Origin of the sequence: Mesorhizobium sp. (genome assembly GCF_041661565.1) — a bacterium.
Lineage (GTDB): Bacteria > Pseudomonadota > Alphaproteobacteria > Rhizobiales > Rhizobiaceae > Mesorhizobium.
The window spans coordinates 1-57,671 of sequence record NZ_JBAZUD010000010.1; the positions used below are offsets into that span (position 1 = coordinate 1).

Genomic DNA, 57,671 nt, shown 5'->3' on the forward strand with positions numbered 1-57,671 from the left:
GCCTGCTCCTCCGCGCTGTAATCATACCCCTGCGCCACGGTGAAGTCGGAGCGGCAGACCGAATAGTCGCCACGCAAGCCCTGCGCCGCGCAGTCGCGGGCATGGTCGGCAACGCTCATCGTCGTCATGGGTTTCCTCCTCGCAGATCGATGGCTGACGTGGCGAATGTAAGCGGGTTTGCCGAGGCAAAACGGTTTTGTTGATGGCCCATACATCCCATTCGAGGTAGTGTTCACTAAGATTCCATACCAACGGAGTGGAAATGCCTCGATTCGACGATTTCGAGATCAAGATGCTCGATGCGCTGCAACGCGATGGCCGCAAGCCCGTGTCCGAGCTCGCGCAGGAGATCGGCCTGTCGACGACACCCTGCGCGCGGCGCTTCGAGGCGCTGCAGGAGGCTGGCATCATCAAGGGCTTCGCCGCCGTGATCAGCCGCCGCGCGGTCGGCCTGATGGTCGAGGTGTTCATCCAGGTGCGCCTTGTCAGTCACAGCGACGGCTCGCCCGAAAGCTTCATTGCCGCCGTCCAGCGCATGGACGAGGTTTCGGCGTGCTGGACGATGACCGGCGACCACGATTTCCTGCTGCATGTCATGGTGCCTTCGGTCGACGAGCTGAATGCCTTCGTCATGCATCGGCTGATGCGGCTCGACGGCGTGCGCGACGTCCACACCCAGCTGGTGCTGCAGAACATCAAAGGGCCCGGCCATGTGCCGCTTGGGCATCTCAGGCGATGAGAGATTTTGCCGACATCTGCGGGATAGCTGCACGGAAACTGCTGAACCGGGCCCCATTCCGCGTCTGAATGGCCGACTAGGCCAAGCGGACCATCATTGAAGGGTCCGTCATGAAAATCGTCCTGATCAATCCGCCGCATACCGCCATCGGCAGCCGCGTGCCGGACGACCATCTGCCGCCGCTCGGCCTGCTGGCGATCGGCGGGCCGCTGATCGACGCCGGTCATGAGGTGCGGCTGGTCGATGCCGAGTTCGGGCCGATGTCGCTCGACAGCGTCGTGCGCGACGCGCTGGAGGGGCTTCCCGATTTCGTGCTGATCGGCCATTCCGGCTCGACCTCGGCTCACCCGACCGCCTTGCTGATCGCCGGGATGATCAAGCAGCGCGAACCTTCAACGATCATCATCTATGGCGGCGTCTTTCCGACCTATCATTGGCGCGACGTCCTGGCCGAGACTGATGTCTTCGACTTCATCGTGCGCGGCGAGGGCGAGGCGACCGTCGTGGCGCTGGTCGAGGCGCTGGAGATGCACCAACCGCCGGCGAGCGTGGCCGGCATCGCCTTTCGCGACGAATTGCGCCGCCCCTTCGCCACGCAGGCGGCCATGACGATTGCCGATCTCGACGCCTACCGCGTCGGCTGGGAACTGATCGATCACGGCCGCTACAGCTATTGGGGCGGCAAGCGTGCCGTGGTCATGCAGTTTTCGCGCGGCTGTCCGCATCTGTGCAACTATTGCGGCCAGCGGGGTTTCTGGAACCGCTGGAGGCATCGCAATCCGGTGGAATTCGCGCGCGAGATTGCCTGGCTGCACCGCGAGCACGGCGTCGAGCTCGTCAACCTCGCCGATGAAAATCCGACGGTTTCGAAGAAGGCGTGGCGCGCCTTTCTTGACGCCCTGATCGCCGAGAACGTGCCGGTGCTGATCGTCGGCTCGACCCGTGCCGACGACATCGTGCGCGATGCCGACATCCTCCATCTCTACCGCAAGGCTGGTGTGATCCGCTGGCTGCTCGGCATGGAAAACACCGACGAGCGGACGCTGCAACTGATCCGCAAGGGCGGCAGCACCTCATCCGACCGCGAGGCGATCCGGCTGCTGCGCCAACACGGCATCCTGTCGATGGCGACCTGGGTGGCCGGCTTCGAGGATGAAGGCTTTCGCGATCTCTGGCGGGGCTTTCGCCAGCTCATCGCCTATGACCCCGACCAGATCCAGGCGCTTTACGTGACGCCGCATCGCTGGACGCCGTTCTTCAGGATCGCCCGCGACCGCAGGGTGATCCAGCAGGACGCGCGGCTGTGGGACTACAAGCACCAGGTACTGCACATGACGCGGCTGAAGCCGTGGATGCTGTTCTTCAGCGTCAAGCTCATCGAACTGGCTGTGCAGTCGCGGCCGAAAGCGCTGGCGCGCATCCTGTTCCATCCCGATCCCGAGCAGCGGCATTCCATGCGCTGGTACACGCAGATGGGCCGCCGCGTCTGGTTCCGCGAGGTCTGGGGATTTCTGGTGCGCGACATCAGGGTGAAGGACGGCCCGACGCTCGCCGAATTCTGGGGCGCGCCGCAGGACGCGGAAGAGGAATCGATGGCCTTTCGACGCCCGGTAAGAAAGCCGGCGGCACCGGTGTGGCCAGGTGTGTCGTTGGCGGGGTCGCGCGACCGTTCGAATGGATCTTGCCGGTCAGGACCAAGCTGAACCTTCAAATGGATTCAGGGCATGCGATGGTGAGACGGGGCCAGGTCCCACTATTCCTGTCAAGTTTACGCGCATGCGCAACCTGCCGCGGGCGATGGCTGCTTAAGCTCGGGCTGCAGTCCGCCCTCGGCACGGCTCAGGGCACGATCAGCGTGCCGGCGCCGTGTTCGGTGAACAGTTCGAGCAGCACCGCGTGCGGCGTCTTGCCGTTGAGGATGACGACGCCTTCGACGCCGCGCTCGATCGCCTCGATGCAGGTCTCGACCTTGGGGATCATGCCGCCCGAAACGGTGCCGTCCCTGATCAGCGCCCGGGCCTCGGCCACCGTCAATTCGTCGATCAGCTTCTTGTCCTTGTCGAGCACGCCGGGCACGTCGGTGAGGAACAGAAGGCGCGTCGCCTGGCAGGCGCCGGCGATGGCGCCAGCGAAGGTGTCGGCGTTGATGTTGTAGGTGTGGCCGTCGCGGCCGGGTGCGACCGGCGCCAGCACCGGGATCATCTCCGAGCGCGCCAGGAGGTCGAGCAAGGTGCGGTCGACTTCGACCGGCTCGCCGACGAAGCCGAGATCGAGCACCCGCTCGATGTTGGAATCCGGGTCGATCAGGGTCTTGCGCGCCTTTTCGGCGAAGACCATGTTGCCGTCCTTGCCGCACAGGCCGATGGCCCATTCGCCCTCGGCATTGATCAGCGCCACGATCTCCTTGTTGATCGAGCCGGCCAGCACCATCTCGACGATCTCGACCGTCTTCTGGTCGGTGACGCGCAGCCCGCCTTCGAACTTGGACTCGATGCCCATCTTGGCCAGCATGGCACCGATCTGCGGGCCGCCCCCATGGACGACGATCGGGTTGACGCCGGATTGCTTCAACAGCGCGATGTCGCGGGCGAACGCCTTGCCAAGCTCGATATTGCCCATGGCGTGGCCGCCGTATTTCACCACGACCGTCTTGTGCTCGTAGCGCTGCATGTAGGGCAGAGCCCGCGACAGCAGGGCGGCCTGCATTTCGGCGGTGGCGGTTATCTCCGTCATCGGGCGGCTCCCTGCTGTTTGTTTCATGCATGTGCTTGTCCCAGAACGGCTGGGCATTCTTGGGCGACTTGCATCCGGTAAAGACGGCGGCGTCTTAGCGGGAATTGAGACGGCCCGCAAATGGCATTGCTGTCATATTCGGGTTTCCCGCCATCCGTGAGGGTTCACGACCGCGTCATCATGACGGCACCATCAGCGGCGCCCTGCGGTCGAGCCAACCGGAAATCTTCTCCATCTGCGCGGCAAGCGACAGCAGCGTCTCCTCGTCGCCCGGACGGCCTGCCGCCTGGATGCCGAGGGGCAGGCCGGAATCGGTGACATACACCGGCAGCGCGATCGACGGCTGGCCGCTGACATTCTGGATCGCCGGCCAATGGGTAAAGAACAGGCTCTTGTCCATCAGCTGGTCGAACACGGGCTTCAGTTTCAGCAGGGGCGTCAAATGGAGCTTGTCGAGCAGGGTCTCGATCAGATCATCGGCGCCTTTCGGATCCATGGCGCCGCAGGCCAGCGGCGGGTGGGCGATGATAGGCATCAGCACGGCGTCATACTGGCTGGTTTCGGCGATCAGGCGCCGCGACGTGGCGTGCAGCCGCTGCAGCCCGGTATAGGTCTCGCCGGCCGAGGTGAGTTCGCCGAAGCGGGCGAGCACGCGCGTCGCCCGCTCGATGTCGCCGATCACCGGGCGTCCGACCCGCAGCGCCTCCGCCCGCATCGTGCCGGCGACGGCCGAGGCGACGCTCCTGGCAAAGTCGGCGAAGAAATCGCGCCCGATGAAGGGCAGGTCGATGTCCTCGACCGTATGGCCGCCTTCACGGGCAAGCGCCACGGCCGTGTCCAGCGCAGCCAGCGTCTCGGCCGAAATCGGCAGGCCGAGCGGCGACTTGCGGTAGACGGCCAGCCGGAGCTTGCCGGGATCGCGCGCGGCGCCGGCGGCGAACGTGCCCTTCGGCTCATGCGCGGCATAGGGCGACAAGGAGTCGGCACCGTGGGTCAGGTCGAGCAGCAGCGCGCTGTCGCGCACCGAGCGGGTGACGGCGTGGTCGACCACCATGCCGTACCAGCTTTCGCTGACCAATGGCGTCAGAGGGACGCGGCCGCGCGAGGTCTTGAGCCCGACCAGGCCGGTGCAGGCTGACGGCACCCGGATCGAACCGCCGCCATCCGAGGCATGCGCCACCGGCACCACGCCGGCAGCCACCAGCGCTGCCGCGCCACCCGACGAGCCGCCGCTGGTGTGGCCGGTGTCCCATGGATTGCGGGTGATGCCGAAGGCCTTGGACTCGGTCATCAGCCGCAGGCCGTATTCCGGCGACGTCGAGGTGACGATGGGAACGAGCCCGGCGGCAAGATAGCGCTCGGTCAACACCGAATCGACATCGGCCAGCCATGCCGGCACGCGGCTGCCGCCATGCGTCGGCACGCCCTTGATGGCGATGCCGAGGTCCTTGATGGCGAAGGGAACGCCGGCCAGCGGCAAGGAACGATCCACGGTTCGCGCCCGTGCCCGTGCCGCCTCATAGAGCGGCTCCGCAGTTGCGTTGATCTCCGGCCGCGTCGCTTCGGCGCGGGCGATGCCGGCGTCGGTCAGTTCGAGCGGGGAGAGTTCGCCCTTGCGCACCAGATCGGCAAGGCCGGTGGCGTCGTGCGCCCACAGAGTATGTTCGACCGACATGCGGCGCTCCCCTAGCTGTGGGCAAGGCTAGCCAGCAGCGGCTTGCTTGGCAATCGAGCGACGGCACGGCTGACGAAGCTTAGCCGTGCACAAGGCCATTTCGGTCGTTGCAAATACATTGCAATACCCTAATTTGCCTCACATGACGCCGCAGGACATCACCAAGCTGATCGTCCGGACTTCGATGAAGGACCGGGCCGCGTTCGATCTGCTCTACCGCCAGACCAGCGCGAAACTTTTCGGCGTCTGCCTTCGTGTATTGAATGACCGCGGAGATGCGGAAGAAGCCCTGCAGGAAGTCTTCGTCAAGATATGGACGAAGGCGGACCGTTTTGCCGTTTCGGAGCTGAGCCCGATTTCCTGGCTGGTGGCGATCGCGCGAAACCACGCGATCGATCGCATCAGGGCGCGCCGCAAACCGGCCGTCGATATCGACGCGGCGCTCGATGTGGCCGATCCGGCGCCGGGACCGGAAGCAATGGTGGTGGCGGGCGGCGAAGCCGAACGGATCCATCGTTGCCTGGATGAACTGGAACAGGATCGGGCGGCGGCCGTCCGGGGCGCCTATCTCAAGGGCGAAAGCTATGCCGAATTGGCGGAGCGCCATGGCGTGCCGCTGAACACGATGCGTACCTGGCTGCGCCGCAGCCTGATGAAACTCAGAGAATGCCTGGAAAGATGACCTTCGCGCAAGACAGTGGACCGGAACATGGAGGCGACGACGTGCTCGCCGCCGAATATGTTCTTGGCGTCCTGCCGGCGGACGAGCGTCAGATCGCCTCCCGGCGCATCGATTCCGAAACAGCTTTCGCGCGTCTCGTCGACGGTTGGGAGGTGAACCTCTCGCCCCTCGCCGCCGCCTATCCCGAAATCGAGCCGCCCGCGTCCGTGAAGCCGGCGATCGATCGCCGTCTGTTCGCGTCCGGAGCGGCAGCTTCCGCGCAATCGCCAGGCGGGCTGTGGTCCAGTCTCGCCTTCTGGCGTGGGCTGGCTGCAGCCGCGGTCGCCGCGCTGGCGATCTACATCGCCCTGCCCTATCTCAACCCGGTGGTCGAGCAGCCGGAGGCCCGCCTTGTCGCCTCGCTGGCCGCCGATGGCAGCGATGTCAAATATCTCGCGGTCTATGATGCCGCGCATCACGAGGTCGGCCTGTCCCACGTGTCCGGCGAGCGCGCTTCCGGCAAGGATTTCGAACTGTGGATGATCGAGGGCAAGAACCCGCCCGTCTCCATGGGCGTCATTCCGATCGGGTCGACGGCGCATATCGTCGTCTCGCCGGCGGCCCAGCAGAAACTCGCGCAGGGCGCGGTGCTCGCCGTCACGCTCGAGCCGGCCGGCGGATCCCCGACCGGGAATCCGACAGGACCTCTCGTCGCCTCTGGCGATCTGAAGAGCATCTGACCAGCACCCGAACATAAAGACTCGACGCTTCAAGTCTATCCTGGGCCATCTGGGCTAATATGCGCCCGTGCGCCGGCAAACCATCGCGCGGTGGATTCTGTGGCCAGAACAAATAAAACAAGAAAAATCACCGATAGTCTGAAACTCACGCATTTGTGTTCCGTATCTCCTCGCGTCCCCAAAAATGGGAAGAGAAAACCCGAGGAGTTTTACATCATGCGTAGATTCGCCACCCTTTTGCTCGCCGGTACTATCGCCGTTTCCGCGTTTGCCACCGCTGCCTATGCAGAGAATCCGATGGTCGGCGGCGCCGCCATGTATGCCAACAAGAACATCGTCGAGAACGCCGTCAATTCGAAGGACCACACGACGCTGGTCGCCGCCGTCAAGGCAGCCGGCCTGGTCGAGACGCTGCAGGGCGCCGGGCCGTTCACCGTGTTCGCGCCGACCAACGAGGCCTTCGCCGCACTGCCGGCCGGCACGGTCGACACGCTGCTCAAGCCCGAGAACAAGGACAAGCTCGTCAAGATCCTGACCTGCCATGTCATCGGCGCCAAGGCGATGGCGGCTGATGTCGCGTCGATGGTCAAGGCTGACGGCGGCACCCACAAGGTGAAGACGGTCGGCGGCTGCGAGCTGTCGCTCAAGGCCGAAGGCGGCAAGGTCACAGTGACCGACGAGAACGGCAACGTCGCCAATGTGACGATCGCCGATGTCGAGCAGTCGAACGGCGTCATCCACGTCATCGACAAGGTTCTGCTGCCGAAGATGTAACAAAGGGCTTGCCGCGGACGAACCTGCGGCAAGAGCTCTCGGTCGATCGCGTCGTCTCGCTCCCGTGATCCGCAATCGACACGCGTGCTCCGTGCCGCCCCACGGTCAACCGTGGAGCGGCGCGGAGTTCGTTCGAGAGCGTCCGTCACCGGCTTTTGATTGTCGCGTGGCGGTATAGTCTGGCAAAAGAGACGACAGGAGGAATTGGCATGAACCGTCGCGACTTTCTTTTGAGCGGTGCCGCCGCCATCGGCGTGGTTGGGGCGGCCGCAACAATTCTGCGCATGGGCGGCCCGCAGCCAGCGCTTGCCGCAGAAAAATTCGAGGTCACCAAGACCGACGACGAGTGGAAGGCCATCCTGACGCCGGCTGCTTTCAACGTTCTGCGCAAGGAAGGCACGGAATATCCCGGCACCAGCCCGCTGCTCAACGAACACCGCAAGGGTGTCTTCGCCTGCGCCGGCTGCGACCTGCCGGTCTACTCATCGGAGACGAAGTTCGACTCCGGTACCGGCTGGCCGAGCTTCTGGCAGGAGATCGCCGGCGGCATCGGCAAGACCGAGGACAGGTCGCTCGGCATGACCCGCACCGAGGTGCATTGCCGCCGCTGCGGCGGCCATCTCGGCCATGTCTTCGACGACGGCCCGGCACCGACCGGCCTGCGCCATTGCATCAACGGCGTGGCGCTGAGCTTCAAGCCCGCCGCGGCCTGACAAAGCCTCCACTCTTAGGGCAGTTCACCTTTTCACGGAAACGGCAAACCGCTCTAACTCTTTGTTTTGACGTAATTCCGGACGGAAAACCGTTTCACACTTTTCCTGGAATTGCTCTAATGAAAAAACTCCGGGCTTGCGGCCCGGAGTTTTTGCGTGGTCAGCCGTTCGGTCATGGACTGGAGGAGCTTCCCGAAACTGGCTTCCCACGGTTGGTATCTGTTGTGTTGGCCTATTTCCCAGGGGAAATCCCTACGCGCTTTTCCCCGCAAACAGATTCAATGCCCGCCGCCTCCGCCACCGCCCGGCGCGGCCGGTTTCTTGATCAGCATGGTGAACAGGCCAAGCGTCGCGAACAGCACTGTCAGCAGATAGAACACGTCCATGAAGGATAGCAGCGCCGCCTGCTGCTGCACCATGCCCGACAGTTTGTAGATCGCGGCGCTCGCAGCATCGAGGCCGGTGGTCTGCTGGAAGGTGAGGGTCATGTTCTGGAGCTTGGTCTGCGCGGCCGCACTTCCCCACTGCACATGCTCGGAGAGCCTCGCATAGTGGAAGGCATTGCGGTCGATCAACACGGTGTTGATGAGGGCAAGGCCGACGGCGCCGCCGAGATTGCGGGTAAGGTTGAACAGGCCTGACGCGTTCTTCAGCCGGTCGGGCGGCAAGGTGCCGAGCGCGATGTTGTTGATCGGCACCATGCACAGCATCATCGAACAGCCGCGCAGGATCTGCGGGATGAGCAGCTCGTGGAAATCCCAGTCGGCGGTCAGATGCGTCATCCACCATGTCCCGGTGGCGAAACCGAAAAAGCCGATCATCATCATCAGCCGCAGGTCCATCTTGCTGGACAGGATGCCCGAGATCGGCGCGGTGACGAACATGGCCAGGCCGCTGACGAACAGCGCCTCGCCGATCATCATCGAATCGTAGCCGCGGATGCGCCCGAGGAAGACCGGATAGAGATAGGTGAGCCCGTAGAGGCCGATGCCGATGACGAAGGAGAACAGTGAGCCGAAGGCGAAGTTGATGTTGCTGAAGGCCCTGAGATCGACGATCGGTTCCTCGGCGGTGAACACGCGCCAGAAGAAGATCACCGCGCCGATGGTCATGACGATGGCGCAGATGAACACCCCTTGATCCTGCAGCCAGTCATTGTTGGGGCCTTCCTCCAGCACATACTCCATGCACCCCAGGAAGGCGGCCATGCCGGCGAGGCCCCACCAGTCGAACTTGTTGAACAGCTTGAGGTTGGGCTTGTCGAAATCGATCAGCGACCAGGCGGCGGTCGCCACCAGGATGCCGGGCACGACATTGACCAGGAACAGCCAGTGCCATGAAAAGGCGTGGCTAATATAGCCGCCGACGGTCGGGCCGATGGTGGGCGCCAGCGTCGCGACAAGGCCGATCATCGGCGAGACGATGGCGCGCCGCGAGGGCGGGAAAATGGTGAAGGCAGCGGCGAACACGCTCGGGATCATGCCGCCGCCGATGAAGCCCTGGACGGCGCGGTAAACGATCATCTGGTCGATGTTGGTGGCGGTGGCGGCCAAGGCGCTTGCCGCGGTGAAGCCCGCCGCCGCGATCGTGAACAGCACCCGGGTCGACAGCATCCGGCTGAGGAAACCCGACAACGGGATCATCACCACCTCGGCGATCAGATAGGCGGTCTGCACCCATGGGATTTCGTCCGAGCTGGCACTCAAGCCCGCCTGGATCTCGGACAGCGAGGCCGAGACGATCTGGATGTCGAGGATCGCCATGAACATGCCGAACACCATCGCCAGGAAGGCAATGATGCGCCGGGTCGAGATTGTGTCCGGCACCGCCGGGCTGGCCGGCGGTGATCCCGCTGTCAGGGTTGCGGTCGCCATGGCATCGTTCCCCGTCGACCGCTCAGTTCGACGCCGCGGGCGCCGTCCGGCTGTCGACGTCGACAACGACGCTCAGGCCGGCGCGCAGCTTGCCGCTCTTCAGAATTTCGGCCGGCACGTCGATGCGGACAGGGACACGCTGCACCACCTTGGTGAAATTGCCGGTGGCGTTTTCAGGTGGCAGAAGCGAGAAGACCGCGCCGGAAGCCGGAGCCAGCGAGGAGACGGTCCCCTGGAAATCCTGGCTATTGATCGCGTCCACCGAGACCTTGACCTTCTCGCCCGGCACCAGCCTGGCAAGCTGCGTCTCCTTGAAATTGGCGACGATGTAGAGCTTGTCCAGGGGCACGACGACGGCGAGTTTCTGGCCGGGACTGACCAGGTCGCCCTGCTCGACGGAACGGTTGCCCACGACGCCGTCATAGGGCGCCTTGAGCACGGTGAAGGACAGGTCGCGCGCGGCCTTGTCGCGGCCGAGCCGAAGCGAGGCGAGCGTGCTGGCGGACTCGGCGCGCTGCGCCTCGAGCACGCCGATGTTGGCCTGCGCGGCGGCGATCTGGGCGTCGGCGCCGACCAGGGCGGCATTGGCCTGGTCGAGCGCGGTCTGCGCATCGTCCAGTTGCGCCTGCGTGCCGACACGCGACTTGACGAGCTGCGCGGCGCGCTGCTGGGCGCGGCCGGCATTATCGGCGGCCGCCTGGTCGGCGACCTTCTGCGCCTGTGCCTGCTGCAGCGAAGCCCGCGCGGCCTTGGTCTGCGCGTCGATGCGGTCGAGAGTCTTGCCCAGCGTGGCAATCTGCGCCTCGGCCTGGGCAACGGCTATCTTGTAGTCGCCATCGTCGATCGTCAGCAGCGGATCGCCTGCCTTGACCTGCTGGTTCTCGGTCACCTTAACCTGATCGACATAGCCGGAAATCTTGGGCGAGACGAATGCCATGTCGGCCTGGACATAGGCGTCGTCGGTCGAGATCATGAACCGGCCCGTGGTCCAGTAGTCGTAACCGTACCACGCGCCGCCGCCCAGCAAGGCGAGCCCGATGATCGGCAGCAGGAAGGACCGCACGGAGCGCTTTTTCTTGACAGGGGTTTCAGCCGCCGGGGGCGGGGCGACCACCGGCTGCGCGGGAATTTCCGGTGCTTCCGTAGCCGGCGCGACCTTGGCGTTGGGAAAGGGGCGGACTTCGGCGGAGGTGGGCGCGTTCGAGGCCATGACATCTTCTCTAGGAAAATACTATAATACTGAACCGTTCGGTTCGATCCGGCCGTTGACATAGCGCGTAAAGAGGACCATATCAAGTGCAATCGAACCGGTTGGTTCGAATTATTTCCGAGGTGTCACTCTATGGCTGAAACCTTACCCAATGCTGACAACGATCCGTGCGACGTCCTGCGTCGCGGCCGTCCTGCGGCGGGGCAGGACCCGGTCAAGCGCGGCCAGATCATCGACGGCGCCCGTCGCGTCTTCATCGACAAGGGGTTCGAAGCCGCCTCGATGAACGACATCACGCGTGAGGCGGGCGTGTCCAAAGGCACGATCTATGTCTATTTCGCCAACAAGGAAGAGCTGTTCGAGGCGCTGATCGAGGAAGAGCGCGGCACCATCTTCAAGAACATGTACGACATGCTCGACCGCGCCGACGACCTTCGCCAGACGCTGGTTAAATTCGGAAAGGTGCTGTCGCTCAAGATCACCTCGGCCAAGGTCATCCAGGCGCAGCGCACGGTGATCGGCGCCTCCGACAGGATCCCCGATATGGGCGCGCGTTTTTACGAGCGCGGCCCCAAGCGTGGCCACGACAAGGTCGTGGCGTTCCTCAATGCCGCCATCGAACGCGGCCTGCTACAGATCGACGATGTCGATCTTGCCGCCTATCAGTTCACAGAACTGTGCCTTGCCGGGCTTTTCCGGCAATGCATCTTCGCTTACCGCACCAAGGCTCCGAACCAGGAAGAGATCGACCAGATCGTCAGGTCCGGCGTCGGCATGTTCCTGAAGTTCTACGGGACGGAAAAGCTTGCCGAGGAAGAGGCCAGCCAGACGATCGCGCTGGAGGCGTAGGTGTAAGGCAGTATCGGTGACCATGCCGCACATGGCGCCGTGACCAGTGCGGCGCGCCCCGCGTCAATGCGCGTCCCTGGCGGAAGCCAGCGGCAAGAAGATCGTATCGACGATCTCGACAATCAGCTCGTTTGAGATGGGCTTGCGCGTCATCAGCACCTCGTGGCGTAGAAGGTCGAGCGGCAAGGACGATATGCGCGAAGTCAATCTGCCCTCGTCCAACTCTCCTCTTGCGACGCCGCGCCGCAGCACCTCTTCGAACTTGTTCTCGCCGACCAGAACGGCGCGGAGATCGGCCATGTTCGAATTGGTCTCAATGAAATAATCGTTCATCGTGAGCACGACCTTCATCACGGTCCTCGTGCCCCGTTCCGAGAGTTTTTGCAGGGCGAAGATCAACTCTTCGCGCACGCTTCCAAGCTCGGGAAACTCGATCGGATTAGTTTTGTTGTAGTGGACCAGCGCGGCGACAGCCAGATCGGCTCGCCTTGGCCAGCGGCGGGCCAAAACAGGGCGACTTGTTCCGGCACGCTTCGCCACGGCTTCCACGGTAAAGTCGGAATAACCACCCTCCAGCAGTTCCGTCCACGCGGCGTCAAGGATGGCCGCATGAAGAGCTTCACCGCGCCGCCGACTCCTCTTTTCCATCCAACCCCCATAAGATGCACGTGTGAGTCTAATTGACGACCGTGTCAAACAGCAATAAGATCGCTTTCTGCATCTTATCTGGCCCGGAAGCAATATGCCGCGCCGTCGCAAGCAAGGAATTCGGACGATGCGTGAGAATTCTGTCAGGAACGTTTTGATCTCCGGCGCCAGCATTACGGGGCCAGCGCTCGCCTTCTGGCTTACGCGGTATGGGATCAACGCGACGGTCGTGGAAAAGTCGTCGTCCTTGCGCGGCGGCGGCTATCCGATCGATGTCCGGGGCACGGCGGTCGAAGTGGTGGAGCGGATGGGGCTCTATTCCCGCATGCGGGCGGCGCATGTCGATTCAAAGAGCATCGGCTTCGTCGACGCGCGCGGCACGGTGCTGGCGAAGATCGACCCGGAAGCCATCACCGAAGGCGTCAGAGGCAAGGATATCGAGATCCGCCGGGGCGACATCGCCACGATCCTGTATGACGAGACGAAGGACGCGACGACCTACAGATTCAACGACTCCATCGCCACCCTGCGGGAGCATGACCGCGGCGTCGACGTGACGTTTGCCGGCGGGGGCGCAGTGACCTACGACATCGTCATCGGCGCCGATGGCCTGCATTCGAACACACGCTCCCTGGTCTTCGGCCACGAGTCCCAGTTCGAGCGTTACATCGGCTACTGCTTTGCCGGATTCACGATGCCAAACACCTTCGGTCTCGATCGCGGCGCCCTGGTCTACACGCTTCCGGGACGAAATGCGGTGATCTACGCGACCAACGATGGCGGCCCGGCCTTCGCGTTCCTTGTCTTCAAATACCCGGCCTCGCCGTTGCGAAAGAGCCTCACCGACGCTGGCAGGCGCGAACTGACCGCAGATATGTTCAAGGGGGTCGACGGCTGGATCGTACCCCGGATGGTGGAGGCGATGCGCAAGGCGGGGGATCTGTTTTTCGATTCGGTGAGCCAGATTCACATGCCGGCCTGGTCGAAGGGGCGCGTCGTGCTCGCGGGAGACGCCGCGCACGCCACCTCCTTCATGTCGGGTCAAGGGTCGAGCATGGCGCTTGTCGGCGCCTATGTGCTGGCCGGCGAGATCGCGACCAAGTCCGACCACGGCTCCGCTTTCGAGGCCTATGCAAAGCTGGCCCGGCCCTTCGTCGAGATGAACCAGGCGTTGGTCGATGAAGGCAAGAAGATCATGATCCCGGACACTCAGGAAGATATCGACGCCCGCAACGAGGCCATTCGAAAAATGGCGGCCGAGGCAGGAAGCACGGGCCTCCGGAAAGACAGTTCGCGTCAGGCCCATGGCGCGCTTGCCCTGCCCGACTATGGCTGATCGGAGCCTTGGCCGCGTCGGGGCGAGGCACCGCGCCGGGTCAGCCGCCATTGGCGGCAAGCACGATCGCTGCCTGCAAGTCCTCCAGGCCCTCGGCCTTTTCCGACGAGGTCGCCAGGACGAAGGGAAATGCCGCCGGCCGCTTCTTGATCTTCGCCAGCGTCTCCTCGATCAGACCCGGCACGCCGGCGGCCTTGATCTTGTCGGTCTTGGTCAGCACGATCTGGTAGGACACCGCCGCCTTGTCGAGCAGCGACAGGACTTCATCGTCCTTGGCCTTGATGCCGTGACGGGCGTCGATCAGCACATAGACGCGCTTGAGCGTGACGCGGCCCTTGAGGTAGTCGAAGACCAGCTTGGTCCATTCGTCGACCTTCTCCTTCGGCGCGGTGGCGTAGCCTTAGCCCGGCATGTCGACCAGCGCCAAGGGCGGCAGGTCGGCGCCCTCGCCGGTAAACCCGTCCGGCACGAAATAATTGAGCTCCTGCGTGCGCCCAGGCGTGTTGGACGTGCGCGCCAAGCCCTTCTGGTTGACAAGCGCGTTGATCAGGGATGACTTGCCGACGTTGGAGCGGCCGGCAAAGGCGATTTCCGGCGGCCCTTCCGGCGGCAGGAACTTCATGGCCGGCACGCCGCGGATGAAGATCCATCCCCGCGTAAACAGGTCGGTGGTGATGACGGTGCTGTTCAGAGCGTTCAAGCTGCTGGCTCCAGAAGGGGCGTTCGCCGGGCCGGGTCGGCCCATGGCGAAATCCGTTGAAATGACAGCGGGCGCAAGCGCTGTGGACAAGCGATGTTCAAGATAGCGTGATCCGCCCTATAGCACCAATCACCCGATGAGCGAGCCCCGCGTCTTCGCGATGTTCACTTCGTGCCGCGGCAAATCACGATCGGATCGGACATGGCGCGATCGAAACCACTGCCCTGGTAGACCTGGACATTGGTGGCCCCGGGCGGCAGCAGGAAACTGCCCTCGACGACTTTCTGGTCGCCGGTCGACAGGTGCAGAGCCCAGCTGAAGCCGCAGAACTGGGGCGGCGCGCCGGGGTCGACATGGCTGCAGTTCAATTGCGCGCCTCCCAGCATTGCGGCCCCGCCGCAGCTGACGGCCTTTCTGGCGGCGGCCGGAAACGCACAGCCCGCCACGACAGCCACGATCGCGATCCTGAGCCATTTCATCGTCATCCTGCCACCTCGCCGAGCCGGCTCGCCTGTTGCGCCACCCGGATGCGACGCTTGCTCCAGGCGGCCTAATCCATCTTGCACATACCGTCCAGCGGGATTATGTGCATGATGATAATAAGCATGCTCACGAAAAGTTGTCAGCCGCACCGATCCCCTGATATGTCCTCCTCGCCCAACATCGGCACCGTGCCGCAGGATGCCGCGCGCCTGCCTCGCGAGCTATCCGAGCACCCCCGGCGCTCGTCCGGAACCCGGCGGCGTCCGCCGCCAATCCTGATCACACCCATTCCGCTCGAGGCTTGGCTCAAGCCCGTCGACGGGGAGAAAGTCCATGGCTGAAACGACCTCACCCAAGAAACCGGTCAAGGATGGATCCGCTGCGGACCGGCCGAGCGACCAGGTCATCCGGCTGGACAGCGAACGCGAGCAGAGGCGAGCCAGCACCGTCATCGATAATGACGAGCTGGAAACTCCGGTGGCCCTGGAGCCGGCGGCACTCGAGGCTCCGCCGACGCAACCGCGGCAAGATCCGGTTGCCGTGGCGTCCGCGGCTCCCGTCAAGCCCAGGCGTAGCCTGACACGTCCGATCCTGTTTGCGCTGCTGCCGATCGCGCTGGTCGTCGGCGGCTATTACTACGTGGTCGGCGGCCAGGTGATGACCACCGACAATGCCTATATCCAGGCCCGGTCGCTCGGCGTCGCCACCGATGTCTCGGGCACCGTGTTCGAGATCGACGTGCGCGATAACCAGACGGTCAAGAAGGGCGATGTGCTGTTCCGGTTGAGGCCGGCCTCTTTCGAAACCGCCCTTGCCGCCGCACAGGCCCAACTGGGAACAGTCCGCAACCAGGTGCTGACCTTGCAGGCGAGCTACCAGCAGTCGCTGGCGCTGATCGCGCAGGCGCAGGCCGACATTCCCTATTACGAGGCAGCCTTCCAGCGTCAGCAGGATCTGCTCAAGACCTCGACGGCTTCCAAGGCGAGCTTCGACAGCGCCCAGCACGATCTGGTCGCCGCACGGCAGAAGGTTACGGTCGCCAGGTCGCAGGCAGAGGCGACGCTTGCCCAGCTTGGCGGCGACGCCAACCAGCCGATCGAGAAAAACCCCTTCTACCTGCAGGCCCAGTCGGCCCTGGACGACGCCCAGCGCAATCTCGCCGATTCCGTCGTCAAGGCGCCGTTCGACGGCATCGTCACCAATGTCGACGCGCTGCAGGTCGGCAAGTACCTGCCGGCTTCACAGCCCGCATTCAGCCTGGTTTCGGCCACCGATCTCTGGATCGCGGCCGAGCCGAAGGAAACCGAACTGACCTATGTTCGGCCCGGGCAGACGGCGACCATCAGCGTCGACACCTATCCGGGCGCTGTCTGGCACGGCACGGTGGCCTCGATCAGCCCCGCCTCGTCGTCGAGCTTCTCGCTGCTGCCGGCGCAGAACACCACAGGCAACTGGGTCAAGGTCGTGCAGCGCATTCCCATGCGCGTGACGGTCGATGATCTGCAGGGCAAGCCGCCGCTGCGCGGCGGCATGAGCGTGGTCGTCGGCATCGACACCGGCCATGCGCGCGGCCTGCCGGACTTCATAACCAATCTGTTCGGACGCAGATCATGACCGCCGCGGCCGCTGCAGGCGCCACGCCCGCGGTCGCCAACCGCGGCGCCATCACCGCATGCGTGATCCTGGCCGTCATCATGCAGGCCCTGGACACGACGATCGCCAATGTGGCGCTTCCCTATATCCAGGGCAGCGTTTCGGCGAGCGCCGACCAGATCAACTGGGTGCTCACTTCCTACATCGTCGCGGCGGCCGTCATGACGCCGCCATCGGGCTACCTTGCCAACCGCTTCGGCCGCAAGCGCATCCTGCTGACGTCGATCACCGGCTTCGTCGGCGCGTCGGTGCTTTGCGGCTTCGCCCAGTCGCTGCCGCAGATCGTCGGCTTCCGGCTGCTGCAGGGCCTGTTCGGCGCGGCGCTGGTGCCGCTGGCGCAGAGCATCCTGCTCGACATCTACAGCGTCGAGGAGCGCGGCTCGGCGATGGCGCTGTTTGGCGTTTCCGTCATGGTCGGTCCGGTGCTCGGACCCGTCATCGGCGGCTGGCTGACGGAGAATGTCAGCTGGCGCTGGGTGTTCTACATCAACGTACCGATCGGCGCGATGGCGTTCACGGGCGTGTGGATGTTCGTCCAGGAGACGAAGACGGACATGAAGGCGAGGCTGGACTGGCTGGGGTTCGGCACGCTCAGCGTCTCAATCGCCGCGTTGCAGATGTTCCTCGATCGCGGTGAACAGCTCAACTGGTTCTCATCGTCCGAGATCATCGTCGAGGCGCTGATCTGCGCGTCGGCCTTCTACATCTTCCTCGTCCATACCTTCACGGCCCGCAACAGCTTCGTCAATCCGAGGCTGTTCCTGGACAGGAACTTCGCGATCGGCATGGTCTTCATCTTCATCATCGGCATCACCTACCTGGCCTCCCTGGCCCTGATGACGCCCTATTTGCAGACGCTGATGGGATATCCGGTGGTGACGGCCGGCATCGTCATGGGACCGCGTGGCCTCGGCACCATGGCGTGCATGTTCCTGGTCGGCAAGCTCATCGGCAAGGTCGACACGCGGTGGCTGCTGCTGACCGGCCTGCTGGTCACCGCCTGGGCGATGTACGACATGACCGGCTGGACGCCCGACGTGTCGCAATGGACGATCGTCAGCACGGGCTTCATCCAGGGTGCGGGGCTGGGCTTCCTGTTCGTGCCGCTGACCACCATCACCTTCGCCACGCTGGCGCCGGAGAGGCGCGCGGAAGGAACCGGACTGTACAATCTGTCGCGCAACATCGGCTCCAGCGTCGGCATATCGGTCGTCACCGCGCTGTTGACGCAGAACGTGCAGATCAACCACGCCAACATCGCCACCTATGTGACACCGTACAACCCGGCGTTCGGCAACCCCGCGATCTTCGCGGCGATGAACCCATACAGCGCGGCGGGCCGCGCGGCGCTCGACGGCGTGGTCACGCTGCAGGCGACGATCATCAGCTATATAGACGACTTCAAGCTGATGATGATCCTGTCGCTCGCCGCCATTCCGCTGGTTCTGCTGCTGCGCAAGCCCGCGACCCCGGCCCAGATAGACCACAGCGCAGTCATGGAGTGACCAAGGGCGGCGCCTGTCGCGGGAGACCAGCCGGCGGCGGCCAAAAAGAAACCGGGGCCCTGTGAAGGACGACAGGACCCCGGGCTTCGCCGATACGACTTCGCAAGAACGTGGCGCCTCGTCACGAGGCGCGAAGGCGAACCAAGAAAGCCCCAAAGATCCGCCCCGTCCGTCGGAAGCCGTTACTTCGGCAACAGCACCTTGTTGACGACGTGGATGACGCCGTTCGACTGGTTGACGTCGGCGATCGTCACCCTGGCCTCGCCGCCGGACTCGTCCATGATGTAGAGCTTGCCCTTCTTGACCTCGGCGGTCAGCGTGTCGCCGGAGACGGTCTTCAGCTCGTATTTGCCGCCCATCGCCTTGGCCTTCTTCATCAGCTCGGCGCCCGAAAGCTTGCCGGCAACGACATGGGCGGTCAGGATCTTGACGAGCTGGTCCTTGTTCTCGGGCTTGAGCAGCGTATCGACGGTGCCCTTGGGCAGCGCGGCGAACGCCTTGTTTGTCGGCGCGAACACGGTGAACGGCCCGGCGCCCTGCAGCGTGTCGACCAGGCCGGCTGCCTTCACGGCGGCGACCAGCGTCGTGTGATCCTTAGAGTTGACGGCGTTCTCGACGATGTTCTTGCTGGCGTACATCGGCGCACCGCCGACATTGGGGTTCTTGGCGTAGGCTGGAGCGGCGATGGCCGCGCTGGCGACGAGGGCCGAAATGGCGATGGTCCTGAATGATGGCAAGCGCATGTGTTCTTCCTCCTGATGAGGGCTGATCGGGATTGATAGCCTTTGGAAAACGCACACGCAGTCACGCCGCGTAACGGCTCGCGGTTTCGCCGATCACGGGAACGTGAACATGTGGCGCCGCGCAACAGAAAAGCCCCGGACGTGCCGGGGCTTTTCATGACTTTCGTGTCTTCCTTGCCGGCTATTCCGCCGGCGAGGGTTTCTTTCGAAACAAGGCGACGAGATTGTCCCACAGCTCGATCTTGGCGCCTTGGCGCTTCATGATCACGCCCTGCTGCAGGATCGACAGCGTGTTGTTCCAGGCCCAGTAGATGACGAGGCCGGCCGGGAAGCCCGCCATCATGAAGGTGAAGATCACCGGCATCCAGGTGAAGATCGCGGCCTGGGTCGGATCCGGCGGCGTCGGGTTCATGCGCATCTGCAGGAACATGGTGACGCCCATGATCAGCGGCCACACGCCGATCATCAGCATATGCGGCAGCGTGATCGGGATCAGGCCGAACAGGTTGAAGATCGAGGTCGGATCGGGCGCGGCCAGATCCTGGATCCAGCCGAAGAACGGCGCGTGCCGCATCTCGATGGTGATGTAGAGCACCTTGTAGAGCGAGAAGAAGACCGGGATCTGCAGCGCCACCGGCCAGCAGCCGGCCAGCGGATTGATCTTCTCGGTCTTGTACAGCTCCATCATCGCCTTTTGCTGCGCCATCTTGTCGTCCGCGTATTTCTCGCGGATTTCCAGCATCTTGGGCTGCACCTTCTTCATGTTCGCCATCGACGCGTAGGATTTGTTGGCGAGCGGGAAGAAGATGGCCTTGACGATGACGGTGGTGGCCAGGATCGCCAGGCCGAAATTGCCGAAGAATTTGTAGAGCGTGTCAATCAGGAGGAACATCGGCTTGGTGATCCAGATGAACCACCCCCAATCGATCAGCCGATCGAACAAGCGGATATTCCGGTCCTGGGCATAGGCGTTGACCTTGTTGACTTCCTTCGCGCCGGCGAAGACTTCGGTCTCGACCGTCGCCGACTTGCCGGCGTCGACATTGATCGGGTCGGTGAGGAAGTCGGACTGGTAGCGATGGCGGCCGTCCTCGAAATAGGCGTAGCGCGGCTGGAACGGCTGCTTCTCGCTCGGCACCAGGGTCACTGCCCAATATTTGTCGGTGATGCCCAGCCAGCCATCGGTGGACTTGGTCGGCGTGTATTGCTTGTCCTTTTCGATGGCGGCGTACTTATGCTCCTGCAACCCCTCCGTGCCGGTGACCCCGATCAGGCCCTCGTGCAGCACATAGGTGCTGGCGACGAGCGGCTTGTCGAAACGGGTGACGCGGCCGTAGTTGGACAGCGATACGGGAGCCGTGCCCGAGTTCCGCACCTCGTCGGAAACGGTGAACATGTAGTTGTCGTCTACGGAGAAGGTGCGCTTGAAGGTCAGGCCCTTGTCGTTCGAATAGGTCAGCGTGACCGGCGTCGACGGCGTCAGCGTCGCGTTGCCATCGACGGCCCACACCGTCTCGGGCCCGGGTACGGCGCCGGTCTTGTCGTTGCCGACAAAGCCGATCTCGGCATAGTAGCCATTGGGCAGCGCCGCCGGATTGAGCAGGCTGATCTCGGGCGAGGTCTTGTCGACCGTCTCGGTGTAGTGCTTGAGCTTGAGGTCGTCGAGACGGGCGCCGGTCAGGTTGATCGACCCTTCGAGGCTCGGCGTGTCGATCCTGACGCGCGTGCTGGTCGCCAGGGCCTGTTCGCGGCCGGCCGGGGTGACAGCGTCGGTGCCCGGCGTGTTCGGAATGGCGCCTGGCGCCAGGGGCGTGGTGGTATCCCCGGGATTGGCGCCGGCCGCCTTCTTCTGCTCCTCGACGCGCTGCTGCTCGACGCGGGCCGCTTCACGCTGCGCCTCGCTGCGCGGCAAGACATAGAAATATTGCCATACCGCCAGGATCAGCACCGACAGCGCGATGGTGATGAAGAAGTTCCGGTTGTTTTCCATCGAAAGCCCTTGGCCTATCGTGTTCCGCGCAGTCGGCGGGAGAGCTCGGCCTTCAACTGGCCGAACGGAATGGCAAGCACGTCTTCGCGCCCGACGATGACATAGTCATTGCCAGGCGCCATGTCACTCGCCGCGTGCGTGCGGACGGCTTCCCGCAGCCGCCGCCGGACGCGATTTCTGACAACCGCGTTGCCGACCTTCTTGGTGACGGTGTAGCCGACGCGCGGCGACAGGCCGTCGCCGCGATCGAGAACCTCGACGAGAAAAAGCCGCCCGCGTCGCTTTTCACCACGACGGACGGCCAGGAATTCCGCGCGCTTCAGAAGCCGCTTGGGATCTGGTCCCACTGGCTTGCCGGATGCGGGCAACGATCTCGTCTTCCGTTCAGGCGCTGAGCCGCTTGCGGCCACGATTGCGGCGAGCTGCGACGACGCCGCGACCACCCTTGGTGGCCATGCGGGCACGGAAGCCGTGCCGGCGTTTGCGGACGAGTTTGGACGGTTGGTAGGTACGCTTCATTTCTTTTAATACCGCGGGGTGCGGCCCTTCTTGATTCTGTCACTTTGTAACAGGAGCTTTGCCGGACCGGTTTTGGCGCGATCGAAACCGCGCCGGGACGAATGGCCCGAGCGTGTGCGGGCTTATAGAAAGAAGGGTTTTGGAAGTCAATCCGGCGCCGGCGCCAGCGGATTGCGCTGGATCAGTATTGAGTTCGGGTTCGCACGAAGGTTGAAATTGGCAAAAATGCCGGAATCGCCTAGTCTGAGCGATCAAGTGATCGTGAAGACAGACAAATGAGCGAGATCGCGCAGGCGGAGCAGGCAATCGGCACGGCGACCATCGCCAGCCGAACCGTGCCGCTATCGCGCGGCCTGTCGACGAAGCTGCTGCTGCTGACCATCGTTTTCGTGCTCCTGGCGGAGGTGCTCATCTTCCTGCCCTGGATCGCCAGCTACCGGCTAAACTGGCTGAAGGAGCGGCTGAGCACGGCCGCGGCGGTGTCGATCGTGCTGGTGCAGGGCGAGTCCACTTCGCTGTCGCGCGAGGCCCAGAACGACGTGCTGATGGCGATCGGCGCCAAGGCCATCGCCGTGCGGGACGGCGGCGTGTCGCGGCTCCTGGTCGTGGCCGAGATGCCGCCGAAGGTCGACGAGCATATCGACATCGCCAGCATCGGCATGGTCAAGGGCATGACCGGCGCGCTGGACACGCTGTTTTTCGGCGGCGACCGGATGCTGCGCGTCTTCGGGCCGGTTGGCGACAGCGACAAGGAATTCGAGCTGATCATGCCGGACTACAGCCTGCGTCATGCAATGCTGCGGTATTCGCGCAACGTCGCCTTCGTCTCGCTGCTGATCTCACTGTTCACCGCGATGCTGGTTTATGCCGCGATCGACCTGATCATGATCGGGCCGATCCGGACGATGACGCGCTCGATGCTGTCCTTCTCCGAGGCGCCCGACGATCCCGGACGCATCATCCACCCCGCCGCGCGCGCCGACGAGATCGGCGTTGCCGAGCGCGAGCTGTCGCAGATGCAAGAGCGGCTGCAGAAGATGCTGTCGGAGCAGAAGCACCTTGCCAATCTCGGCCTGGCGGTCTCCAAGATCAACCATGACATGCGCAACATCCTGGCGTCGGCGCAGCTGATGTCGGACCGCCTGCGCCACGTCAAGGATCCGACCGTCCAGGCCTTCGCGCCGAAACTGCTGCGCGCGCTCGACCGCGCGGTTTCCTATTCGGAAGGCGTGCTGGCCTATGGACGCACCCAGGAGCCGCCGCCGGCGCGCCGGAGGCTGCGGCTGCACCAGCTGGTTGAAGACGTCCATGGCCTGCTCGACACCGAAGGCGGCATCGAATTCGTCAACGCCGTCGACGCGGCCTTCGAGGTCGACGCCGATTCCGACCAGTTGTTCCGGGTGCTGACCAACCTTTGCCGCAACGCGGTGCAGGCAATGGCGGCGGATACGGAAAGCGCCATCGTGCGCCGGCTCGCCGTGTCGGCCGTGCGGCTGGGCAGCGTCAGCCGCATCGCCGTCACCGACACCGGCCCCGGCCTGCCGCCCAAGGCGCGGGAGAACCTGTTCGCGGCCTTCCGCGGCTCGGCCCGCAGCGGCGGCACCGGCCTTGGCCTGGCGATCGCGCATGAACTGATCCGGGCGCATGGCGGCACGGTGGAACTGGTCGAGTCGATTGGCGGGCGCACCACCTTCGCGGTGACCATTCCCGACCAGCCGGTCCGGCTCGACCAGGCACGCGGCAGCCTGCGCCGCCCGGCATGACGGTTCGGGCGCCGGTTGGCCTCCGGCCCCGCCCTCCATCGCCGCGCAAGGACAATCGATCGGCCGGGATTGCGCGTTGCCTGGCCAGATGACAGCCAGGCGACAAAACTTTTGCCGGATCTGCTTGCTTTTCGCAAATTCAGTCGCTAGGGAACACGTCTCGTCGCGGCCGGTCGTCACGATCGGCTCGCGGGGTCATGGAAAGCATGGCCTGTTGCGCGCCCGTAGCTCAGCTGGATAGAGCACCAGACTACGAATCTGGGGGTCAGGAGTTCGAATCTCTTCGGGCGCGCCATTTTTCAACCGCTGACGGCAAAGCCAGCCGCTCACAGAGTGCCATTGACGACAGGGTGGAACACCATTGTCCGGCGCCCCAGACCAGTCCCGCCTATTTAGACCAGTCCCGCCTATTTCCCGCGTCGCCTGGTCGACGAGGCGAGATACCCCAGCGCGAGCGTCATAAGGGCGACGGCGATGCCGGCGCTGATCACGCCTGCCGGGGTTATCCTGGCGCTGCCTTGCAAGGTGACATGCTTGCCCAGCCGAAGGTCGAAAACCGACTTGATCTCCTCGGGATGGGAGAGGACCGCGGGGGAAGGGTCTTCCTCGACAACCGACATTTGGACCTCCGGTTCGGCTGTGCCGCTCGTACGACAGCCGGTGACCGGCATGCCGACATCCGCGCCACGGCCGAACGTGCGTTCAGGGGTGAGCTTCAAGGGTGCGCGGACACTATCATGGGCGGTGGCCGGTTTCATCCGGTCCATCGCGGCATTATCCGACGACTGGCGACCAGCTCGCGTTTTTGTCGGTTGCGCGGATTCCCGCGCGGCGGCAATGATTTACCACAGCCAAGGGGTATCCAGACAGTATGCGTGATTTCCAGTTTCCCGGCCGCTCGCCGGTTCGTGCCATGGAAGCGGTCGCGGCCACGTCGCACCCGCTTTCGACTCTTGCCGCCATCGAGATGCTGCGCGCCGGCGGCAACGCCATGGACGCCGCCGTCTGCGCCGCCGCCGTGCAGGCCGTGGTCGAACCGCAGTCGACCGGCATCGGCGGCGACTGCTTCGTGCTGTACTGCCCGGCGGGGAAGGCCGAGGTGCTGGCCTTCAACGGTTCGGGCCGCGCCCCTGCCAAGGCGACGGTCGACTGGTATCTGGAAAGGGGCTTCGACAGCATCCCTCTGCGGGGACCGCACGCGGTCACCGTGCCGGGCGCCGTCGACGCATGGTGCCGCCTGCTGGAGGACCATGGCCGCAAGGGCCTTGCCGAGGCGCTGGCGCCGGCTATCCACTACGCCGAGAACGGCTATGTCGTGCATGACCGCGTCGCCTTCGACTGGGCCGGACCGGAAGCCGACCTGTCGGGAGACGAGCACGCCGCCCGCATCTTCCTGCCGGGCGGCAAGGCGCCGAAGGCCGGCGATGTGCACCGGCAGCCGGACCTCGCGGCGACATTGCGGATCATCGCCAGGCACGGCCGCGCCGGATTCTACGAAGGCGCGGTCGCCGACGATCTCGTGCGCCGCCTCAATGATCTCGGCGGACTTCACTCGCACGAGGATTTCGCCGCGACCAAAGGCGACTATGTGGCGCCGGTCAGCACGTCCTATGGCGGCTACGACATCCACCAGATGCCACCCAACAATCAGGGGCTGACGGCGCTGTTGATGCTGAACATACTGTCGGGCTTCAAGCTTGGCGGGCTCGACCCCAATGGCGCCGAGCGCCTGCACCTGGAAATTGAGGCCGGGCGGCTGGCCTATCGCGACCGCGACCGCTTCATCGCCGACCAGGACCAGGTCGATGTGCCGGTAAGGGAACTTCTGTCGGCCACCCATGCCGACCGGCTGCGCGCCGCCATCGACCGCGACCGCGCCATGACCCATCTGCCGCGCGTTGACCTGCCCGGCAGCGACACGGTCTACATCTCCATCGTCGACCGCGACCGCAACGCCGTCTCCTTCATCAACTCGACCTATCATTCGTTCGGCAGCGGCGTCGTCGGCCCGAAGACCGGCATCGTGCTGCAGAACCGGGGCGCAAGCTTCCGCCTCGAGCCCGCACATCCGAACGCGATCGCGCCGGGCAAGCGGCCGATGCACACGATCATGCCCGGCATGGCGACCAGGAACGGCCGCGCCGTCATGCCTTTCGGCGTCATGGGCGGCGGCTACCAGCCATTCGGGCATGTCCACCTTTTGACCAATATGATCGACTTCGGCATGGACCCGCAGCAGGCGCTCGATGCGCCCAGGGTGTTCTACAACAATGATATCGTGGAGGCGGAGCGCGCGGTGCCCGCCGAGACGATCGAAGGGCTGCGCCGGCGTGGCCATCGCATCGCCGAGCCGGATCATCCGCTGGGCGGCGGGCAGGCGGTGCTGATCGACTGGGAGAAAGGCACGCTGACCGGCGCCTCCGACCCGCGCAAGGACGGCCTGGCGCTTGGCTACTGAGGGCGTTCCGGCAGGATGTCTTGGCGGCAGGTTGGCCGAAGCCCTGGTCACCGACCGAGGGCTACGCGCTGTCGGTCATTTTCCGACAATATCCTCGAAGCTGAGGCCGAAGCGCATGAGATATTTGCGTAGCCGGTCGGCATCGTTGCCACTGGTCTTGCGCAACCGCGAGATCGCGAAGAGCCTCCGCCCGGCCGCGCTGATCGAACTGCTGTCGCGGCAAACCTCCAGCACGGTGGCAAGCTGCGCCCGGTCGAACATGTCGATCCGGCTTTGCCGCTCAGCACCGAGAACCTCCGAGAGGACGGCTTCCCGGTCGTCAGGGTCTCCGGCACGCCAGAGCACCGTCAGTCGCTTCATCTCTTCGCGCACGGTTTCCTCGTTGATGCGGCCGAGCGGCGCCAGCGTCGCCATGCGCGTGACGGAGGCCGAGAGGTCGCGGAAGTTGGCCCGCCACATCGCCTCCGGCGCGATCGCAAACTTCAGGTAGAGGTCACGCGCCTCCTTGTTGAAGGTGACGTTCTGCCCCTCGCGCTCCCCGAAGCGGCGCAGTTCGAAGTCGAGGTTCGGCTCGATGTCTTCCTTGCGGTCGCGCAGCGCCGGCAGCTGGAACGTCCACAGGTTCAGCCGTGCGAACAGATCCTCGCGGAACTTGCCCTCTTTCACACCGATGGACAGATCGCGATTGGTGCCGGCGAGAAGCTGGAAGTCCGACATCACGTCCTGGTCGGCGCCAACCGGCAGGAAACGCTTTTCCTCGATGGCCCTGAGGCACATGGCCTGTTCGTCGAGGCCGAGTTCGCCGATCTCGTCGAGAAACAGCACACCCTTGTCGGCCGATTTCATCAGCCCGGCGCGCCCGCTCTGGGCGCCGGTGAAGGCGCCCTTGACGTGGCCGAACAGCGTCGACATGGCCTGGTCGCCGCGCAGCGTCGCGCAGTTGACCTCGATGAAGGCGCCCGAGACCTGCCGCTGCGCTTTCTTCAGCTCATAGATGCGCCGGGCCAGTTGCGACTTGCCGGCGCCCGTCGGGCCGGTCAGCAGCACCGGCGCGCGCGAGCGGATCGTCACCTTCTCGATCTGGTCGATCATCTGGTTGAAGGCGGGATTGCGTGTGGCGATGCCCGATTTCAGGAACGAGGTCGCCTCGTCGCGCTCGGCTGCGAACCGCGTGGCGATCGCATCGTAGCGGGACAGGTCGAGGTCGATGATCGAATGGCTGCCGGTGGGATGATCGCTGCCTTCCTTGCGCGGCGAGAGCTGAAGCAGACGCGCCGGAATGAAGTGGGCCTCGGTGAGCAGGAACCAGCATATTTGCGCGACATGGGTGCCGGTGGTGATGTTGACGAGATAATCTTCCTTCTCGGGATCGAATTGATAGGCGCGGGCGAAATCGCGCAGGCCGGTGTAGACCTCGCTGAAATCCCAGGGGTCCTTCATGCCGATGATGTGCGACCTGACCTCGGTGGCCGGCGAGACCTGCTCTATGTCGGCAATGACCTGTCCGGCCAATCGCCGCGAACGCTCATCGTGGATGAGCTCCAGCCGATCGATGAACAATCCGGGCTGCTGGCACAGCGCCACCGTCGGCCGCCACTTTTTCCAGCGATCGTCCCGGCCGCTCGCGTCGAGGACCGTCCCAAGAATGCCTATTGCGACACGTCTTCGCATTTTATCCTAGCGTATAACTAGTGAGATGCTTGGATCATTCTATAGGCAGTTCCCGGACGAGCGCCAGAGGCAGTCGGCTTTCGTCGAATTTTTCTTTCCCTTTGAAATCAGGTGCTTGCCCAAAAGATGATTGTTCTGCGCGTCTCGGCTCTTCGAACTGGCACGCCGCTTGTAATGATGTTGGCGTGAAATGAAGGATGAGATTAATGGCGAACAAATCCGTGTTTGCGACGATTGCAGGAAAGCTGCTCCCGCCGGCTGACGCTCGGAACCATGAAGGCGCCCAGGCTTACCGCCTGTCGCCGCACCAGGCTCTGGCGCAGCTGGCGGCGACGGGAACGTTCAACGCGACCTTCTATGCCGAGCCGCGCGAGCAGCTGGACGAGGTGTTGAAGCTCGCATGGCAGGTCGAGCCGGGTTTTCTGGCCCGCACCGCCGTCCACGCCTTCGAACAGGGCTATATGAAGGACATGCCGGCGCTTCTGCTGGCCGTTCTATCCTGCATGCAGGGCGACGAGTTCAACCGTGCTTTCGGGCGCATCGTCAGGAACGGCAAGATGCTGCGCAACTTCGTGCAGGTCATGCGTTCGGGAGCCACCGGGCGCAAGTCGCTCGGCACGCGGCCGAAGCGCCTTGTCCAGGCGTGGCTCGAGCAGGCGGCCGACTTCGAGATCATGCGGGCGGCTGTCGGCAATGATCCGTCGCTCGCCGATGTCATCAGGATGGTTCACCCGAAGCCCAAGTCGGCATCGCGTGAGGCGCTTTATGGCTACCTGATCGGCAAGCCTCATGATGTCGCGGCGCTGCCGGACGTGGTGAAGGCATTCGAAGCGTTCAAGCGCGATCCGTCGCTGCCTGTGCCTGAAGTGCCGTTCCAGATGCTGACCTCGATGCCGCTTTCGCGCGACCATTGGGTGCAGATCGCGGCGACGGCCGGATGGCAGATGCTGCGCCAGAACCTGAACACTTTTGCCCGAAACGGCGTGTTTGAAGTGGAGGGGTTCGCGCAGACGCTGGCGGCAAGACTGCGCAATGCGGAGGAAATCCGGCGCGCCCGGGTGTTCCCGTACCAGCTCATGGTGGCGTTCACCATGGCCGGTGCGGAGGTGCCTGGCGTGGTCAGGGACGCACTGCAGGATGCGATGGAAATCGCGCTCGGCAACGTGCCCCGGATCAAGGGCAATGTGGTCGTGTGTCCGGACGTTTCGGGCTCCATGGCCTCGCCGGTGACCGGTTACCGCAAGGGCGCCACGTCGGCAGTGCGTTGCATCGATGTGGCTGCCCTGGTGGCCGCCGCGATGCTGCGGCGCAACCCGACGGCCAGGGTGCTGCCGTTCGAGAACGATGTGGTGGATATCCGCCTCAACGCACGCGACACGGTGATGACCAACGCTGCCAAGCTCGCCGCCATCGGTGGCGGCGGAACCAACTGTTCGGCTCCGCTGGCTCGGCTGGTGCGTGAGAAGGCAAAGGTCGACTTGGTGGTGTTCGTGTCGGACAACCAGTCCTGGGTTGATGCCCCGGCGCATGCGCATCAGGGCACGGCGACGATGCAGGAATGGAGCAAGCTGAAGAGGTTGAACCCCAAGGCCAGGCTGGTCTGCATCGACATCCAGCCCTACGCCACGACGCAGGCGAAGGGCCAGGCCGACATCCTGAATGTCGGTGGTTTCTCCGACCGCGTCTTCGACGTGATCGGGTCGATGTTGTCCTCGAGCGGCGACCCGGACCATTGGGTGCGAACGATCGAGGCGGTGGAGCTCTAGAAAATGGTCCCGGCGGCGCATCCGCCGGGACCGATTGAAACACGTATCGGGGCATGACGAATGCCGATGGAACTACAGGCTGTTCACCTCCAGGTCGCGGGTTCGAATCCCGTCGGGCCCGCCACTATGGACCCGTAGCTCAGCGGATAGAGCGGGACGTTTCGTCAAACCTTGTCGTCATGCCCGACGGTTTTGCGCGGCTTCGGTCGTAACTGAGGAAGAAAGGAACTGAACACAAGGCGTGACGAATGCCTGTGGAACTACATCCAACTTTCGGGTCGCGGGTTCGATTCCTGCCGGAGCTGCCAATCAGCTCCGTAGCTCAGTCGGTAGAGCAGAAAGGCAGTTTCACAACAGACTTGTCGTCACACCTTGCAAGAAACAGCCGCGGCGAATGCCGGATGGAACTACAGCACAAATGGGATGCTCCGTGAGGTTCGAATCCTCATTGCAAGCGCTCTCTGGCATGGGCGGGACTCCCGGGTTTCATCATCTTTTGTCGCCGCGGCGAACGCAATGAATGGCGAATGCAGGCAGGACTACAGGTAGCGCGCCCGTCAAAACACGGGAGGTCGGGTGTTCAAATCACCCTCCCGCTCTGCGGAGCGGGGTGGCGCAGTCAATCACCGTCTTGCCATCCTTGTCGCCAGCCGATTGAACAGGGCGAATGCCTGCGGGAATACATTGGTATCTGGCGGTTCGAATCCGCCCGTCGGTCGATTGACCGATCGGCTTCTCGCATCGACTTGTCGCCCGCCGGAGGAAGAAAACGAATGGCGAATGCAGGCAGGACTACAGGGATAGAGCGGCCGCAACGAAAGTCGCGGAAGGTCGGATGTTCAAACCATCCCTTCCGTCCCAGGATGGAAAGTAGCTCAGTTATTGTCCTGCCGACCCTTGTCGCCAGACCGAATGAACAGGACGAATGCCTGCGAGACTACAGGTAGACGCAGCCCGCTCCAGGCAATCCCAGGAAGCGGGTGCTGAAAGGCGTGAGGGTTCGTGTCCCTCCTTCGCATTGCGCGAAGTGGCGGAAAAGAGGTCTCGCATTCCCCTTGTCGTCCGTTCGCAATACGCAGGGCTGATGTAGCGAAAGTGAAAGACATGACCGAGATTTGGAGTGGACAGGATTTGATCGACGCCGGCATGCCGCAGGGCAAGTGGTTCGGCAAGGCGCTCGTCGCCGCCAATGCAGTGCTGGAAAGCGGTGGATCGCAGGGCGATGCGCTGGAGGCCGCGCGTGCCTTCGCGCCGCCGCCGGCCATGACGCTGCATGCCGCCTCCTCGATGCCGCTGCATCTCAACATCGATGCCGAAACGCCAGACGAGGCCGCCAATGTGGAGGCGGTCACGCGCAGCATGGCCGAGCTGATGCGCACGCCCGTGATCCGCGCCGGTGCCATCATGCCGGACGCCTGCCCCGCCGGTCCGTCGGGCACCATTCCAGTCGGCGGCGTCGCGGTGTCGGAAGCGATCCATCCCGGCATGCATTCGGCCGACATCTGCTGCTCGATGGCGATCTCTGTCTTCCCTGACGTAGCGCCTGCCGCGCTGCTCGATGCCGTGCATGGGGTCACCCATTTCGGCCCAGGCGGGCGTCCGCGTGGCCAGCAGATCCGTCCGGCCAGAGAGATCTTCGAGCGTTTCGAGGCCAACCCCTTGCTGCGCGACCTGACCAGTGCCGCAATCGAGCATTTCGGTACGCAGGGCGACGGCAACCATTTCGCCTATGTCGGCACGTTGAAGTCGAGCGGCGAGACGGCGCTGGTCACCCACCACGGCTCGCGCTCGCCGGGCGCGCGGCTCTACGCCAAGGGCATGAAGATCGCCGAAGGTGTGCGCCGGACGCTGTCGCCGGAGACGTTGCCGCAGAACGCCTGGATCCCCGCCGACACGCGGGAAGGCGACGACTATTGGGAGGCCCTGCAGGTGATCCGCGAATGGACCAAGGGCAACCATATGCTCATCCATGATCTCGCGGCCGAAAAGCTGTCGGCGAAGGTATCGGACCGGTTCTGGAACGAACACAATTTCGTCTTCCGCCGCTCGGACGGGCTGTTCTACCACGGCAAGGGGGCCACGCCGGCCTTCGACAACTGGGCCGACGACGCAACCGATCTGACGCTGATCCCGCTCAACATGGCGGAACCGGTGCTGATCGTGCGCGGCAAAAACGCTGCAAACGGACTTGGGTTCTCTCCGCATGGGGCCGGGCGCAATTTCTCGCGCACCCGGCACAAGCGCATGCAGGCGGGGCGCAGCGACGCCGATATCTTCGCGCAGGAGACGAAGGGCATCGATGCCCGATTCTTCTCAGGCGTGACGGATGTTTCGGAGCTGCCGAGCGCCTACAAGAACGCGGCCTCGATGCGCCGCCAGATCGAGCATTTCGGCCTGGCGGAAATCGTCGACGAGGTGCTGCCTTATGGCTGCATCATGGCCGGCGACTGGGAAGCCAATGCACCCTGGCGCAAGAAGCGGGAAGCGCGCCAGCAGCAGGGGCGCTAGCCCGGCACCGGATGCGCGCTGAAAGGCCCGCATCCGGCGAGTCCTCCCGGGCGCTTGGTGGACGCGCTCCCACAAGTCGCCAACGTGGGCATGGAAGGGACGTCAGAACGATTTCGCCAAGCGTCGCTCAAGCTCTCAACCTTGTGCCCTCCGGGTCGAAGAACGGGATTGGCGCCACGACCGCGCGGGTCGGGACGCCGTCGATGTCGATGCTGAGCTCGGTGCCGACAGCCGTGAATGGCAGCCGCAGATGCGCGGTCGCCAGGACCTTGCCCAGCGAATAGCCATGGTCGCTGTAGGTGACGGTGCCGGCATGCTCGCCGTCGGCGGTTACCTCTGCATTCGTCGCGGCCGGCTTGTCGCCGTCCAGGATCAGCCCGGTCCAGCGTTCGCCGATCCCCTTGTCGCGGATCTTGAGCAGGGCTTCGCGGCCGACGAAGTTTCCCTTGTCGAACTTGATCCAGCGGTCGAGGCCGACATGGAACGGGGTGCGGGTCTCGTCCATGTCGATGCCATGCGCCGGATAGGCTTTTTCCAGGCCGAGCGTGAACATGGCCAGCACGCCATAGGGTTTGAGGCCGAAGTCGGCCCCTGTCCGCATCAGCGCCTCCCAGACCGAAACCGCCTCGTCGGCCGGCACGAACAGTTCGAAGCCGAGTTCGCCGGTGACGCCGGTGCGCGAGATCAGGACCCGGGTGCCGTCGATATGGCCCGAGGTGAACGCCCAGCGCTTCAAGCCGTCGAGATCGGCATCCCTGATCATTGCCTTCAACAGGTCGCGCGAGCGCGGACCCTGGATGGTCGGGAAGGCGATGGCGGCCGTGATGTCGGTGACATAGGCCTTGCGCCCTTGCGCATGATGCTGAAGCCAGGGCAGCATCTTCAGGCGGTTGACCGAGCCGGTGACCAGCATGAAATGCTCAGGGGCCAGCCGAAACACGGTGAGGTCGTCCATGATGCCGCCGTCCTCGCGACAGACGGTGGAGTAACGGATCTGGCCCGGTTTCATCGCCGCCGCATCATTGACGATGACATGGTTGACCAGCGCCTCGGCATCGGGACCCTTGATGTCCATCTTGCCCATGGTGCTGAGGTCCTGGACGCCGACATTCTCGCGCGTGTTCAGGTGCTCCTCTTCGATGCCGGAATAATATCTGGCCGAGATGAAATCGCCGCCGACCCGGCCCATGGTCGCGCCCAGTCCGACAATGCTGCTGTAGAAGGGCGAACGCCGCTCAGCCAAGGAAGTCTCCATGAGTCGTGAAATCGGCGGCACCGAACGGCGCCGCCGCGATCGGTCGTTTCAGGTTCAGTTGCCGTAGACGTCGAACGAAAAGTACTTGTCGTTGATTTCCTTGTACTTTCCGTTGGCGCGCAGCGCGTCTATGGCCGCGTTGAACTTGTCGGCCAGTTCCTTGTTGCCCTTCTGCAGGGCAATGCCGACGCCGGGGCCATGGATGGCGGGATCGGCGGTCAGCGTGCCAAGCAGCTTGCAGCAGGCGCCGTCGGGCTTCTTCAGCCATTCGGTGAGGATGATCGATCCATCCATCATCGCATCGAGCCGGCCATTGGCCATGTCGGCGCGGGCGTCGTCGCCGGTCGGATAGGCCTTGACGGTCGAGCCCGCATATTTCTGCTCGGCGAATTTCTGGTGGATGGTCGCGGTCTGCACGCCGAGAGCCTTGCCCTTGAGATCATCCGGCGAGGTGCCGGCGATGGGCGAATCCTTCGGCACGGCGATGGCCGGCGGCGTCTGGTAATATTTGTGGGTGAACTCGACCTTCTCGGCCCGCTCCGGCGTGATGGTGATGTTGATGATGGCGTCGAATTTGCCGGCCTGCAGCGCCGGGATCGAGCCGTCAAAATCCTGTACGATGAACTCGCAGTCGGCTTTCATCTCGGCGCACAGCGCCTTGCCGAGATCGATGTCGAAGCCGCCCAGCGTGCCATCCGAATTGGCGTAGTTGAAGGGCGGATAAGCGCCCTCGGTGCCGATCCTGAGCTTGGTGTCCTGGGCAGAAGCGGCACCGGTGGCAAGAGTGAGGGCGACGGAAGCGGCAAGCACGAAACGACCGAAAAGACGCATGATCCTGATCTCCGTTGACGACGGAAGTCTACGGGCTTTCGCCCTGCCGGCGGAGACGGAAACGACATGGGATGCGGCGATCACGGCGCGACCGACGATCGGCGCGGCAGCGGCTGGATCTTGGATTAGCCGGCGCGCTGCTTTTCCGTCGCCTCGCGGTCAACGCTGAGATCGCCGGCCGACAGGACAACGCCGAATTTATCCGCGGCCTCCCGCGAGGTGTAATAGCCCATGGCGACGTCGCGCAGCACCAGATCCGCGTCACGCTCGCGCGGATCGCCATAGCCACCGCCGCCCGGCGTGCCGACGCGCACGCGGTCGCCGGCCTTCAACGGGATGTCCTGCTCCTTGGACAGATGCGGTGGCACATGTTCCTCGCCGTTGCGGAAGACCGTCACCGTGTTGACCGCGCCGTCCCTGCCGCCGAGCGCGCCCTGGGGGCCGAAACGGCCATGATCCATGACGAAGGAAGCGCGCGCCTCGCCGCGCAGGATTTCGACCTCGTAGGCGAGGCCGAAACCGCCGCGATGCCTGCCGGCGCCGCCCGAGCCTTCGCGCAGGGCATAGTGACGATAGAGCACGGGAAAGGCCTGTTCCATGATCTCGACAGGCGGCGACTTGGAAATGCCGATGGTCGAGCAGCCATTGGTCAGGCCGTCATGGTCCGAATTGCCGCCATAGCCGCCGCCCGAGATCTGGTACATGACATAGTCGCGGCCGCGCGACGGATCATTGCCGCCGAGAGCGAAATTGCCGCTGGAGCCGGCCGGGGCCGCCGTCACCTTGTCGGGCAGCGCCTGCACCATGGCCGCGAACACCGCCTCGGCGATACGCTGCGAGACTTCGGCAGCGCAGCCCGAAACGGGGCGTGGATATTTCGCATCAAGGAACGTGCCTTCCGGACGCTTGACGATCAGCGGTTCGAAAGCGCCAGCGCTGATCGGCACATCCGGGAAGATATGACGCATGGCGAGATAGACCGAGGACAAGGTGGTCGCCAGCACGCTGTTCATCGGTCCGGCGCAGGGCTTCGACGAGCCGGTAAAATCGAAGGTCAGCGTGTCGCCCTGTTTCTCCACCGCGAGCGCGATGGTCAGCGGCTCGTTGACCACCCCGTCGGAATCGACGAAGGCCTTGGACCGGTAGGTGCCGTCGGGAATGGCCGCGATATTGGCGCGCATCTGCTCGGCTGCGCGTCGGCGCAGTTCGGCGATCGCCTCGACAACTGTTTCGTCCCCGTAACGATCCAGGATACCGTTGAGCCTATCCTGGCCGATCAGCAGCGCCGCCGCTTGCGCCCTGATGTCGCCGATGCGCTGGTCGGCGACGCGGATGTTGGAACAGATGATGGCGTAGATCTCGGGATCGAGCACGCCCTTCTTGAACAGTTTAACCGGGGGCAGCCGCAGGCCTTCCTGCTCGACAGCTGTCGCCGAAGCGGAGAAGCCGCCTGGCACCGAGCCGCCAATATCCGGCCAGTGACCGGTATTGGACAGCCAGCAGAAGATTTTCCCGTCCCGGTAAACCGGCATTGCGAAGCGCACATCCATCAGATGCGTGCCGCCGAGATAGGGATCGTTGACGATGTAGATGTCGCCGGGCTCCGGCGGCAGGCAACGCCCGTCGGCGATCATCTCGATCACCGTCCTTGTCGAATATTGCATGACGCCGACAAACACCGGCAGGCCCTGGCTTCCCTGGGCGATCAGCGAGCCGTCGACGGCCGAATAGATGCCGTCCGAACGATCATTGGCCTCGGCGATGACGGGTGAGAAGGCGGCGCGGGAAAAGGTCAGGTCCATCTCGTCGCAGACCTGCTGCAACGCGGCCTGGAGGACCGAAAGCGTGATGGCGTCGAGCTTCGCCGTCTCAAGGTCAGGCATCTCAGGCCTCGCCAATGTCGATGATGATGTTGCCGTCGGCGTCCGAGCGTGCGCGGTCGCCGGGTTCGAGGACCGTGGTGGCGTCCATCTGTTCGAGAATCGCCGGGCCTTCGATGACGGCGTCAAGCGGCAGCCTTTCCCTGATATAAACCGGCGTGTCGTGCCAGCGCCCGGCATACCACACCGGCCGGATCTCGCGCCGGGCCTCGTCGAGCGTCTCGGCCCGCCCGGCCGGGTCGATCAGCCGGGACAGGTCGATCGCGGGCCGCACACCGGTGACAGAGGTGTTGAGGTTGACGAGGTTGGCGCGGATTTCCGGCAGCTCGACCTTGAAGCGGGCGAAATAGGCTTTTTCGAACAGGGCTTGCAGCTCGTTACGCATCACCGACGAAGACGGCAGCGGCACGTTGATGATGTGCGTCTGGCCGACGAACTGCATGTCGGCGGAATGCGTGACGCGGATCGTCTCCGGCTTTACCGCTTCCTTGCCTATCAGCTCCTCGCCTTCGATTCGGTGCCGTTCCAATACCGCATGGAGTTGGGCTTCATCGAGCACGGCCACCGGCTGATTGATCGTGTTGACGAAGTCATGGCGCAGATCGGCGACGACGCAGCCGAGCGCGTTGGTGATGCCGGGCCGCGCCGGCACCAGCACCCGCGGCAGGCCGAGTTCGCGCGCTAGCGCCGTGGCATGCAGCGGCCCGGCACCGCCGAAGGCAAACAGCGCGAAATCGCGCGGGTCATGGCCGCGCGACACCGACACCATGCGGATGGCGCCGGCCATCTTCATGTTGCCCAGCCGCAGCACCGCGCCCGCCGCCTCGACGCCCGACAGGCCGGTCGCCCTGCCTATCCTGTCCTCGAAGATGCCGGTGACGTGCTGGACGGTAACCGGGTTTTCGACCGCCAGCAGCTTCTTCGGCGCCAGCCGGCCAAGCACGAGATTGGCGTCGGTGATGGTCGGCTCGAGGCCGCCGCGCCCGTAGCAGATCGGGCCGGGATTGGCGCCGGCACTTTCGGGGCCGATCTGGATCAGGCCGGCCGCGTCGACGCGGGCGATGGAGCCGCCGCCGGCGCCGACCGTGTGCACCGCCACCATCGGCACATGAATCGGCATGGCATATTCGATCTCGATTTCGTTCGAGACCGCCGGCTCGGCGTTGCGGATCAGCGACACGTCGGTCGAGGTGCCGCCCATGTCGTAGGTGACGAGGTTTTCGAAACCGGCGCGCTTTCCGGTATAGGCGGCGGCGATCACGCCCGAGGCAGGGCCCGACATGACAGTCTTGGCTGATTCACGTGTGACGAAGCGGGCCGAGATCATGCCGCCATTGCCATTCATGATCAGGAAATCGCGGGCATAGCCTTTGGCTGCGAGTTCCTTGCGCAGCCGCTCGACATAACGCTCGAGGATCGGCTGCACCGAGGCGTTGACCGAGGCGGTGACGCCGCGCTCGAATTCGCGCGCTTCCGACAGCAGCGCGTGGCCTGCGGTGATGTAGCCATTCGGCCAAAGCTCGGCGGCGATTTCGACGGCGCGCCGCTCGTGCGCGGGGTTGGCGTAGGAATGCAGGAAATGGATGACGAGGGATTCGCAGCCCGCCGCGAGCAGTGCCTTCACCGCCTCGCGCATTTCGGCCTCGTCGAGCGGCGTGCGTACGGTTCCGGAGGCCTCGACGCGCTCCGACACTTCGAGCCTGAGATTGCGCGGGATGATCGGAACGAAGGTGCCGGTCATGCCATAGGCCTGCGGCCGCGTGCGCCGGCCGAGCTCGATCACGTCGCGAAAGCCGCGTGTGGTGATCATGCCGGTTTTCGCCAGCCGGCGTTCGAGCACGGCGTTGGTGGTGGTGGTCGTGCCGTGCACGATCAGGTCGATACCGGCAATGGGAAATCCGGTGGCGCCGAGGGCCGAGACGACGCCGAAGGCCTGGTTGTCGACCGTGGTCGGCGTCTTGGCGATATGCACCTTGCCGCCATCTCGGCCGTCGATCAGCAGCAGGTCGGTGAAGGTGCCGCCGACATCGATTCCGGCTACGACATTTCCAAGGGAACCGCGCGCTTGCGCCGAAAAATTCTCTTTCATCGTCGAAACCCGAAATGCACGGACTACGGATATGGCGCCATTTGGAAAGGTGTTTTAAGCCCGCATCTTGACGCAAATATCGTTTGTATACTAATAAATTCCGGACACAAGAGCTTACACTTCGGAGTGTGTGCCGAGCACCCCGGACCTGAATGGTCCGGAGGCGCGGGAGACGGTTTGGCGCCAACAGCCGAAGGTTGCGCCGGAAGGTTGGATTTTGATGAACACCACACCCGCGCTCGACACCGCCGGCGCCCGTCCGTTGCAGTTCCCCATACCGGCCAATGTCTATGCGGAAACCGTCGTCTCGGTGAAGCACTACACCGACCGGCTGTTCTCGTTTCGCATCACGCGCCCGCAGTCGCTGCGCTTCCGGTCCGGCGAGTTCGTCATGATCGGCCTGCCCAATGCCGAGAAGCCGGTTTACCGCGCCTATTCGGTGGCGAGCCCGGCCTGGGACGACGAGCTGGAATTCTTCTCGATCAAGGTGCCGGACGGACCGCTGACCTCGGAACTGCAGAAGATCCAGGTCGGCGATACCGTCATCATGCGCCAGAAGTCGACCGGCACGCTGGTGCTGGATGCGCTGACGCCCGCAAAGCGCCTGTTCATGATCTCGACCGGCACCGGCATCGCGCCCTTCGCCAGCCTGCTGCGCGATCCCGACACCTACGAAAAATTCGAGCAGGTGATCCTGACCCATACCTGCCGCGACAATGCCGAACTCACCTATGGCCAGGAGCTCGTGGCGGCGCTGGAAAGCGACCCGCTGATCGGCGAACTCACCACTGGACGCGTCACCCTCTACAATTCGACGACCCGCGAAAACTCGGCACGCATGGGCCGCATCACCGCGCTGATCGGCTCGGGCAAATTCTACGCCGACCTCGGCATCGAGAAGCTCGATCCGGAGACGGACCGCATCATGATCTGCGGTTCGATGCATATGCTCAAGGATGTCAAGGAGCTGGCCGAAAGCCTTGGCTTTGAAGAAGGTTCGCTGAGCCATCCGGCGAGTTTCGTCGTCGAACGCGCCTTCGTCGGCTGAGCCTGGGCCGGCTTTCCGCATCCGCGTTTTGACCACGCAGTCAAAAGTCGGCTGCTTTCGCCGCCATTTTCAGATATGACGTGTCGAAAGACTCGTGAAGCGCGACTTCACGGACTATCTTTCGGCATATGTCGCTGAATGGAAGGGCAGGAGATGAGCAGCACAATCCGCGAAGCCGAACTCGGCTCGTCCAAGGTGACGCCGCTGCCCGCGCGTGCCGCCGCCAACACCCACGTTGCGCTGGACCACCGCATCGCGCGCAATCCCGGCATGAAGCTCGACCTCGGATTCATGGAATCGGTGCGCAGCGTCAACCGCTCGGCGCTGGAGCGCCGCGTCGCCAGCCTGACCAAGCGGCGCTCGATCAAGGCCGACAACCAGGCCGCCTGGCTGCTGCGCGCCGTCGCCTGCATGGATCTGACGACGCTGAATTCCAACGACACCGAGGAGCGCGTGCGCCGGCTCTGCGCCAAGGCGCTCAACCCGTTCCGCCGCGACATCGCCGAAGGCCTCGGCATTGCAGGCGAAAAGATCCGCCCGGCCGCCGTCTGCGTCTATCATCCCTTCGTCGCCACCGCGGTCGACGCCCTGCGCGGCACAGGCGTCCATGTCGCCGCCGTTTCCACCGCGTTTCCGCACGGCCTGGCGCCGCTTTCGACCCGCCTGCAGGAGATCGAAGCCTCGGTGAAGGACGGCGCCGACGAGATCGACGTGGTCATTCCCCGCGGCCTGGTGTTCGGCGCCAAATGGCGGGAGCTTTACAATGAGATCGTCTCGATGCGCGCCGCCTGCGGCGATGCGCATCTGAAGGTCATTCTCGGCACCGGCGACCTCGCGACGCTGCGCAACGTCATGCTGGCCTCGATGGTGGCGATGATGGCGGGCGCCGATTTCATCAAGACCTCAACTGGCAAGGAAAGCATCAATGCGACGCTGCCGGTCGGGCTCGCCATGGTGCGCGCCATCCGCGCCTATTTCGAGGAGACCGGCTATCTCATCGGCTTCAAGCCGGCGGGTGGCATTTCCACCGCGAAGGCCTCGCTCGACTGGCTGGTGCTGATGAAGGAAGAGCTTGGCCGGCCCTGGTTGGAACCGGAGTTGTTCCGGTTCGGCGCTTCGAGCCTCTTGACCGATATCGAGCGGCAGCTCGAACATCATCTGACCGGGCACTATTCGGCCAACCACCGCCACGCGATGGCTTGAGCACCAAGGGTCAGGGCTTTGAACGTGGAGTTCCTTCGCGCCCCCCTCTGTCTTGCCGGACATCTCCCCCACTTGTGGGGAGATTGGCTGGCATCGACGATTTCGCCAATTGCCAACGCTGCAAAATGGCGGCTGACAGACGTGACGTCCGATCTCCCCCCTCGTGGGGGAGATGTCCGGCAGGACAGAGGGGGGCGCGAAAGAACACCTCCCAAGACAGTTATCTGGAGCCATCCATGAACATTCTCGAACGCTATCACGCCATGGAGTACGGCCCGGCGCCGGAAGCCCGCAACGAGGCGGACGCCTGGCTGGCCGCGCGCGATTTCGGCAAGGCGCTGTTCATCGGCGGTGACTGGAAAGCCGCTTCCGGCGGCAAGACTTTCGAGACCAGCGACCCCTCTTCCGGCAAGCTGCTGGCAAAAGTGTCCGACGCCAATGCGGCCGACATCGACGCGGCGGTCGCGGCGGCCGCCAAGGCGCTGCCGAAATGGTCGGCCTCCTCGGGCTATCAGCGCGCCAAGGTGCTTTACGCCATCGGCCGCGCCATGCAGCGCCATCAGCGCCTGTTCGCGGTGCTGGAGTCGATCGACAATGGCAAGCCGATCCGCGAGAGCCGTGACATCGACGTGCCGCTGGCCATCCGCCATTTCATCCACCATGCCGGCTGGGCGCAGGCTCTGGACAGGGATTTCCCCGGCCACAAGGGCGTCGGCGTCGTCGGCCAGATCATCCCGTGGAATTTCCCGCTGCTGATGCTGGCCTGGAAGATCGCGCCGGCGTTGGCCGCCGGCTGCACCGTGGTGCTGAAGCCGGCCGAGTTCACGCCGCTGACCGCGATCCTGTTTGCCGAGATCTGTGAGCGTGCCGGCGTGCCGAAAGGCGTCGTCAACATCGTCCAGGGCGGGCCCGAAGCCGGCGCTGCGATCGTCAATCATCCCGGCATCCAGAAGATCGCCTTCACCGGGTCTTCGGAGGTCGGCAAGATCATCCGCAAGGCCACGGCCGGCTCGGGCAAGAAGCTGTCGCTGGAGCTCGGCGGAAAGTCGGCCTTCATCGTCTTTGAGGACGCCGATCTCGACAGCGCCGTCGAGGGCCTGGTCGATGGCATCTGGTTCAACCAGGGCCAGGTCTGCTGTGCGGGCTCACGGCTTCTGGTGCAGGAGGGGATCGCCGACGCCCTGATCGCCAAGGTCAAGACGCGGATGAGCCGGCTGCGTGTCGGCAGCCCGCTGGACAAGAACACCGATATCGGGCCGCTGGTCGACCTGACCCAGCTCGACCGCGTCAAGGGCCTGATCGCCGAAGGCGCCAGGCAAGGGGCCATCTGTTGGCAGCCGGATGCAACGCTTCCGTCGTCCGGCTACTACCATCTGCCGACGCTCGCCACCGGCGTTGCGCCGGCTAACATCCTTGCGCAGGAAGAAGTCTTCGGCCCAGTTCTGGCGACAATGACATTCCGCAACACCGAGGAAGCGATCGAGCTTGCCAACAACACCCGCTACGGGCTTGCGGCAAGCGTGTGGAGCGAGAACGTCAACCTCGCGCTCCATGTCGCGCCGCAGCTGAAGGCCGGCGTGGTCTGGGTCAACGGCACCAACATGTTCGATGCGGCCTGCGGCTTCGGCGGCTACCGGGAGAGCGGCTTCGGGCGCGAAGGCGGGCGCGAGGGCATGTTCGAATATCTCAGCGCCAAACTTCCGCTCGGCCCGGTGATCAAGCCGGCGACGCTCTCGGCACAACCCGTCGAGCAAGCTGATGGCGATGCCATCGACCGCACGGCCAAGCTGTTCATCGGCGGCAAGCAGGTGCGGCCCGACGGCAATTACTCGCTGGCGGTAGCCGGCGCCAAGGGCAGGCTGGCCGGCGAGGTCGGTCTCGGCAGCCGCAAGGACATCCGCGACGCGGTGTCGGCGGCTCGTGCCTGCAAGGGCTGGCCGGAGGCGACAGCCTACAACCGCTCCCAGGTGCTCTACTACCTGGCCGAGAACCTTTCCGGCCGCGCGGGCGAGTTCGCCGCCCGTCTGACCGAACTGACCGGGGCCACGTCCAAGGTGGCGCGGGACGAAGTGGAGCAGTCGATCGAGCGGCTGTTCCTCTATGCCGGGCTTGCCGACAAGTTCGAGGGCCGCGTGCACCAGCCGCCGGCGCGCGCTGTGACCCTGGCGCTGCACGAGCCGGTCGGCGTCGTCGGCATCGTGGCGCCCGATACATCGCCGCTGCTGGGGCTGATCTCGCTCATCGCGCCGGCGCTGGCCATGGGTAACACGGTGGTCGCGGTGCCTTCCGAACGCTACCCGCTGCTGGCCACCGATCTCTACCAGGTCATCGAATATTCCGACGTTCCGGCCGGAGCTATCAACATCGTAACCGGCCGCACGACCGAACTCGCCGCCGTGCTGGCCAAGCATGACGATGTCGACGGGCTGTGGGTGTTTGCCGATGCCGAGACCTGCGCCAAGGCCGAAGCCGAGTCGATCGGCAACCTCAAGCGCGTCTGGAATGGCAATGGCCGCGGCCTGGACTGGGCGTCGAGCGAGGCGGCCGGCGATGCTTTCCTGCGCAGGGCCGTCGAGGTCAAGAATGTGTGGGTGCCTTACGGCGACTAGAGCAAGTCCCTGGGCATGGGGGCTTTCCAGTATGGCGTGCGGGCTTGACGCCCGGATGTGTGTTCTTTAACGAGAAAAAACATCTTTATCGGTGGGCCGAGCAGCGTTCAGGCCGCACAATGACGGCTGACTGGCCCATGACTTCGTGGCCTGCGGTCGATAGACGCGAACCCAGGCGGGCGAGGAGAAGAGCATGGCGCATCTGGCAGGCAAGGTCGTCGTCGTCACGGCGGCGGCGCAAGGCATCGGCAAGGCAAGCGCGCTGGCCTTCGCCAAGGCCGGGGCCACAGTCCACGCCACCGACATCAACGAGACGCTGCTTTCCCAACTCGCCGGAACGCCCGGGATAAAGACCCGCAAGCTGGATGTGCTCAACGACGAGGAGGTCAACGCGGCGTTCGCTGCGATCGGCACCGTCGACGTGCTGTTCAACTGCGCCGGCTTCGTCCATGCCGGCTCGATCCTCGAAATGAAGGACGGCGATCTCGATTTCGCGCTGAACCTCAATGTCCGCGCCATGGTCCGCACCATTCGCGCCGTGCTGCCCGGCATGCTGGAGCGTGGCGATGGATCGATCATCAACATGGCTTCGCTGGCAAGCTCGACCAAGGGCGTGCCGAACCGCTTCGTCTACGGCCTGACCAAGGCCGCCGTGATCGGGCTGACCAAGGCGGTCGCCGCCGATTATGTCGGCAAGGGCGTACGCTGCAATGCCATCTGCCCCGGCACGGTCGAGAGCCCATCGCTGCAGGACCGCATGCATGCGCAGGGCGACTACGAAGCAGCCCGCGCCGCCTTCATCGCCCGCCAGCCGATGGGCCGGCTGGGCACCCCGGAGGAAATCGCCGACCTCGCCGTCTATCTGGCCGGCGCCACCTACACGTCCGGGCAGGCCTACAACATCGACGGTGGCTGGTCGATCTAGGCGCAAGCCTGGATCGCGGCGGCGGATCAGGGTGCCGGCTCGGACAAAATCGCTTTGAAGACCAGGACATCTCAAGCAGGCCGGTCTGGAGTGGACCTGTTCCAGGGGTCTGAAAATCTCGGCTCGCCCGACAGACGACGCGGCATCGGCTTGCCGGGCCGCGCGCCACTGGCTAGGTTCCCCGCTGCAACGGCGACGCGAATTTGTAACGGCTTTCGGCCGCAATCAGGAGGATATGCATGAAACTGCTGCGCTATGGCGAGGTGGGAAGCGAGCGCCCCGGTCTGCTCGACGAGGACGGAACCATCCGCGATCTCTCCGCTCACGTCAGCGACATCGCCGGCACCACGCTGCATCCGGCCTCGCTCGAGATGCTGGCGAAGCTCGATCCGAAATCGCTGCCGGCGGTTTCCGGCGGGCCGCGCATCGGCGCCTGCGTCGCCGGGACCGGCAAGTTCATCTGCATCGGCCTCAACTATTCCGACCATGCCGCCGAAACCGGCGCCACCGTGCCGCCTGAGCCGATCATTTTCATGAAGGCGAGTTCGGCCATCGTCGGGCCGGATGACGACGTGCTGATCCCGCGCGGCTCGGTCAAGACCGACTGGGAGGTCGAGCTCGGCGTGGTCATCGGCAAGACCGCCAAATATGTCAGCGAGGCCGATGCGCTGGACTATGTCGCCGGCTATTGCGTTTCGCACGACGTTTCCGAGCGCGCCTTCCAGGCCGAGCGGCAGGGCCAGTGGACCAAGGGCAAGAGCTGCGACACTTTCGGACCCATCGGCCCGTGGCTGGTGACCAAGGACGAGGTGCCGGATCCGCAGAATGTCAAGATGTGGCTGACCGTCAACGGCAAGACGATGCAGGATGGCTCGACCAGGACCATGGTCTATGGCGTCGCCCATCTGGTGTCCTACCTCAGCCAGTTCATGTCGCTCCATCCCGGCGACATCATCTCCACCGGCACGCCGCCCGGCGTTGGGCTCGGCATGAAGCCGCCGGTGTTCCTGAAGGCCGGCGATGTGGTGGAACTCGGCATCGAGGGCCTGGGCCAGCAGAAGCAGACGTTCAAGGCGGACGCGTAGGCGTAGCTTCTACCTTCTCCCCTTGCGGTGTCCGGAAGGAGGAGAAGGTTCGCGCCTTTCCTCTCCCCCGTCGATCGGGGGAGAGGTGTCGAGCGCAGCTCGACGGAGTGGGGGTCGACTGCTCGGCGATGGACAAGATACTCGCTGGGTTATGCCTGCCTTTCAATGTTTCCGCTTGCAGGAGGCGGCTTCCCCCACTCCGTCGCCGCTTCGCGGCGCCACCTCTCCCCCTCCGGAGGGAGAGGAAAGAAGGAGCGCCGGCGATGCTACTTCAACACCTTCCCATCGGCTCCGAACCGATAGGTCTTCGCCGGATCCGGCGTCGCATAGAGCGTCGCGCCGGGCTGGGCGTCGTAGACACCGAAAATCCGCACCGTGATCAGCCCGGCCTTTTCGCAATCGAGATAGAGGTTGGTGTCGGCGCCGAGATGCTCGGCATGGACCACTGTCCCCTTCCAACTGCCTGACTTGGGATCGACTGTCAGGTGTTCCGGCCGCACGCCGATGGTCTTGGCCGTCTCGCCGAGGCGGGCACCGTCGACGAAATTCATCTTCGGCGAGCCGATGAAGCCGGCGACGAATTCGTTTGCCGGCGAATTATAGAGCTCCATAGGCCCGCCGATCTGTTCGATCCGGCCGGCGTTGAGCACGACGATCTTGTCGGCCAGCGTCATCGCCTCGACCTGGTCGTGGGTGACGTAGATCATCGTCGCCTTCAGCCGTCGGTGCAGTTGCGCGATCTCCAGCCGCGTGTTGACGCGCAGCGCCGCGTCGAGGTTCGACAGCGGCTCGTCGAACAGGAACAGCTTCGGTTCGCGCACCACGGCGCGGCCGATGGCGACGCGCTGGCGCTGGCCGCCGGAGAGTTCGGCCGGGCGCCGCTCGAGATAGGGTTCCAGCGACAGCATCGACGATGCGATGCCGATGCGCCGCTCGATCTCGGCCGCGGGCGTGCCCGCCTGCTTGAGGCCGAGGCCCATATTGTTCCTGACCGACAGATGCGGATAGAGCGCGTAGGTCTGGAACACCATGGCGATGCCGCGCTTGGCCGGCGGCGTGGCGGAGACGTCCTGGCCATCGATGACCACGCGGCCCGAGGTCGAATCCTCCAGCCCGGCGATGACCCTGAGCAAGGTCGACTTGCCGCAGCCGGAAGGCCCGACGAAGACGACGAACTCGCCGTCCTTGACCTCGAGGTCGATGCCCTTCAGCACCTCGACGGGCCCGAAAGCCTTTCTCACATTCTCGATGTTCAGCGAACCCACGGCAGTCCTCCAAATTCATAGGGAAGCACGAAAGCACCCCCCTCTGGCCTGCCAGCCATCTCCCCCTCAAGGGGGGGAGATGGCAGCTTCGAACTCTGGCGCTCTTCTCCGGCGATGATAGTTGGCGAAAGCCGTGCCGCTATGTGATCTCCCTCCTTGAGGGGGAGATGGCCGGCAGGCCAGAGGGGGGCATCGTAGAGTCCGGCCCTGTCCGATTTTCTGGTCACAGCCGCACCGCCTTTCCGCTGCGCACGCTCTCGTCGGCGGCGAGGCAGACGGCAAGCGACTTCACCGCGTCGTCCATGTGTTTGGTCAGATCCAGATCCTCGCGGATCGCCTTCAGCAGGAAGGCCTGTTCGAGGTCGCAGAGGTCCTGATGTCCGGGTTCGCCTTCCATCGACAGCATCTCGTCCGGCTTGGCGAATTTGCCGTCCGGGCCGGTCTGCGCGCTGTGCAGGCGGATGGTCGAGGTCTTGGTGTGGGTGTCGATGTCGTCGGACTTTACGCCTTCCTTCATGACGATGGACACGCAGCCCTTGGGCGAGATGACATCCTTCACGAAGAAGGCGGTTTCGGAAATCATCGGCCCCCAGCCGGCTTCGTACCAGCCTACCGATCCGTCATCGAACAGCACCTGCAGGTGGCCGTAATTGTACATGGACGGCGCCACCTCCTCGGTCAGCCGCACGCCCATGCCGCGCACCTCGACCGGCCTGGCGTCGGTGATCTGCAGCATGACATCGAGATAGTGGACGCCGCAGTCGACGATCGGCGAGGTCGTCTGCATCAACTGCTTGTGCGTCTCCCAGGTGTGGCCCGAGGATTGCTGGTTGAGGTTCATGCGGAAGACGTAAGGGCCGCCGAGCTTGCGCGCCTCGGCGATCAGCCTGATCCAGGACGGATGATGGCGCAGGATGTAGCCGATCACCAGTTTCCTGCCATTGGCCTTGGCCGCCGCCACGACGCGTTCCGCATCCGCGACCGTCGTTGCCAGCGGCTTCTCGACGAAGACATGGCAGCCGGCCTCGAACGCCTTCACAGCATAGTCGGCATGGCTGTCGGAATAGGTGGCAATGCAGGCGACATCAGGCTTTTCGTCGCGCAGCGCCTCGTCGAAGGAGCGCCTGATGCCGTAGCCGGAAAGCCCGTCAGGCATCGGCACATCGGAACGGTTGATCAGGCCGGCGATCTCGAAGCCCGGATTGGTATGATAGGCCAGCGCATGGCTGCGGCCCATATTGCCGAGCCCGGCAACGACAACGCGAAGGGGTTTTGATGAACTCACTTGACGGCTCCGGAGGTGATGCCGCGGATCAGCTGCCGCGAGAAGATGACGTAGAGGATCAGCACCGGCATGATCGCCAGCGACAGTGCCGCCAGGATGGCGTTCCAGTTGGTGACGAACTGGCCGAGGAAGAGCTGCGCGCCGAGCGTTACCGTCTTGGTCTCTTCCGAGGGTGCCAGGATCAGCGGGAACCACAGATCGTTCCAGATCGGGATCATGGTGAAGACCGCGACCGTGGCCATTGAAGGCCGCACCAGCGGCAGCACGAGTCGGAAGAAGATGGTGTATTCCGACAGGCCGTCGATGCGGCCGGCATTCTTCAAATCGTCGGAGACCTGCTTCATGAATTCCGACAGGATGAAGACGGCGAGCGGCAGGCCTTGCGCGGTATAGACCAGGATCAGCGAGGTCAGCGTGTTGACCAGCCCGCTCGCCACCATCAATTGCAGGATGGCGACAGTGCCGAGCCGGATCGGGATCATGATGCCCAGCGCCAGATAGAGCCCCATCATCGTGTTGCCGCGAAACCGGTATTCCGACAGGGCGAAGGCGGCCATGGCGCCGAACAGCAGCACGAAGAACAGCGAGGCGACGGTGACGACGAGGCTGTTCTGGAAATAATGGATGAAGTCGCCCTGGCCGATCACGGTGGTGTAGCCGATCAGGTCGAAGGTCTTGGACGTCGGTGGCGTCAGCGGCGCGCCGAAGATGCCGGCGCGGGACTTGAACGAGTTCATGATCACCAGGATCACTGGGGCAAGCGCGATCGCCGTGTAGGTCAGCAGGATCGCGTGGGCGCCGATGGTGCGGGGGAGCGATCGGGTGGCGGTGCTCATGGGAAGGACTCCTGACGCATGCTTCCCAAGAATGGCGTCCAGGCACCCCCCTCTGTCCTGCCGGACATCTCCCCCTCAAGGGGGGAGATTGGCAGCTTGAGGCTCGACGCCTTTTCTTGGACGCCGAGGATTGGCGCAGGCGATCGTGCCATCCGATCTCCCCCCTTGAGGGGGAGATGGCCGGCAGGCCAAAGGGGGGTGTTCAGCCGTGACATATCGCCCCTCAGAACTGGTAGCGACGCAGGCGCGTCTGGACGAGGAAGAGGTAGACGCAGACGCCGCCGAGGATGATCAGGAACATCATCGTGGCGATGGCCGCGCCCATGTTGGGGTCGCCGGTCTGCAGCTGGAAACCGAAGAAGGCGCGGTAGAGGAAGGTGCCGAGGATGTCGGTCGAGTAGTTCGGCCCGGCGAGCGCGCCCTGCGCGGTGTAGATCAGGTCGAAGGCGTTGAAATTGCCGACGAAGGTGAGGATCGAGATGATGCCGATGGATGGCAGGATGAGCGGCAGCTTGATCTTCCAGAACTGCGACAGGCCGGTGATCCCATCGCATTCGGCCGCCTCGATCACCTCTTCGGGGATCGACAGCAGCGCCGCGTAGATCAGCATCATCGGGATGCCGACGAATTGCCAGACCGAGATGAGGCTGAGCGCGGTCAGCGCGTATTGTTCCTTGCCCAGCCACGGGGTGAACAGGCTTTTCAGCCCGACCAGATCCATCAGATGCGGCGCCACGCCCCACAGCGGCGACAGGATCAGCTTCCAGGCGAAGCCGACGATGACGAAGGACAGGATGGTCGGCACGAAGATCGCCGTGCGGTAGAAGGCGGCGAACCTCAGCCTCGGGCTGGACAGCAGGGCCGCCAGCATGACGCCGATCGGGTTCTGCACCAGCATGTGGATGATGAAGAACCAGGTGTTGTTCCTGAGGGCGTTCCAGAAGCCCACCGACCAGTTGGGATCGCCGAACAGCGTGCGGAAATTGGCCAGCCCGGCGAAGACCTGGTGCTGCTCGATGTTGCGGAACAGCGACAGCTGCAGCGTGCCGGCCAGCGGCAGGATCATGATCGCCGTGTAGACCAGTACCGCCGGCGCCAGGAAGACGGCGATGTGCCAGCGAAACGGTCTTTTCGGTCTGATGTCTGCGGCCATGGGTTCGGTTCCCGCTAGTCAGGTCTTGGCAACTGCTTTCGAGGACGGCGCTGCCCCTCACCCTTACCCTCTCCCCGTGAGGAACGGGGAGAGGGGGTCGTCGGCGTTGCAGCGCTTCCTTCTCCCCGTCACTCTACGGGGAGAAGGTGCCGGCAGGCGGATGAGGGGCGGCGCTGTCGTTCGCGGTCGATGCAATCGAAAAACGCGGGGCCGTCCGATTTGGGACGGCCCCGCCATTGCCCTAGCTGTTACTTCGCCGGCTTGTACCAGCTGTCGAGACCCGTCTGCAGCTTCTTGGCCGCGGCTTCCGGCGTGTCGGTGCCGTTGATGACGTTGGCCGATTCAACCCAGGTCTCGTTCTCGAGGTTCGGCGTGCCGCGCGACAGGATCTGGTAGGTCGAGCGGATCGTCGACTTGCACTTGCCGCGCCAGGAGACGAATTCCTGCGCCAGCGGGTCTTCCATCTTCACCGGCGAGGAATTCAGGCTGAAGAAGCCCGGCAGCGCGTTGGCGTAGATGGTGGCGAAATCCGGCGAGGCTACCCAGGACAGGAAGGTCTTGGCCGCATCGGCGTTCTTCGACGCTGCATTCAGGCCCATGCCGATGTCGGTATGGTCCGAGATGTAGCAGGTGTCGCCGGCCTTCTCGACCGGGGGCGGGAAGGCGCCCATCTTGAACTGGGCCTGGGTGTTGAACAGGCCGATTTCCCACGAGCCGGCCGGATAGATGGCGGCGCGGCCGAGCGTGAACAGGTTCTGGCTGTCCGGATAGGTCTGGGCCTCGAAGCCGTCGCCCAGGTAAGGCTTCCACTTGGCCAGTTCCTCATACGGCGCGACCCAGTCCTTGTCGGTCAGCTTCTGATCGCCCTTGATCAGCGCCGCGCGGCCATCTTCGCCCTTCCAGTAATTGGGGCCGATGTTCTGGTAGCCCATGGTCGCGGCTTCCCAGAGGTCCTTGGTGCCCATCGCCATCGGAACATAGGTGCCGTCGGCCTTGATCTTGTCCAGCGCGGCGAAGAACTCGTCGCGGGTCTCCGGCACCTTGATGCCGAGCTTGTCGAAGGCATCCTTGTTGTAGATGAAGCCGTGGATGACGGAGGCCATCGGCACGCAGAAGCTCGCCTTGCCGTCGTCGGTCTGCCAGGCGGACTTTGCGACGGGCGAGAAGTTTTCCATGCCGGGCAGCGCCGAGAGGTCGGCGAGGTTGCCCTTCTTGAACAGTTCGAGCGACTTGTCGAACGGGCGGCAGGTGATCAGGTCGCCCGCCGAGCCGGCAGCGAGCTTGGCGCCGAGGGCTGCGTCATACTCGGTTGGAGCCGATGGCGCGAACACCACCTTGATGCCGGGGTTCTTGGCTTCGAAGGCGGGGATCAGCTTGTCCTTCCAGATGGCCAGGTCGTCGCCGCGCCAGCTTTCAATGTTGAGCGTTACGTCGTCGGCATAAGCCACCCCGGCGGAGCCGAGAATGCTGGTGCCCAGAAGCAGTGCCGTGAGTAGTTTCCCAGTCGATCGTTTGGTTGTCATGCTCAGTCTCCCTGTTGACCTTTTTCAGGTTCGGTTTTGATGAGATCGGGGGCAGTGCGCCCCTTGCTCCCCTCGAAAGCCCGTTTCACCCCGATGGAAACCGGGATGAAACAGGGCTCTATTCCTTTGTTCGGGCATGATCTTTTCCGAAGAGCGGTTTCCACTTTTCGGGATCATGCCCTAGCGCGGAAAGGGCCGGCCGCAGCTTGTGGCCAGCCTCTTCCAGTATCTTCTCGGCCGCATCGGCGCTGTCGGCGCCGGCGGCGAGCAGAATGGCTGTCTTGACCGCGCCGCGGCTTCTCTCGAGCAGCCGGGCCGCCTCGTCCTTGCCGCGCCCGGTGATGGCGGCGACGATCCGCGCCGCGCGATCGCGCAGCTTGATGTTGTCGGCCGTGAGATTGACCATGTAGCCGTCATGGACATGGCCGAGATGGATGGCGGTCAATGTCGACAGCATGTTGAGCGCGATTTTCTGGGCGGTGCCGGCGCCCATGCGCGTCGAGCCGGCAATCACCTCCGGCGGCGTTTCGAGCAGGATGGCAGTCTGGGCCTCGCGGAGCAGCGCCGAATCCCGGTTGTTGGCGATGCCGATGGTGGCGGCCCCTCGGCGCGCGGCCTCCTCGACGGCTCGGACCGCGTAGGGCGTCGTGCCGCTGGCGGAAATCGCAATCAGGCAATCGCCCTCGCCGATGCCGGCATTGGCGACCGCTGTTGCCGCCTCCTCGCCATCATCCTCGGGTCCGCCGGCCAGGGTCCTGAAAGCCTCGTCGCCGCCGGCGATCAGGATGGCGATGCGATCGCGACGGATGCCGAATGTGCCGGGCAGTTCCAGGGCATCGGCCAACGCCATCAGGCCGGAGCTGCCGGCCGCCGCATAGGCGAGCTTGCCGCCGCTGCTCAGCCTGGCCGCGATGATTTCGGCGGCAATGACGATCGACGGAATGGCGTTGCGGACGACCTTCGCGGCCTCGACCTGCGCGTCGGCGAGATGGGAAAGGATGGCGTCGGGCGCCTGGATGTCCAGCCCCGTCGCATTCCGTGAAGCGCCTCGGTGCGCGTTTCGGCCATCCGCTTTCCTCCGATCGAGAAACAATACCAAAAAAATACCACTTGTCCACACGCATTAATGACTCGCGGCTGGCGGGATCAGCGATCGCGCCAAAATCGCAGTTTTTTCAATCAAATACGTCTTAATCTTTTTGAAACGGAAATTAATCCTTGGCTATTGGTATTTTATTGGTATTATCCACTCCGAGGAGACAATCCGTGACTTTCGTGCTCGGTATCGACGGCGGCGGCACAAGCTGCAGGGCGGCGCTGGCAACGGCGGACGGCACTGTCTTGGCTCGCGCCAGAAGCGGCGCCGCCAACATCCGCACCGATCTCACCGGCGCACGGGCGAACATCGTCGAAGCCGCGCGCCAGGCGTTCATCGCCGCCGGGCAGGATCCGGAGCAGATCGCGAAGACGCCAGCCATTCTCGGCCTCGCCGGCGCCAATGTCGGCACCTACCGGCAGCAGCTCGAAGCCATCCTGCCGTTCAGCACCAGCCGCGTCGAGACCGACGCCGAAATCGCGCTCGAAGGGGCTGTAGGATCCGGTGACGGCGCCATGGCGATCCTCGGCACGGGTACCGCCTACATGGCGCGCAAGAACGGCAAATCGCGCGCCATCGGCGGCTGGGGCTTCCAGGTCGGCGACCAGGGCAGCGGCGCCCGCATCGGCCGCGACCTGCTCGAACAGACATTGCTTGCCTATGATGGCGTCCGCGAAGGCTCGCCATTGACCGACGCCATGATGGCCACCTTCCGCAACAATCCTGAGGACGTGGTCGAATTCACCACCAATGCGAAGCCGGGCGATTTCGGCGGCTTCGCGCCCAAGGTGTTCGAGCACGCCGAAAAGGGCGATGCCGTCGCCAACTGGATCGTCGACCGGGTGGTCGCCGATGTCGAAGCCTCGCTCGGCGCGCTCGACCTTGCCGATGACGCCCCGCTCTGCCTGCTTGGCGGACTGGCGCCGCTCTACGCGCCGCGCCTGTCGGCGCGCTATCGGGCGCTGCTCAAGCCGCCGCTCGACGACGCCCTGGGCGGCGCGGTGCAGATGGCGGTCCGGTTTTTCGCCAACGGTGCGGAGGCGGTTCGATGAGCGATGCCGCCGAGCAGATCTTCGCCACGCTGAAACAATCCTCGCAAAGCGGCGCGCCGCTCTACCTGCAGCTTCGCAAGAGCATCGAGGACGCCGTCAATCGCGGCCTGATCGGCCCGGGCGACGCGTTGCCGTCCGAGCGCGACATCGCCAGCAAGGCCGATATTTCGCGAGTCACCGTGCGCAAGGCGGTGCAGGACCTGGTCAAGGGCGGCATACTGGTGCAGCGCCATGGCTCCGGCACCTTCGTGGCGCCGCGCATGGAGCGCGTCGAGCAATCGCTGTCGCGGCTGACCTCCTTCACCGAGGACATGGCAAGGCGCGGGATGGCGGTGCGATCGGCTTGGCTCGACCGCGGCCTCTACGCTCCCTCGCCCGACGAGATGATGGTGCTCGGCCTGTCGTCGAACGAACTGGTGGCGCGCGTGGCGCGCCTACGCATCGCCAACGACACGCCGCTGGCGATCGAACGCGCCTCGCTGTCGGCCAGCGTGCTGCCCGACCCGGCCGACATCGGGTCCTCGCTCTATGCGGCGTTGCAACTGAGCGGCAATAGGCCGGTGCGGGCGGTGCAGCGCATCTCCGCCGCCAATCTCGGCGACAGCGACGCGCGCCTCCTCGAGGTGCCGTCCGGCATCGCCGGGCTGCATATCGAGCGCATTTCTTATCTGGCGAGCGGCAAGGTGATCGAGTTCACCCGCTCCATCTACAGGGGCGATGCCTACGACTTCGTCGCCGAACTGCGGCTGACGGGGCCAGGCGACGAGGGCCGAGCATGAGTGCAGCGACGACGGAAATCACCCATATGCGGCGCGAGATCGAGGAGATCCCGCAAGCCGTTGCCCGCCTGCTCGACGGTTCCGGCGCCGTGCTGGCCGAGGCGGGGCGCGGCATCCGCCAACGCGATCCGAACTTTATCGTCACGGTGGCGCGCGGCTCGTCCGATCATGCCGCCACGTTCATGAAATACGCCGTCGAGCTGACCGCCGGCCTGGCCGTTGCCTCAGTCGGTCCCTCCATCGCATCCATCTATGGCAAGAAGCTCCGGCTCGGCGGCTCCGCGTGCCTGGCGATCTCGCAATCGGGCAGAAGCCCCGATATCGTCGCCATGGCGCAAGCGGCACGTGCCGGCGGCGCGCTGACCATCGCCATCACCAACAATGCCGATTCGCCGCTGGCGCGTGCCTCCGATCATGCGATCGACATCCTGGCCGGGCCCGAGCGCAGCGTCGCGGCGACCAAGACCTTCATCAATTCCGCCGTCGCCGGCCTCGCCCTCATGGCCCATTCCACCGGCGACGATGCGTTGCTTGCGGCCCTTGCCCAATTGCCCGAACATTTCGGCAAGGCCATCGCCTGCGACTGGATGAGCGTGCTGGCCGAGACGATCGAGAAGCAGCAGTCGCTGTTCATCCTCGGCCGCGGCCCGTCCGCGGCAATGGCCAACGAGGCGGCGCTGAAATTCAAGGAGACTTGCGGCATGCATGCCGAGGCCTACAGCGCCGCCGAGGTCATGCACGGCCCGCTGGCGCTGATCGGTCCCGATTTCCCGGTGCTGGCGCTGGCCGCGCGCGATGCGTCCGAACCGTCCGTCGCCGAGGCCGCCGACAGGCTGGCGGCCAAGGGCGCGCCGGTGTTCGTCACTTCGGCGCTCGCCGATCGCGCGGTGCGGTTGCCGCACGTCGCCACCGGCCACCCGCTGACCGATCCGCTGGCGCTGATCGTTTCCTTCTACATGTTCGTCGAGGCCTTTGCCCGCCATCGCGGCCTCGACCCCGACACCCCGCCCAATCTTCGCAAGGTCACGGAGACGGTATGAGCGATCGCTTTGCCCTGACCGGCGCCAGGATATTCGACGGCGACGACTGGCACGAAGGCCACGCGCTTGTGGTGCGCGACGGCCTCGTCGAGGCCATCCTGCCCACGGGCGCCATCCCCTCCGACATTCGCCTCGTCGACACCGGCGGCGGCATGCTGGCGCCGGGGTTCGTCGACATCCAGGTCAATGGCGGCGGCGGGGTGATGCTCAACGATCATCCCGATGTCGCCTCGATCGAAACCATCTGCAAGGCGCACGCGTCTTTCGGCACGACGGCGCTGCTGGTGACGCTGATCACCGACACGCCCGCCATCACCGCCGCTGCCGTCGCCGCCGGCGAAGCCGCCATGTCGAGGCGGGTGCCGGGTTTCCTCGGCCTTCATCTCGAAGGGCCGCATCTGTCGATCGCCCGCAAGGGCGCGCATGATCCGGCGCTGATCCGGCCGATGCTCGACCCCGACCAGGCGGCGCTGATCGCGGCGCGGCAGAAGCTGCCGGTGCTGCTCACCACCGTCGCTCCGGAATCCGTCGATCCGGCGCGCGTTTCGGCCTTGGCCAAGGCCGGCGTCATCGTCAGCCTCGGCCATTCAGACACCGGCTACGCCGTCGCAAGCACTTTTGCCGCGGCCGGCGCCAGCGTGGTCACCCATCTGTTCAATGCGATGAGCCAGATCGGCAACCGGGAGCCGGGCCTCGCCGGAGCGGCCATCGACATCGGCGCGTTCTCCGCCGGGCTGATCGCCGACGGCATCCATGTCGATCCCGCCACCATCAGGATCGCCCTGCGCGCCAAACAGGGACCGGGCAAGATCGTGCTGGTCACCGACGCCATGGCGACGATCGGCACCGACATGACGTCGTTCACGCTCAACGGCCGCACCGTCTACCGCCGGGACGGGAGCCTCAGGCTTGCCGACGGCACGCTGGCGGGCGCCGACCTCGACATGATCTCAGCCGTTCGATATGTCCATCGAATTATCGGCCTGGACCTGTCGGAAGTTTTGCGCATGGCCTCGCTCTATCCCGCGCAAGCGATCGGCCAGTCGCACAGGCTGGGGCGCTTCGCCAACGGCACCGCGGCGGATATTGTCGAGCTGTCGGATAGTCTCGACATCAGGGGCGTCTGGATCGGCGGCGACAAGGTGTTCGGGGCCGACGCTTCAAGCCAGGGACTGTAAAGACGCTGGACCGCAAATGAGCGGGCTGGCGGCGTCCGTCTCAAGCGAACGTCATGAAACCTTTTGTTTTCGAGGCCGTTGTCGGGACGCATGTCCGACGCGAAGCCCAGGTCGAAACCGGCCGCCGCCATCAAGCGGCGCGGCGCTGGCAAGCCGCGCCAGAAAAAGTCGCGTCGAACGCCGGTTGACGAGAGGCCGCGCGACGCGGTCCCGCCGGAAAAGACTCCACGCGACAAGAAGGCTGCGGCCGTCGAAGCCGCGGCGGCCGAGGTCATCGGCGAGGCGGCACCGCCCCCGGATGTCGTCGAGCCCGAATCGCAATTGACGCCCGAGCAGGCCGAACAGGCGCGCAAGAAATACCTGCTGCGGCGGTTCTGGATCAGCGGGCGCGGCTATTGGAGCCGGCATGGCGACAAGCTGTCCTGGCCGCTGACGATCGGTCTGCTGGTCCTGATTTGCGTCAATGTCGGCTTCCAGTACGGGATCAATGTCTGGAACCGCAACATCTTCGATGCCATCGAAAAGCGCGACGCCAACACGGTCTATTTCCTGAGCGCCGTGTTCGTGCCGCTCGTGCTCGGCAGCATGAGCCTTGTCGTCGCGCAGGTCTATCTGCGCATGACGATGCAGCGCCGCTGGCGGTCCTGGCTGACCACGTCGGTCATCGCGCGCTGGCTCGCCAACGGCCGCTACTACCAGCTCAATCTCGTCAAGGGCGACCACCAGAATCCCGAGGCCCGGCTCTCGGAAGACCTTCGGGTCGCCACCGAATCCCCCGTCGATTTCGTCGCCGGGGTCATCAACGCTTTTCTCTCGGCCTCGACCTTCATCGTCGTGCTGTGGACCATCGGCGGTGCGTTGAGCTTCACCTTGGCGGGCTCGACCTTCACCGTGCCCGGCTTCCTCGTCATCACCGCCGTCATCTATGCCGCGATCACCTCGACCTCGATGTTCCTCATCGGCCGCGATTTTGTCGCGCTCTCCGAAAAGAAGAACCAGGCGGAAGCCGAATTCCGCTACGTGCTGACACGGGTGCGGGAGAACGGCGAGAGCATCGCGCTCCTGGGCGGCGAGGAGGAAGAAAGGAGCGGCATCGACAAGACCTTTGGCGGCGTGCTCCGGCAATGGGCGCGGCTGACCGGCCAGCACATGCGCACGGCGGTGGTCTCGCAAGGTTCGAGCCTGTTTGCGCCGGTCGTGCCGGTTCTGTTGTGCGCACCGAAGTTCCTCGATGGCTCGATGTCGCTTGGCCAGGTCATGCAGGCGGCTTCCGCCTTCGCCATCGTGCAGGGCGCCTTCGGCTGGCTGGTCGACAACTACCCGCGCCTGGCAGACTGGAACGCCTCGGCCCGGCGCATCGCCTCGCTGATGATGTCGCTCGACGGGCTGGAGCGCGCCGAACAGAGCAATGATCTGGGGCGTATCAGACATGGCGAGACCAAGGGCGATGCGATGCTTTCCCTCGATGATCTGTCCGTGACGCTCGACGACGGCACTTCGGTGGTCAAGGAAACCGAAGTGGTGGTCGAGCCGGGCGAGCGGGTGCTGGTTTCGGGCGAATCCGGGTCGGGCAAGTCGACGCTGGTGCGGGCGATCGCCGGCCTGTGGCCATGGGGAAGCGGCAGCGTCGATTTCCATCCCGACAGGCGGTTGTTCATGCTGCCGCAGCGGCCGTATATCCCTTCGGGCACGCTACGCCGCGTCGTCGCCTATCCTGCGGCGGCGGATAACTGGACCATCGAGCAGATCAAGGCCGCTCTCGACAAGGTCGGTCTGCGCCATCTCGCCGGACAGATCGAGAAAGACGCGCCGTGGGACCAGACATTGT

The 57,671-nt window shown here is 64.4% G+C and carries 45 protein-coding genes, 1 tRNA gene and 3 pseudogenes (1 of these 49 running past the window's edge); 25 read left to right on the forward strand and 24 right to left on the reverse strand.

Annotated elements, in window-relative coordinates; translation table 11 throughout:
• A pseudogene (locus WC739_RS03355) lies at positions 1-128 on the reverse strand (phenylalanine 4-monooxygenase); the annotation flags it as partial.
• 134 nt (positions 129-262) lie between these two features.
• Between WC739_RS03355 and WC739_RS03360 the strand changes: the two are divergent.
• Positions 263-739: an Lrp/AsnC family transcriptional regulator gene (locus tag WC739_RS03360; RefSeq protein WP_372951604.1), complete on the forward strand. Its 477-nt coding sequence runs from the start codon at positions 263-265 to the stop codon at positions 737-739.
• 110 nt (positions 740-849) lie between these two features.
• A complete protein-coding gene (bchE, locus tag WC739_RS03365) occupies positions 850-2,442 on the forward strand; it encodes a magnesium-protoporphyrin IX monomethyl ester anaerobic oxidative cyclase (protein WP_372951605.1) in 1,593 nt (530 codons plus the stop codon).
• A gap of 136 nt (positions 2,443-2,578) precedes the next feature.
• Here bchE and argB read toward each other — a convergent pair whose 3' ends face one another.
• Positions 2,579-3,472, reverse strand: a complete 894-nt coding sequence (argB, locus tag WC739_RS03370; RefSeq protein ID WP_372951606.1) for an acetylglutamate kinase — start codon at positions 3,470-3,472, stop codon at positions 2,579-2,581.
• Between the two features lie 178 nt (positions 3,473-3,650).
• The gene (locus WC739_RS03375; protein ID WP_372951607.1) at positions 3,651-5,147 is read right to left on the reverse strand and encodes an amidase; all 1,497 of its coding nucleotides are present in this window, start codon (positions 5,145-5,147) and stop codon (positions 3,651-3,653) included.
• Between the two features lie 142 nt (positions 5,148-5,289).
• Between WC739_RS03375 and WC739_RS03380 the strand changes: the two genes are divergently transcribed.
• The 4 genes from WC739_RS03380 to msrB all read left to right on the forward strand — a co-directional run bounded on the left by WC739_RS03380 (position 5,290) and on the right by msrB (position 8,035).
• A complete protein-coding gene (locus WC739_RS03380; protein ID WP_372951647.1) occupies positions 5,290-5,829 on the forward strand; it encodes a sigma-70 family RNA polymerase sigma factor in 540 nt (179 codons plus the stop codon).
• Positions 5,826-6,548: an anti-sigma factor domain-containing protein gene (locus WC739_RS03385; RefSeq protein ID WP_372951648.1), complete on the forward strand. Its 723-nt coding sequence runs from the start codon at positions 5,826-5,828 to the stop codon at positions 6,546-6,548. The genes WC739_RS03380 and WC739_RS03385 overlap by 4 nt, the downstream gene beginning before the upstream one ends.
• Positions 6,549-6,764: 216 nt before the next feature.
• Positions 6,765-7,322, forward strand: a complete 558-nt coding sequence (locus WC739_RS03390) for a fasciclin domain-containing protein (RefSeq protein ID WP_372951608.1) — start codon at positions 6,765-6,767, stop codon at positions 7,320-7,322.
• Between the two features lie 209 nt (positions 7,323-7,531).
• Positions 7,532-8,035, forward strand: a complete 504-nt coding sequence (gene msrB / locus WC739_RS03395; RefSeq protein ID WP_372951609.1) for a peptide-methionine (R)-S-oxide reductase MsrB — start codon at positions 7,532-7,534, stop codon at positions 8,033-8,035.
• A 278-nt stretch (positions 8,036-8,313) separates the two neighbouring features.
• Here the strand turns inward: msrB and WC739_RS03400 are convergent, their stop codons facing one another.
• Together WC739_RS03400 and WC739_RS03405 are read right to left on the reverse strand one after the other, a co-directional pair.
• A complete protein-coding gene (locus WC739_RS03400; RefSeq protein ID WP_372951610.1) occupies positions 8,314-9,909 on the reverse strand; it encodes a DHA2 family efflux MFS transporter permease subunit in 1,596 nt (531 codons plus the stop codon).
• A gap of 22 nt (positions 9,910-9,931) precedes the next feature.
• Positions 9,932-11,119: an HlyD family secretion protein gene (locus tag WC739_RS03405; RefSeq protein ID WP_372951611.1), complete on the reverse strand. Its 1,188-nt coding sequence runs from the start codon at positions 11,117-11,119 to the stop codon at positions 9,932-9,934.
• 132 nt (positions 11,120-11,251) lie between these two features.
• Between WC739_RS03405 and WC739_RS03410 the strand changes: the two genes are divergently transcribed.
• Positions 11,252-11,968, forward strand: a complete 717-nt coding sequence (locus WC739_RS03410) for a TetR/AcrR family transcriptional regulator (protein WP_372951612.1) — start codon at positions 11,252-11,254, stop codon at positions 11,966-11,968.
• A 63-nt stretch (positions 11,969-12,031) separates the two neighbouring features.
• Here WC739_RS03410 and WC739_RS03415 read toward each other — a convergent pair whose 3' ends face one another.
• Complete coding sequence (locus tag WC739_RS03415; RefSeq protein ID WP_372951613.1) at positions 12,032-12,616, reverse strand: TetR/AcrR family transcriptional regulator; 585 nt, start codon at positions 12,614-12,616, stop codon at positions 12,032-12,034.
• Between the two features lie 127 nt (positions 12,617-12,743).
• On the opposite strand from WC739_RS03415, the gene WC739_RS03420 reads away from it, so the two are divergent.
• Positions 12,744-13,952 (forward strand): FAD-dependent monooxygenase, encoded by a 1,209-nt coding sequence (locus WC739_RS03420; protein ID WP_372951614.1) that lies wholly within the window; start codon positions 12,744-12,746, stop codon positions 13,950-13,952.
• A gap of 40 nt (positions 13,953-13,992) precedes the next feature.
• On the opposite strand, the pseudogene yihA reads toward WC739_RS03420, so the two are convergent.
• Positions 13,993-14,574 (reverse strand): annotated as a pseudogene (gene yihA / locus WC739_RS03425) (ribosome biogenesis GTP-binding protein YihA/YsxC).
• A 242-nt stretch (positions 14,575-14,816) separates the two neighbouring features.
• A complete protein-coding gene (locus WC739_RS03430) occupies positions 14,817-15,137 on the reverse strand; it encodes a hypothetical protein (RefSeq protein WP_372951615.1) in 321 nt (106 codons plus the stop codon).
• 331 nt (positions 15,138-15,468) lie between these two features.
• Here WC739_RS03430 and WC739_RS03435 point away from each other — a divergent pair, with 331 nt between their 5' ends.
• On the forward strand, positions 15,469-16,749 hold the full coding sequence (locus WC739_RS03435; RefSeq protein WP_372951616.1) for an HlyD family secretion protein: 1,281 nt from the start codon (positions 15,469-15,471) through the stop codon (positions 16,747-16,749).
• On the forward strand, positions 16,746-18,293 hold the full coding sequence (locus WC739_RS03440; protein WP_372951617.1) for a DHA2 family efflux MFS transporter permease subunit: 1,548 nt from the start codon (positions 16,746-16,748) through the stop codon (positions 18,291-18,293). Before WC739_RS03435 ends, WC739_RS03440 begins: the two co-directional genes overlap by 4 nt.
• 182 nt (positions 18,294-18,475) lie before the next feature.
• Here WC739_RS03440 and WC739_RS03445 read toward each other — a convergent pair whose 3' ends face one another.
• The 4 genes from WC739_RS03445 to rpmH form a co-directional block, all read right to left on the reverse strand.
• On the reverse strand, positions 18,476-19,036 hold the full coding sequence (locus WC739_RS03445) for a fasciclin domain-containing protein (RefSeq protein ID WP_372951618.1): 561 nt from the start codon (positions 19,034-19,036) through the stop codon (positions 18,476-18,478).
• Between the two features lie 181 nt (positions 19,037-19,217).
• Positions 19,218-21,026, reverse strand: coding sequence for a membrane protein insertase YidC (gene yidC / locus WC739_RS03450; protein ID WP_372951619.1), 1,809 nt, complete (start codon positions 21,024-21,026; stop codon positions 19,218-19,220).
• 14 nt (positions 21,027-21,040) lie between these two features.
• A complete protein-coding gene (gene rnpA / locus WC739_RS03455) occupies positions 21,041-21,394 on the reverse strand; it encodes a ribonuclease P protein component (RefSeq protein WP_372951620.1) in 354 nt (117 codons plus the stop codon).
• A 16-nt stretch (positions 21,395-21,410) separates the two neighbouring features.
• Positions 21,411-21,545: a 50S ribosomal protein L34 gene (rpmH, locus tag WC739_RS03460; protein ID WP_008833937.1), complete on the reverse strand. Its 135-nt coding sequence runs from the start codon at positions 21,543-21,545 to the stop codon at positions 21,411-21,413.
• A gap of 275 nt (positions 21,546-21,820) precedes the next feature.
• On the opposite strand from rpmH, the gene WC739_RS03465 reads away from it, so the two are divergent.
• Together WC739_RS03465 and WC739_RS03470 are read left to right on the forward strand one after the other, a co-directional pair.
• On the forward strand, positions 21,821-23,308 hold the full coding sequence (locus tag WC739_RS03465; RefSeq protein ID WP_372951621.1) for an ATP-binding protein: 1,488 nt from the start codon (positions 21,821-21,823) through the stop codon (positions 23,306-23,308).
• Positions 23,309-23,526: 218 nt separating this feature from the next.
• Positions 23,527-23,603: transfer RNA gene (locus tag WC739_RS03470), tRNA-Arg, on the forward strand.
• A 112-nt stretch (positions 23,604-23,715) separates the two neighbouring features.
• Here the strand turns inward: WC739_RS03470 and WC739_RS03475 are convergent.
• Positions 23,716-24,075, reverse strand: a complete 360-nt coding sequence (locus WC739_RS03475) for a hypothetical protein (protein WP_372951622.1) — start codon at positions 24,073-24,075, stop codon at positions 23,716-23,718.
• 104 nt (positions 24,076-24,179) lie between these two features.
• Here WC739_RS03475 and ggt point away from each other — a divergent pair, with 104 nt between their 5' ends.
• Entirely contained in the window at positions 24,180-25,766 is a 1,587-nt protein-coding gene (gene ggt, locus WC739_RS03480) for a gamma-glutamyltransferase (protein ID WP_372951623.1), read from the forward strand.
• 75 nt (positions 25,767-25,841) lie between these two features.
• Here ggt and rtcR read toward each other — a convergent pair whose 3' ends face one another.
• A complete protein-coding gene (gene rtcR, locus WC739_RS03485) occupies positions 25,842-27,437 on the reverse strand; it encodes an RNA repair transcriptional activator RtcR (RefSeq protein WP_372951624.1) in 1,596 nt (531 codons plus the stop codon).
• 206 nt (positions 27,438-27,643) lie between these two features.
• Here rtcR and WC739_RS03490 point away from each other — a divergent pair, with 206 nt between their 5' ends.
• The gene (locus tag WC739_RS03490) at positions 27,644-29,203 is read left to right on the forward strand and encodes an RNA-binding protein (protein ID WP_372951625.1); all 1,560 of its coding nucleotides are present in this window, start codon (positions 27,644-27,646) and stop codon (positions 29,201-29,203) included.
• 1,104 nt (positions 29,204-30,307) lie between these two features.
• Positions 30,308-31,711, forward strand: coding sequence for an RtcB family protein (locus WC739_RS03495; protein ID WP_372951626.1), 1,404 nt, complete (start codon positions 30,308-30,310; stop codon positions 31,709-31,711).
• A gap of 127 nt (positions 31,712-31,838) precedes the next feature.
• On the opposite strand, the gene WC739_RS03500 is transcribed toward WC739_RS03495, so the two are convergent.
• The 4 genes from WC739_RS03500 to WC739_RS03515 form a co-directional block, all read right to left on the reverse strand.
• The gene (locus WC739_RS03500; protein WP_372951627.1) at positions 31,839-32,954 is read right to left on the reverse strand and encodes an aminomethyltransferase family protein; all 1,116 of its coding nucleotides are present in this window, start codon (positions 32,952-32,954) and stop codon (positions 31,839-31,841) included.
• A gap of 66 nt (positions 32,955-33,020) precedes the next feature.
• The gene (locus WC739_RS03505) at positions 33,021-33,797 is read right to left on the reverse strand and encodes an ABC transporter substrate-binding protein (RefSeq protein WP_372951628.1); all 777 of its coding nucleotides are present in this window, start codon (positions 33,795-33,797) and stop codon (positions 33,021-33,023) included.
• Between the two features lie 125 nt (positions 33,798-33,922).
• On the reverse strand, positions 33,923-35,680 hold the full coding sequence (locus WC739_RS03510; RefSeq protein ID WP_372951629.1) for a hydantoinase B/oxoprolinase family protein: 1,758 nt from the start codon (positions 35,678-35,680) through the stop codon (positions 33,923-33,925).
• A 1-nt stretch (position 35,681) separates the two neighbouring features.
• Positions 35,682-37,766, reverse strand: coding sequence for a hydantoinase/oxoprolinase family protein (locus WC739_RS03515; RefSeq protein WP_372951630.1), 2,085 nt, complete (start codon positions 37,764-37,766; stop codon positions 35,682-35,684).
• 220 nt (positions 37,767-37,986) lie between these two features.
• Between WC739_RS03515 and WC739_RS03520 the strand changes: the two genes are divergently transcribed.
• From WC739_RS03520 to WC739_RS03540, 5 genes are all read left to right on the forward strand, one after another.
• Positions 37,987-38,814, forward strand: a complete 828-nt coding sequence (locus WC739_RS03520) for a ferredoxin--NADP reductase (RefSeq protein WP_372951631.1) — start codon at positions 37,987-37,989, stop codon at positions 38,812-38,814.
• A 153-nt stretch (positions 38,815-38,967) separates the two neighbouring features.
• Complete coding sequence (gene deoC / locus WC739_RS03525; protein WP_372951632.1) at positions 38,968-40,017, forward strand: deoxyribose-phosphate aldolase; 1,050 nt, start codon at positions 38,968-38,970, stop codon at positions 40,015-40,017.
• Between the two features lie 236 nt (positions 40,018-40,253).
• Complete coding sequence (locus WC739_RS03530; protein WP_372951633.1) at positions 40,254-42,626, forward strand: aldehyde dehydrogenase family protein; 2,373 nt, start codon at positions 40,254-40,256, stop codon at positions 42,624-42,626.
• A gap of 193 nt (positions 42,627-42,819) precedes the next feature.
• Positions 42,820-43,551 carry an SDR family oxidoreductase gene (locus WC739_RS03535; protein ID WP_372951634.1) on the forward strand — a complete coding sequence of 244 codons (732 nt, stop codon included), beginning with the start codon at positions 42,820-42,822 and terminating at the stop codon, positions 43,549-43,551.
• A 239-nt stretch (positions 43,552-43,790) separates the two neighbouring features.
• Entirely contained in the window at positions 43,791-44,636 is an 846-nt protein-coding gene (locus tag WC739_RS03540) for a fumarylacetoacetate hydrolase family protein (protein WP_372951635.1), read from the forward strand.
• 266 nt (positions 44,637-44,902) lie between these two features.
• On the opposite strand, the gene WC739_RS03545 is transcribed toward WC739_RS03540, so the two are convergent.
• From WC739_RS03545 to WC739_RS03570, 6 genes and pseudogenes are all read right to left on the reverse strand, one after another.
• On the reverse strand, positions 44,903-45,901 hold the full coding sequence (locus tag WC739_RS03545) for an ABC transporter ATP-binding protein (protein WP_372951636.1): 999 nt from the start codon (positions 45,899-45,901) through the stop codon (positions 44,903-44,905).
• 223 nt (positions 45,902-46,124) lie between these two features.
• Positions 46,125-47,186 carry a Gfo/Idh/MocA family protein gene (locus tag WC739_RS03550; protein ID WP_372951637.1) on the reverse strand — a complete coding sequence of 354 codons (1,062 nt, stop codon included), beginning with the start codon at positions 47,184-47,186 and terminating at the stop codon, positions 46,125-46,127.
• Positions 47,183-48,022, reverse strand: coding sequence for a carbohydrate ABC transporter permease (locus tag WC739_RS03555; RefSeq protein WP_372951638.1), 840 nt, complete (start codon positions 48,020-48,022; stop codon positions 47,183-47,185). The genes WC739_RS03550 and WC739_RS03555 overlap by 4 nt, the downstream gene beginning before the upstream one ends.
• A gap of 223 nt (positions 48,023-48,245) precedes the next feature.
• The gene (locus WC739_RS03560) at positions 48,246-49,175 is read right to left on the reverse strand and encodes a carbohydrate ABC transporter permease (protein WP_372951639.1); all 930 of its coding nucleotides are present in this window, start codon (positions 49,173-49,175) and stop codon (positions 48,246-48,248) included.
• 248 nt (positions 49,176-49,423) lie between these two features.
• On the reverse strand, positions 49,424-50,698 hold the full coding sequence (locus tag WC739_RS03565; RefSeq protein ID WP_372951640.1) for an ABC transporter substrate-binding protein: 1,275 nt from the start codon (positions 50,696-50,698) through the stop codon (positions 49,424-49,426).
• A gap of 118 nt (positions 50,699-50,816) precedes the next feature.
• A pseudogene (locus WC739_RS03570) lies at positions 50,817-51,766 on the reverse strand (N-acetylmuramic acid 6-phosphate etherase).
• A gap of 198 nt (positions 51,767-51,964) precedes the next feature.
• On the opposite strand from WC739_RS03570, the gene WC739_RS03575 reads away from it, so the two are divergent.
• From WC739_RS03575 to WC739_RS03595, 5 genes are all read left to right on the forward strand, one after another.
• A complete protein-coding gene (locus tag WC739_RS03575; RefSeq protein WP_372951641.1) occupies positions 51,965-52,846 on the forward strand; it encodes a BadF/BadG/BcrA/BcrD ATPase family protein in 882 nt (293 codons plus the stop codon).
• Positions 52,843-53,625, forward strand: coding sequence for a GntR family transcriptional regulator (locus tag WC739_RS03580; protein ID WP_372951642.1), 783 nt, complete (start codon positions 52,843-52,845; stop codon positions 53,623-53,625). Before WC739_RS03575 ends, WC739_RS03580 begins: the two co-directional genes overlap by 4 nt.
• Entirely contained in the window at positions 53,622-54,665 is a 1,044-nt protein-coding gene (locus WC739_RS03585) for an SIS domain-containing protein (RefSeq protein WP_372951643.1), read from the forward strand. The genes WC739_RS03580 and WC739_RS03585 overlap by 4 nt, the downstream gene beginning before the upstream one ends.
• On the forward strand, positions 54,662-55,843 hold the full coding sequence (nagA, locus tag WC739_RS03590; protein ID WP_372951644.1) for an N-acetylglucosamine-6-phosphate deacetylase: 1,182 nt from the start codon (positions 54,662-54,664) through the stop codon (positions 55,841-55,843). The genes WC739_RS03585 and nagA overlap by 4 nt, the downstream gene beginning before the upstream one ends.
• A 90-nt stretch (positions 55,844-55,933) precedes the next feature.
• A protein-coding gene (locus WC739_RS03595; protein WP_372951645.1) for an ABC transporter ATP-binding protein/permease crosses the window boundary here: on the forward strand, positions 55,934-57,671 show its 5' portion. It continues 335 nt past the right edge of the window; the window shows 1,738 of its 2,073 coding nt (coding positions 1-1,738); its start codon is at positions 55,934-55,936; the stop codon falls past the right edge of the window.

Excerpts from the sequence above, each read along its gene's own strand:
- WC739_RS03360 (WP_372951604.1), top strand. The coding sequence starts at position 263 with ATGCCTCGATTCGACGATTTCGAGATCAAGATGCTCGATGCGCTGCAA.
- bchE (WP_372951605.1), top strand. The coding sequence starts at position 850 with ATGAAAATCGTCCTGATCAATCCGCCGCATACCGCCATCGGCAGCCGC.
- argB (WP_372951606.1), bottom strand. The coding sequence starts at position 3,472 with ATGACGGAGATAACCGCCACCGCCGAAATGCAGGCCGCCCTGCTGTCG.
- WC739_RS03375 (WP_372951607.1), bottom strand. The coding sequence starts at position 5,147 with ATGTCGGTCGAACATACTCTGTGGGCGCACGACGCCACCGGCCTTGCC.
- WC739_RS03380 (WP_372951647.1), top strand. The coding sequence starts at position 5,290 with ATGACGCCGCAGGACATCACCAAGCTGATCGTCCGGACTTCGATGAAG.
- WC739_RS03385 (WP_372951648.1), top strand. The coding sequence starts at position 5,826 with ATGACCTTCGCGCAAGACAGTGGACCGGAACATGGAGGCGACGACGTG.
- WC739_RS03390 (WP_372951608.1), top strand. The coding sequence starts at position 6,765 with ATGCGTAGATTCGCCACCCTTTTGCTCGCCGGTACTATCGCCGTTTCC.
- msrB (WP_372951609.1), top strand. The coding sequence starts at position 7,532 with ATGAACCGTCGCGACTTTCTTTTGAGCGGTGCCGCCGCCATCGGCGTG.
- WC739_RS03400 (WP_372951610.1), bottom strand. The coding sequence starts at position 9,909 with ATGGCGACCGCAACCCTGACAGCGGGATCACCGCCGGCCAGCCCGGCG.
- WC739_RS03405 (WP_372951611.1), bottom strand. The coding sequence starts at position 11,119 with ATGGCCTCGAACGCGCCCACCTCCGCCGAAGTCCGCCCCTTTCCCAAC.
- WC739_RS03410 (WP_372951612.1), top strand. The coding sequence starts at position 11,252 with ATGGCTGAAACCTTACCCAATGCTGACAACGATCCGTGCGACGTCCTG.
- WC739_RS03415 (WP_372951613.1), bottom strand. The coding sequence starts at position 12,616 with ATGGAAAAGAGGAGTCGGCGGCGCGGTGAAGCTCTTCATGCGGCCATC.
- WC739_RS03420 (WP_372951614.1), top strand. The coding sequence starts at position 12,744 with ATGCGTGAGAATTCTGTCAGGAACGTTTTGATCTCCGGCGCCAGCATT.
- WC739_RS03430 (WP_372951615.1), bottom strand. The coding sequence starts at position 15,137 with ATGACGATGAAATGGCTCAGGATCGCGATCGTGGCTGTCGTGGCGGGC.
- WC739_RS03435 (WP_372951616.1), top strand. The coding sequence starts at position 15,469 with ATGGCTGAAACGACCTCACCCAAGAAACCGGTCAAGGATGGATCCGCT.
- WC739_RS03440 (WP_372951617.1), top strand. The coding sequence starts at position 16,746 with ATGACCGCCGCGGCCGCTGCAGGCGCCACGCCCGCGGTCGCCAACCGC.
- WC739_RS03445 (WP_372951618.1), bottom strand. The coding sequence starts at position 19,036 with ATGCGCTTGCCATCATTCAGGACCATCGCCATTTCGGCCCTCGTCGCC.
- yidC (WP_372951619.1), bottom strand. The coding sequence starts at position 21,026 with ATGGAAAACAACCGGAACTTCTTCATCACCATCGCGCTGTCGGTGCTG.
- rpmH (WP_008833937.1), bottom strand. The coding sequence starts at position 21,545 with ATGAAGCGTACCTACCAACCGTCCAAACTCGTCCGCAAACGCCGGCAC.
- WC739_RS03465 (WP_372951621.1), top strand. The coding sequence starts at position 21,821 with ATGAGCGAGATCGCGCAGGCGGAGCAGGCAATCGGCACGGCGACCATC.
- WC739_RS03475 (WP_372951622.1), bottom strand. The coding sequence starts at position 24,075 with ATGGACCGGATGAAACCGGCCACCGCCCATGATAGTGTCCGCGCACCC.
- ggt (WP_372951623.1), top strand. The coding sequence starts at position 24,180 with ATGCGTGATTTCCAGTTTCCCGGCCGCTCGCCGGTTCGTGCCATGGAA.
- rtcR (WP_372951624.1), bottom strand. The coding sequence starts at position 27,437 with ATGCGAAGACGTGTCGCAATAGGCATTCTTGGGACGGTCCTCGACGCG.
- WC739_RS03490 (WP_372951625.1), top strand. The coding sequence starts at position 27,644 with ATGGCGAACAAATCCGTGTTTGCGACGATTGCAGGAAAGCTGCTCCCG.
- WC739_RS03495 (WP_372951626.1), top strand. The coding sequence starts at position 30,308 with ATGACCGAGATTTGGAGTGGACAGGATTTGATCGACGCCGGCATGCCG.
- WC739_RS03505 (WP_372951628.1), bottom strand. The coding sequence starts at position 33,797 with ATGCGTCTTTTCGGTCGTTTCGTGCTTGCCGCTTCCGTCGCCCTCACT.
- WC739_RS03510 (WP_372951629.1), bottom strand. The coding sequence starts at position 35,680 with ATGCCTGACCTTGAGACGGCGAAGCTCGACGCCATCACGCTTTCGGTC.
- WC739_RS03515 (WP_372951630.1), bottom strand. The coding sequence starts at position 37,766 with ATGAAAGAGAATTTTTCGGCGCAAGCGCGCGGTTCCCTTGGAAATGTC.
- WC739_RS03520 (WP_372951631.1), top strand. The coding sequence starts at position 37,987 with ATGAACACCACACCCGCGCTCGACACCGCCGGCGCCCGTCCGTTGCAG.
- deoC (WP_372951632.1), top strand. The coding sequence starts at position 38,968 with ATGAGCAGCACAATCCGCGAAGCCGAACTCGGCTCGTCCAAGGTGACG.
- WC739_RS03530 (WP_372951633.1), top strand. The coding sequence starts at position 40,254 with ATGAACATTCTCGAACGCTATCACGCCATGGAGTACGGCCCGGCGCCG.
- WC739_RS03535 (WP_372951634.1), top strand. The coding sequence starts at position 42,820 with ATGGCGCATCTGGCAGGCAAGGTCGTCGTCGTCACGGCGGCGGCGCAA.
- WC739_RS03540 (WP_372951635.1), top strand. The coding sequence starts at position 43,791 with ATGAAACTGCTGCGCTATGGCGAGGTGGGAAGCGAGCGCCCCGGTCTG.
- WC739_RS03555 (WP_372951638.1), bottom strand. The coding sequence starts at position 48,022 with ATGAGCACCGCCACCCGATCGCTCCCCCGCACCATCGGCGCCCACGCG.
- WC739_RS03560 (WP_372951639.1), bottom strand. The coding sequence starts at position 49,175 with ATGGCCGCAGACATCAGACCGAAAAGACCGTTTCGCTGGCACATCGCC.
- WC739_RS03565 (WP_372951640.1), bottom strand. The coding sequence starts at position 50,698 with ATGACAACCAAACGATCGACTGGGAAACTACTCACGGCACTGCTTCTG.
- WC739_RS03580 (WP_372951642.1), top strand. The coding sequence starts at position 52,843 with ATGAGCGATGCCGCCGAGCAGATCTTCGCCACGCTGAAACAATCCTCG.
- WC739_RS03585 (WP_372951643.1), top strand. The coding sequence starts at position 53,622 with ATGAGTGCAGCGACGACGGAAATCACCCATATGCGGCGCGAGATCGAG.
- nagA (WP_372951644.1), top strand. The coding sequence starts at position 54,662 with ATGAGCGATCGCTTTGCCCTGACCGGCGCCAGGATATTCGACGGCGAC.